This window comes from Dehalococcoidales bacterium (assembly GCA_041652735.1).
In the GTDB taxonomy this organism is placed as follows: Bacteria; Chloroflexota; Dehalococcoidia; order Dehalococcoidales; family RBG-16-60-22; genus RBG-13-51-18.
Map to the genome: position 1 here is coordinate 1 of JBAZGT010000021.1, position 44,649 is coordinate 44,649.

Annotated in this window: 53 protein-coding genes and 1 pseudogene; 20 read left to right on the forward strand and 34 right to left on the reverse strand. The window is 56.1% G+C overall.

The annotated features are described in order from the left end of the window. Nucleotides 1-186 precede the first annotated feature (186 nt). Nucleotides 187-393, reverse strand: coding sequence for a 4Fe-4S binding protein (locus tag WC370_08120; GenBank protein ID MFA5309430.1), 207 nt, complete (start codon nt 391-393; stop codon nt 187-189). Between the two features lie 47 nt (nt 394-440). Further along, entirely contained in the window at nt 441-770 is a 330-nt protein-coding gene (locus WC370_08125; protein MFA5309431.1) for a hypothetical protein, read from the reverse strand. Between the two features lie 134 nt (nt 771-904). Between WC370_08125 and WC370_08130 the strand changes: the two are divergent. After that, nucleotides 905-1,315: pseudogene (locus WC370_08130) on the forward strand (histidine phosphatase family protein). On the opposite strand, the gene WC370_08135 reads toward WC370_08130, so the two are convergent. The 6 genes from WC370_08135 to WC370_08160 form a co-directional block, all read right to left on the reverse strand. Then, on the reverse strand, nt 1,273-2,070 hold the full coding sequence (locus WC370_08135) for an IclR family transcriptional regulator (GenBank protein MFA5309432.1): 798 nt from the start codon (nt 2,068-2,070) through the stop codon (nt 1,273-1,275). The pseudogene WC370_08130 and the gene WC370_08135 sit on opposite strands and share 43 nt — an antisense overlap. A gap of 211 nt (nt 2,071-2,281) precedes the next feature. Then, nucleotides 2,282-3,010, reverse strand: coding sequence for an ABC transporter permease (locus WC370_08140; protein MFA5309433.1), 729 nt, complete (start codon nt 3,008-3,010; stop codon nt 2,282-2,284). After that, on the reverse strand, nt 3,000-3,749 hold the full coding sequence (locus tag WC370_08145; GenBank protein ID MFA5309434.1) for an ABC transporter ATP-binding protein: 750 nt from the start codon (nt 3,747-3,749) through the stop codon (nt 3,000-3,002). Before WC370_08145 ends, WC370_08140 begins: the two co-directional genes overlap by 11 nt. Before the next feature lie 13 nt (nt 3,750-3,762). Next, complete coding sequence (locus WC370_08150; protein ID MFA5309435.1) at nt 3,763-4,404, reverse strand: TetR/AcrR family transcriptional regulator; 642 nt, start codon at nt 4,402-4,404, stop codon at nt 3,763-3,765. 95 nt (nt 4,405-4,499) lie between these two features. Continuing rightward, nucleotides 4,500-5,963, reverse strand: a complete 1,464-nt coding sequence (locus tag WC370_08155; protein ID MFA5309436.1) for a trehalose-6-phosphate synthase — start codon at nt 5,961-5,963, stop codon at nt 4,500-4,502. 109 nt (nt 5,964-6,072) lie between these two features. Further along, nucleotides 6,073-6,321 (reverse strand): hypothetical protein, encoded by a 249-nt coding sequence (locus WC370_08160; GenBank protein ID MFA5309437.1) that lies wholly within the window; start codon nt 6,319-6,321, stop codon nt 6,073-6,075. A 309-nt stretch (nt 6,322-6,630) separates the two neighbouring features. Between WC370_08160 and WC370_08165 the strand changes: the two genes are divergently transcribed. The 13 genes from WC370_08165 to WC370_08225 all read left to right on the forward strand — a co-directional run bounded on the left by WC370_08165 (nt 6,631) and on the right by WC370_08225 (nt 15,305). Beyond that, nucleotides 6,631-7,494 carry a hypothetical protein gene (locus tag WC370_08165; protein ID MFA5309438.1) on the forward strand — a complete coding sequence of 288 codons (864 nt, stop codon included), beginning with the start codon at nt 6,631-6,633 and terminating at the stop codon, nt 7,492-7,494. 86 nt (nt 7,495-7,580) lie between these two features. Next, nucleotides 7,581-7,808 (forward strand): PLDc N-terminal domain-containing protein, encoded by a 228-nt coding sequence (locus tag WC370_08170; protein MFA5309439.1) that lies wholly within the window; start codon nt 7,581-7,583, stop codon nt 7,806-7,808. A 62-nt stretch (nt 7,809-7,870) separates the two neighbouring features. Continuing rightward, nucleotides 7,871-8,392: a hypothetical protein gene (locus WC370_08175; GenBank protein MFA5309440.1), complete on the forward strand. Its 522-nt coding sequence runs from the start codon at nt 7,871-7,873 to the stop codon at nt 8,390-8,392. A 44-nt stretch (nt 8,393-8,436) separates the two neighbouring features. Further along, complete coding sequence (locus WC370_08180; protein ID MFA5309441.1) at nt 8,437-8,868, forward strand: hypothetical protein; 432 nt, start codon at nt 8,437-8,439, stop codon at nt 8,866-8,868. 28 nt (nt 8,869-8,896) lie between these two features. Next, complete coding sequence (locus tag WC370_08185) at nt 8,897-9,640, forward strand: DUF169 domain-containing protein (GenBank protein MFA5309442.1); 744 nt, start codon at nt 8,897-8,899, stop codon at nt 9,638-9,640. Further along, entirely contained in the window at nt 9,641-10,129 is a 489-nt protein-coding gene (locus WC370_08190; protein MFA5309443.1) for a Fur family transcriptional regulator, read from the forward strand. Further along, nucleotides 10,129-11,784, forward strand: a complete 1,656-nt coding sequence (locus WC370_08195; GenBank protein ID MFA5309444.1) for a methylmalonyl-CoA mutase family protein — start codon at nt 10,129-10,131, stop codon at nt 11,782-11,784. Before WC370_08190 ends, WC370_08195 begins: the two co-directional genes overlap by 1 nt. A 405-nt stretch (nt 11,785-12,189) precedes the next feature. Beyond that, entirely contained in the window at nt 12,190-12,603 is a 414-nt protein-coding gene (gene mce, locus WC370_08200; protein MFA5309445.1) for a methylmalonyl-CoA epimerase, read from the forward strand. Between the two features lie 212 nt (nt 12,604-12,815). Beyond that, the gene (locus WC370_08205; protein MFA5309446.1) at nt 12,816-13,217 is read left to right on the forward strand and encodes a cobalamin B12-binding domain-containing protein; all 402 of its coding nucleotides are present in this window, start codon (nt 12,816-12,818) and stop codon (nt 13,215-13,217) included. A gap of 23 nt (nt 13,218-13,240) precedes the next feature. Then, a complete protein-coding gene (locus tag WC370_08210) occupies nt 13,241-13,789 on the forward strand; it encodes a GNAT family protein (GenBank protein MFA5309447.1) in 549 nt (182 codons plus the stop codon). Between the two features lie 14 nt (nt 13,790-13,803). Then, on the forward strand, nt 13,804-14,340 hold the full coding sequence (locus WC370_08215; GenBank protein ID MFA5309448.1) for a GNAT family N-acetyltransferase: 537 nt from the start codon (nt 13,804-13,806) through the stop codon (nt 14,338-14,340). Nucleotides 14,341-14,342: 2 nt separating this feature from the next. Next, on the forward strand, nt 14,343-14,789 hold the full coding sequence (locus WC370_08220) for a GNAT family N-acetyltransferase (GenBank protein MFA5309449.1): 447 nt from the start codon (nt 14,343-14,345) through the stop codon (nt 14,787-14,789). 6 nt (nt 14,790-14,795) lie between these two features. Beyond that, nucleotides 14,796-15,305, forward strand: a complete 510-nt coding sequence (locus tag WC370_08225) for a GNAT family N-acetyltransferase (GenBank protein MFA5309450.1) — start codon at nt 14,796-14,798, stop codon at nt 15,303-15,305. A 50-nt stretch (nt 15,306-15,355) separates the two neighbouring features. On the opposite strand, the gene WC370_08230 is transcribed toward WC370_08225, so the two are convergent. Further along, nucleotides 15,356-15,598 carry a hypothetical protein gene (locus tag WC370_08230; GenBank protein MFA5309451.1) on the reverse strand — a complete coding sequence of 81 codons (243 nt, stop codon included), beginning with the start codon at nt 15,596-15,598 and terminating at the stop codon, nt 15,356-15,358. Nucleotides 15,599-15,754: 156 nt separating this feature from the next. Between WC370_08230 and WC370_08235 the strand changes: the two genes are divergently transcribed. The 5 genes from WC370_08235 to WC370_08255 all read left to right on the forward strand — a co-directional run bounded on the left by WC370_08235 (nt 15,755) and on the right by WC370_08255 (nt 21,446). Then, nucleotides 15,755-16,798 carry a hypothetical protein gene (locus WC370_08235; GenBank protein ID MFA5309452.1) on the forward strand — a complete coding sequence of 348 codons (1,044 nt, stop codon included), beginning with the start codon at nt 15,755-15,757 and terminating at the stop codon, nt 16,796-16,798. Between the two features lie 57 nt (nt 16,799-16,855). After that, the gene (gene hpt, locus WC370_08240) at nt 16,856-17,383 is read left to right on the forward strand and encodes a hypoxanthine phosphoribosyltransferase (GenBank protein ID MFA5309453.1); all 528 of its coding nucleotides are present in this window, start codon (nt 16,856-16,858) and stop codon (nt 17,381-17,383) included. Nucleotides 17,384-17,386: 3 nt separating this feature from the next. Continuing rightward, the gene (locus WC370_08245) at nt 17,387-18,196 is read left to right on the forward strand and encodes a class I SAM-dependent methyltransferase (protein ID MFA5309454.1); all 810 of its coding nucleotides are present in this window, start codon (nt 17,387-17,389) and stop codon (nt 18,194-18,196) included. Further along, nucleotides 18,197-19,903, forward strand: a complete 1,707-nt coding sequence (ade, locus tag WC370_08250) for an adenine deaminase (protein ID MFA5309455.1) — start codon at nt 18,197-18,199, stop codon at nt 19,901-19,903. Between the two features lie 829 nt (nt 19,904-20,732). Further along, entirely contained in the window at nt 20,733-21,446 is a 714-nt protein-coding gene (locus tag WC370_08255; protein MFA5309456.1) for a phosphoribosyltransferase family protein, read from the forward strand. Nucleotides 21,447-21,453: 7 nt separating this feature from the next. Here WC370_08255 and fabG read toward each other — a convergent pair whose 3' ends face one another. The 4 genes from fabG to WC370_08275 all read right to left on the reverse strand — a co-directional run bounded on the left by fabG (nt 21,454) and on the right by WC370_08275 (nt 24,558). Continuing rightward, nucleotides 21,454-22,203 carry a 3-oxoacyl-[acyl-carrier-protein] reductase gene (gene fabG, locus WC370_08260; protein MFA5309457.1) on the reverse strand — a complete coding sequence of 250 codons (750 nt, stop codon included), beginning with the start codon at nt 22,201-22,203 and terminating at the stop codon, nt 21,454-21,456. A 558-nt stretch (nt 22,204-22,761) separates the two neighbouring features. After that, the gene (gene fabD, locus WC370_08265; GenBank protein ID MFA5309458.1) at nt 22,762-23,688 is read right to left on the reverse strand and encodes an ACP S-malonyltransferase; all 927 of its coding nucleotides are present in this window, start codon (nt 23,686-23,688) and stop codon (nt 22,762-22,764) included. Nucleotides 23,689-23,795: 107 nt separating this feature from the next. Then, nucleotides 23,796-23,999, reverse strand: coding sequence for a 50S ribosomal protein L32 (gene rpmF, locus WC370_08270; protein ID MFA5309459.1), 204 nt, complete (start codon nt 23,997-23,999; stop codon nt 23,796-23,798). Between the two features lie 49 nt (nt 24,000-24,048). Continuing rightward, nucleotides 24,049-24,558, reverse strand: a complete 510-nt coding sequence (locus tag WC370_08275) for a DUF177 domain-containing protein (protein ID MFA5309460.1) — start codon at nt 24,556-24,558, stop codon at nt 24,049-24,051. A 120-nt stretch (nt 24,559-24,678) separates the two neighbouring features. Here WC370_08275 and WC370_08280 point away from each other — a divergent pair, with 120 nt between their 5' ends. After that, a complete protein-coding gene (locus tag WC370_08280; GenBank protein MFA5309461.1) occupies nt 24,679-25,113 on the forward strand; it encodes a hypothetical protein in 435 nt (144 codons plus the stop codon). Nucleotides 25,114-25,363: 250 nt separating this feature from the next. On the opposite strand, the gene WC370_08285 is transcribed toward WC370_08280, so the two are convergent. The 21 genes from WC370_08285 to WC370_08385 all read right to left on the reverse strand — a co-directional run bounded on the left by WC370_08285 (nt 25,364) and on the right by WC370_08385 (nt 44,062). Next, complete coding sequence (locus WC370_08285; GenBank protein MFA5309462.1) at nt 25,364-25,570, reverse strand: hypothetical protein; 207 nt, start codon at nt 25,568-25,570, stop codon at nt 25,364-25,366. An 84-nt stretch (nt 25,571-25,654) separates the two neighbouring features. Next, entirely contained in the window at nt 25,655-26,833 is a 1,179-nt protein-coding gene (locus WC370_08290) for an electron transfer flavoprotein subunit alpha (GenBank protein MFA5309463.1), read from the reverse strand. Nucleotide 26,834: 1 nt separating this feature from the next. Then, on the reverse strand, nt 26,835-27,038 hold the full coding sequence (locus tag WC370_08295) for a 4Fe-4S binding protein (GenBank protein ID MFA5309464.1): 204 nt from the start codon (nt 27,036-27,038) through the stop codon (nt 26,835-26,837). 182 nt (nt 27,039-27,220) lie between these two features. Continuing rightward, complete coding sequence (locus WC370_08300) at nt 27,221-28,006, reverse strand: electron transfer flavoprotein subunit beta/FixA family protein (GenBank protein MFA5309465.1); 786 nt, start codon at nt 28,004-28,006, stop codon at nt 27,221-27,223. After that, nucleotides 28,003-29,160: an acyl-CoA dehydrogenase family protein gene (locus WC370_08305; protein ID MFA5309466.1), complete on the reverse strand. Its 1,158-nt coding sequence runs from the start codon at nt 29,158-29,160 to the stop codon at nt 28,003-28,005. Before WC370_08305 ends, WC370_08300 begins: the two co-directional genes overlap by 4 nt. Before the next feature lie 178 nt (nt 29,161-29,338). Beyond that, on the reverse strand, nt 29,339-29,743 hold the full coding sequence (locus WC370_08310; GenBank protein ID MFA5309467.1) for a hypothetical protein: 405 nt from the start codon (nt 29,741-29,743) through the stop codon (nt 29,339-29,341). Beyond that, a complete protein-coding gene (locus WC370_08315) occupies nt 29,744-30,307 on the reverse strand; it encodes a type II toxin-antitoxin system antitoxin SocA domain-containing protein (protein ID MFA5309468.1) in 564 nt (187 codons plus the stop codon). A 79-nt stretch (nt 30,308-30,386) separates the two neighbouring features. After that, complete coding sequence (gene ispH / locus WC370_08320; GenBank protein MFA5309469.1) at nt 30,387-31,250, reverse strand: 4-hydroxy-3-methylbut-2-enyl diphosphate reductase; 864 nt, start codon at nt 31,248-31,250, stop codon at nt 30,387-30,389. After that, a complete protein-coding gene (locus WC370_08325; GenBank protein MFA5309470.1) occupies nt 31,222-31,893 on the reverse strand; it encodes a lysophospholipid acyltransferase family protein in 672 nt (223 codons plus the stop codon). Before WC370_08325 ends, ispH begins: the two co-directional genes overlap by 29 nt. 121 nt (nt 31,894-32,014) lie before the next feature. Then, the gene (locus WC370_08330) at nt 32,015-32,848 is read right to left on the reverse strand and encodes a patatin-like phospholipase family protein (protein MFA5309471.1); all 834 of its coding nucleotides are present in this window, start codon (nt 32,846-32,848) and stop codon (nt 32,015-32,017) included. A 191-nt stretch (nt 32,849-33,039) separates the two neighbouring features. Next, nucleotides 33,040-34,662, reverse strand: coding sequence for an ATP-binding protein (locus WC370_08335; GenBank protein MFA5309472.1), 1,623 nt, complete (start codon nt 34,660-34,662; stop codon nt 33,040-33,042). Between the two features lie 164 nt (nt 34,663-34,826). Continuing rightward, entirely contained in the window at nt 34,827-35,285 is a 459-nt protein-coding gene (locus tag WC370_08340) for a GNAT family N-acetyltransferase (GenBank protein MFA5309473.1), read from the reverse strand. Between the two features lie 148 nt (nt 35,286-35,433). Further along, on the reverse strand, nt 35,434-36,018 hold the full coding sequence (locus WC370_08345) for a hypothetical protein (protein ID MFA5309474.1): 585 nt from the start codon (nt 36,016-36,018) through the stop codon (nt 35,434-35,436). Nucleotides 36,019-36,346: 328 nt separating this feature from the next. Next, nucleotides 36,347-36,697 carry a DnaJ C-terminal domain-containing protein gene (locus WC370_08350; protein MFA5309475.1) on the reverse strand — a complete coding sequence of 117 codons (351 nt, stop codon included), beginning with the start codon at nt 36,695-36,697 and terminating at the stop codon, nt 36,347-36,349. A gap of 195 nt (nt 36,698-36,892) precedes the next feature. Next, nucleotides 36,893-37,702 (reverse strand): hypothetical protein, encoded by an 810-nt coding sequence (locus tag WC370_08355; protein MFA5309476.1) that lies wholly within the window; start codon nt 37,700-37,702, stop codon nt 36,893-36,895. A 406-nt stretch (nt 37,703-38,108) separates the two neighbouring features. Next, complete coding sequence (locus WC370_08360; GenBank protein ID MFA5309477.1) at nt 38,109-38,708, reverse strand: hypothetical protein; 600 nt, start codon at nt 38,706-38,708, stop codon at nt 38,109-38,111. Between the two features lie 45 nt (nt 38,709-38,753). Beyond that, the gene (locus WC370_08365) at nt 38,754-39,950 is read right to left on the reverse strand and encodes a DNA double-strand break repair nuclease NurA (protein ID MFA5309478.1); all 1,197 of its coding nucleotides are present in this window, start codon (nt 39,948-39,950) and stop codon (nt 38,754-38,756) included. A gap of 103 nt (nt 39,951-40,053) precedes the next feature. Next, nucleotides 40,054-40,878, reverse strand: coding sequence for a hypothetical protein (locus tag WC370_08370; protein MFA5309479.1), 825 nt, complete (start codon nt 40,876-40,878; stop codon nt 40,054-40,056). Nucleotides 40,879-40,947: 69 nt separating this feature from the next. Beyond that, nucleotides 40,948-41,892, reverse strand: a complete 945-nt coding sequence (locus WC370_08375; protein MFA5309480.1) for a hypothetical protein — start codon at nt 41,890-41,892, stop codon at nt 40,948-40,950. Nucleotides 41,893-42,070: 178 nt separating this feature from the next. After that, the gene (locus WC370_08380) at nt 42,071-42,946 is read right to left on the reverse strand and encodes a hypothetical protein (protein ID MFA5309481.1); all 876 of its coding nucleotides are present in this window, start codon (nt 42,944-42,946) and stop codon (nt 42,071-42,073) included. A 138-nt stretch (nt 42,947-43,084) separates the two neighbouring features. Beyond that, complete coding sequence (locus tag WC370_08385) at nt 43,085-44,062, reverse strand: hypothetical protein (GenBank protein ID MFA5309482.1); 978 nt, start codon at nt 44,060-44,062, stop codon at nt 43,085-43,087. Nucleotides 44,063-44,649 lie beyond the last annotated feature (587 nt).

Below are 44,649 nucleotides of genomic sequence, written 5' to 3' on the forward strand. Positions count from 1 at the left end.
CAGGCCGGACTCGGTCTTGAACTGTGCTTGCAGGTTATTAACTCGTAAAAGCTCTGTCACGTTACCATCCTCGCACTAGAGAATGCCCCTGAGCCGGGGCGAGCGCATCCGTCACCGACTGGCTAAAAGCTCTAAGCCCAATTATATATGAAATACTTTCTCAGGACAAGGACACGTAGCGGCGTGCTATGCCCTGGAGATAGCCTTGGCCGGGCACCAGAACTCCTCGGAAACGCAGACTCCGCAATCGGTGCATTTCCTGGGGTCGATGGCCACGGACGTCAGGCTGAGTTCATCCTGCTGGAAAGGTTTGCCCACAATAGCATTTTCCGGGCAGCGGTTAACACAAAGGCCGCATTTGAGACAGATTTTAGGATTGATTTTATAAGCCACTTTAAACTCCTTAAGGTTAAAGATTATAGCGTATTCAGTTGCCTTGATTAGTAGCCCTCGTCCTTCCAGACATTCCAGTCAATTTTCTCCCGGATAGACGCCGGCAAAAGCTGCTGGTAAAACTTCTCCGTATGGGAGGGGCCTTGATTTATCTCGATGAATATCCAGGGTCGGAAAGTGGTTATCGGCAGCCAGGGGGCGTGGATGCAGTTCGGCGGAATATAGACTACCGTGGACTTGGTGATGATATGCCTTTCCATTTCCGGGCCCATATAAAACTCAACCACCGCGCCCAGGTCCGAGGGGTCATCCGGGTTGGTCCCGACGTGGAAAAGCAGCTCCGGGTCTTTATGGATATGCGGCGGATGCCCCCCCATAGCGTGACGGGGTATGGGCAGGTCCGGCTTATATGGGTCGTAGGGGGCCAGCAGGGGCGCGAAGATGGCGATAACCAGCGCCCGATTGAAGAATACCTTTATGAACCTCCGGAACTCACTGACTCGCGGCGGAGATATTCCGCGGCCGGGCGGATATACCTTTGAATCAGAACGGCCGGCAGCAGGCGCAGCTCTTGGGAGAATACCTGGCCGGAGAGAAAATAGATGCCGTTTACGCCAGCCCGTTGCAAAGGGCGGTAAAGACCGCCGCGGCGGTGGCTGCGCCGTAAAAGCTGGAGGTGACCATCGCCCCGGAGGTGATTGATATAAATTTCGGGGACTGGCAGGGACTGCCGTCGGCGCAGGTGAAACAGCAATACCCACGGATTTACCGGGACTGGCTGTACACGCCCGCCCTGGCGAAAATACCGAACGGGGAGTCCCTGGCAGACGTTGGCAGCCGGGCTTTACCGCTATTGGAGAAAATAGCGGGGCGGGCTCTTCAGGCGAAAGTGCCGTTTTTGGACAGCCGGGAGAGGTTATAGCGGACGCGGGCGCCGGACTCCAGCAGGGCATCCACGTATTCCGCCGTCCGGGGTTTAATGCGGTCTTCCAGCCCCAGGATGCCGAGGCAAGCGGGTAAAATGTAGTTCTTGATAGGCACGGAAATACTCATCGCTCCGTGGGCCCGTTCGCCGGTGCCGATGACGTATTCCTGCTTCCTGATTTCTTTCAATTGTGCCATCAGCTCTTCCTTGCTGGTAACGGTGCGGTCCGTCAATCGCTCGAAACTCAGGTTGTTCATGACTATTTTCAGCTCTTTGGCGGGCAGTTGGGCCAGCAGCACCTTGGAAGTGCCGCCGGCGTGCAGGTTGGCGCTGATTCTGCTCCTGGCTACAATCTGGATTTCCTGCGTGCTGGGGATTTCATGCAGCAGGTAGGTATTGATGCCGATGAGCACATTGACGGCGATGGACTCCCCGGTCAGCTTGGACAAGCGCTCCATTTCACTGATGGAGCACAGCACCAGGGTCTGGTGGGTGATGCTCGGGTTCGCGGCCAGTTCCGCGATTAATTTGCCGATGTAGTAGCGGCGGTTGATGGGGTTACGGATGGTAATGCCCGTTTCCCCCAGGGCCTGGAGCAGCCGGTAAACCGTGGATTTATTGATTTTTAAAGTCTTGGAGATTTCCGATACCGTGGTAATGCCCTTGTTGAGACAGCCGAGGATTTCCGCCGTGCGGAAAATGGACTTGAAGGGAGAGGGCTTCCTTTTAGTCTTTACGGCACTTTTTATCATCACCGATACTCCATGGCGCGATGGCGCCGCCGCGATATAGCTCGGGGTTTTAATCGCGGCATATCGTGGGCATTTCCACTGCTCATTATATCCGACTCCATGGATATGAGCAATTTCCCGCCGGGAGTGAGCTGGTGATGATGCTTATACTATAAAGCGGCCCGTGGTAATTAGCGGTTGGTCCCAACTGAAAACAGTAGAAGCTTTCAGTCTACGCGCTTTTTTTCAGCGTTAAGGAAGCCAGCACTAAAAATCCTACCGCGAACGCCGCCAGTATGCCTATATCCTTGCCCACGTCCAGCAGGCTTTGCCCCTGCTGCATCAGTGCTTTAATCCCCTCCACCCCGTAGGTCAGTGGCAAAAACTTGGATATCCACTCCAGGACGGCGGGCAGCTGCCGGACGGGTATGAAAAGCCCGCTGACGAATATCTGCGGCACGATAACCAGCGGGATGAACTGTATCATCTGGAACTCGTTCCGGGCGAAGGCGGAAAAGAAAGTGCCCATGCATACCGCCACGATGCCGATAAGCACCTGGAAAATCAGGATTTGCCACAAATCGCCGCGGTAGCTGATATTCAGCACGTAAATCATGTAAAAGAACATGATCAGCGTTTGTATCAGCGCGAAGATAAGCAGTCCCAGCAGGTAGCCGGCCACGATATCCATGCGGGTCAGCGGCGCGGCCATCAGGCGCTCCAGCGTGCCCTGGGTGCGCTCTCTCAAAAAGCTGATGCCGGTTATTAGGAAGCCGAAGAAGAAAATCAGTATGGCCAGTATGCCGGGCGCGGCGTTGTTCAGCGTGTTTTTATCCGTCAGGCTGAAACCCGCGATGGTGGCTATCACCAGCGGCACGATAAGTATCAGCGCGATGGTGCGGCGGTCCCGCGCTACCTGCAGCATCACCCTCCAGGCGATGGTAAACGTATTACTGGACATCGTTCTTCACCTCGTCATGCTTGATGTAGTAGAGGAAAGCGTCCTCCAGCGTGGCATCTTTATTACCGGTGGCGGCGCGCAGTTCCGCCGGAGCGCCCTGGGCCACCACCCGCCCCAGCCGCAGGAAAGCCAGCTTTTCACAGTGGGCGGCGTCATCGAAGGTATGGCTGGAAATCACCAGCGTGTGCCCCGCTTTGGTCAGGTCCGTGAAGTAGTTCCAGAAATGCACCCGCAGCTCCGGGTCCAGTCCCACCGTGGGCTCGTCCAGGAAAATCAGCGGCGGCCGGTGCACGATGGCGCAGGCCAGGCTGACGCGCTGTTTCATGCCGCCGCTGAGCTTTAGTATGGACGTCTTACGCTTCGGCCACAGGTCAACTATCTTGATAATTTCATCCACCCGCTGCGCCCGCTCGGCGGCGTCCTTCAGGCCATAAATATGGGCGAAAAAGTCGATATTCTGGTGTACCGTCAGCTCGGAGTAAAGCGCCGGCAGCTGCGGCATGTAGCCGATGAGCCGGGCGTTCTGCGTCGCGGGCGCTTTGCCCAGGCATTCGATGCTGCCGCGGGCCGGCTTGAGCAGTCCCACCATCAGCCGGATAAGCGTGGTCTTGCCCGCCCCGTTGGGCCCCAGCAGCCCGTAGCTGGTGCCCGGCGGTATCGCCATGCTCATACCGTCGATTACCTTGAGCCCGCCGTAGTTGAAGTCCACGCTGTCCACGTTTATCGCGGCATCGGTCATCGCCAAATCTCCTTTAGTGTTTTTCCCCGCCGTTTTCCCCCAGCAGCCCGTGCAGCACGAAGCTCACAATCTCGTCTGTTACCTGTTCCTCCGGCATCTTGTGCAACGGGCTGGTATCGCCTTCCGCCAGCCGGAGCACTAGGAAGCCCAGGAACATACCGCCGATTACCCTGACCGCCACCGGAGGCTCCAGGCTGTTGATTTTGCCGGAAGCGGCCAGCGCGCGGTAGCCCGTCTCGATGCGTCCCAGGAAGGGGTGGAGGAACTCTTGCAGCCACAAAGCTCTCAGCTCCGGGTCGCGCAGGATTTCTGCTATCAGTGACGGTATCCTGCCGAAGGCCGGATTCTTGATAAGCTCCAACCGGTCCTTGATGATGTTCTTGAAAATGACTTCTATGTTCCCCTGCGGGATTTTATCTATCAGCTGGAGCAGGGGAGCGGTAATGATGAGTTTCTTGATAACGGCGATAAACAGCTCTCTTTTACTGGGGTAGTAAAGGTAGATGGTGCCCGCCGCCACCCCGGCTGCCCTGGCTATTTGCGGAATCGTCGCGGCGGCGTAGCCCTTGAGAGTGAATACGTCCATGCCCGCCTGGAGGATTTGTTCCTGCCGCCGGGCGGTGATTTTCTGTTTCCGCAGCTCTTTGTCCGCCATTTTCCGGTCTCCCACGTATAATGAATGAACGTTCATTCATTATTGTAGTGGGGAATTGACCTTTTGTCAATAGTCACGGGGGGCTTTGGGGGGGATTAAACCGTCGAGATGGTGTAGTGGTTTCCCTTCATGGTGCTGATGTCCAGGTCAACCGTGGCGGCTTTAAGGAAACGGTCCAGCCACCAGTAGATATCACGGCGGCGTATCAGGGTGCGCAGCTTTCTCATACGGGCTTTCCGCTCCTCCACGGGCATGAGATAGGCGTGATGGATGGCGTTGGCGATACCGGCCACGTCATAGGGGTTGACCACCAGCGCGTACCGGCCCATCTGGTAGGCGGCCCCGGCGAACTCGCTGAGTATCAGCACGGCATCTTCGTCGATGTTGGCGGTGCAGAACTCCTTGGCCACCAGGTTCATGCCGTCTTTTATCGGCGTGACCAGGGCCACATCCGCGGCATTGTAGTAGGAGACCAGCTCGTTCCGGCTGAGGTTGCGGAACATGTAGTTTATCGGCGTCCAGCCGGGATGGCCGAATTGCCCGTTGATTTCACTGACCATCTGCTCGATTTCCGTGCGCATCACCTGGTATTCCGGGATATTTTCCCGGCTCGGCACGATAATTTGAATGAGGGTAATCATGCCGCGCAGCTCGCTGAAAAGCTCTAGCGCCATCCGGTAGGCCTTGAGTTTTTCCGGGATGCCTTTGGAGTAGTCCAGCCGGTCCACGCCGAGGATTATCTGGCAGTTGGCCGTCACCCGGCGCAGCTCTTCCGTCCTTTCCACGGCGGATTTGGTGGCCGCTTCATGGGCGAACTCATCATAATCTATGCTGATGGGGAAAACGCCCACCCGCACCGCCCGCCCCTGCATCTTGATGCGGGATATCTGCCGCCGGGCGTCGAAGCGCAGGTTCCGGTTGGACGCGCCCACGCAGTGCAGGAAGTTGTTCCTGTCGCGCGCCGCCTGGAATCCCAGCAGGTCGAACTCCAGCAGCCCTTTGAGTATTTGCTGTCGCCACGGCAGCTTGTTGTAGATATCCGGCGGCGGGAAGGGGGTGTGCAGGAAGAAGCCGATGCGCCGGTCCGGCGCCAAAGCCCGCAGTTCCCGCGCCGCCAGCATCAGGTGATAGTCCTGTATCCAGATATAGTCGTTCGGGGTGGTGTTCTCGGCGATAACCCTGGCGAATTTGCGGTTGACCGCTTCATAGGCCGCCCAGTAGGACGGCTCGAAGTTGCACCGCGACTGGAGGTCGTGGAAGAGGGGCCACAGGATTTCGTTAGAAAATCCCAGGTAGTATTTATCGTATTCTTCCTGGGTCAGCATTACCGGCTTGAGGGTAAAGCCCAGCTCCTCCTCGCCTTCAGCCAGGATTTCTTCCGGGCTTTCCGGTTCCATGATGCCCGGCCAGCCAATCCACATGCCCTGTTTTTCTTTCACTACCGGTGACAGGGCGGTGACCAGCCCCCCCGGGCTAACCTTGGCCTGCCAGGCGCCTTCGGCGTCTTTTTCCAGCTCTACCGGCAGGCGGTTGGAAACGATTACGATTCTTGTACTCATAATGCGACCCCGCTCGGTTCGTTCCTCCTTTATTAAATACGAAACTGGCAGATTTCTCAACCCCTGGGCTTAATTGAAAGGCGGGGCGGGGGGATAAGGGGCGGGCGGACTATTCTAAAGGAATTACGTCTTTGGCGGCGAACAGGGTGATGTAGCCGCAGCTCTCGCAAATCAGGGGCAGCGCGGCGATAAAGGATTTCTCGATGGCAAAGCCGGATGGCTCCTGCTTTTTCAGCAGCGGCAGGCCCACGATGTTATGGATGTGCACGCCGAGTGCGCCGCAGTTGGGACATCCCTGGTACTTTTTCTTAACGAACTCAATGGCTTTCTCAACGTCGCTGTGGCTCATTGATTCCATGGCGGCACCTCCCGTTTACCCTTTTCGGCCGGGGCCGGAGGTAATGCCGGACAGTCCGGCCCGGATGGGGAAAAACGTAAGCTGTTTACAGCGCTTTGATAATATCACATTACCTTGCCAAACGCTAATCCCGGAATGTAATTTGATATATTTACACGCCCGCCCGCTGCCGGTTAAATTAATATCCGCTCTTTCCCTTTAGTCCCGTTTATATGGAGTCCCACTATGCCTATCCCCCTTACCCCTTACCCCTGGTCCCTTTCCCCTCTTCTTGACAGTCCGGCAAGGTCTGGCTATGATTCAAGCGGTATGACCGCGCTGATTTTCGTCAAAGACCTGCTGGTAGCCACCCTGGGGCAGATAGCCTCTCTGTTCCTGGGCGTGGTCGTCTTCGGGCTGCTGATACACTTCGTCTCCCAGCTTTCGTTCAAGAGCCTGGGGAACTCCCTGGGGCCGAAGGGGACCTACCTGGTGGCCTGGCTGGGCACCCCCATCCACGAGCTGGGGCACGCCTTTTTTTGTCTCGTGTTCGGGCACAGAATCGAGGAGATAAAGCTGTTTCAGGCAGACCCGGATAGCGGCACGCTGGGCTACGTTTACCACACCTGGAACCCCAAAAACCCCTGGCACGTGCTGGGGAATTTCTTCATCGGCATCGGTCCGATGGTGCTTGGCTGCGCCGTGCTCTTCGGGCTATTTTACTTTATAATGCCGGGCAGCGGCGGCGTCTGGCACGCTATCATGGATAACGTGGGCGGGCTGGGAAAAGACTCGCCGGTAAGCAGCTACTTTGCCGCTTTCCGGGACTCCGGTCTGGCCATTTTCCGGCTGATATTTACCGTGCACAACCTTGCCCTCTGGCGGTTCTGGCTCTTCCTTTACCTTTCCATCTGCGTCGCCTCCAATATCCGCCTAAGCTGGTCGGACTTCAAAGGCTCGCTGGCCGGCCTGGGCTGCATGGTGATGCCGTTTTTAATATTGAACCTGATACTGCTTATCGCCGGACAGACCACGGACTATGTCTTCCCCTATACGGCGTCGGTGCTGGGCGGGGTCTACAGCCTGCTGCTGCTCGCGCTGATAATGGTGCTACTGGGCTTTGCGGTCATTTACCTGCTGACATCCGTCTATTACCGGATAAAATACCGTGCGTTCCTCAACCCCTTTAAATAACCGCACCGGAACAGATTTTACTCTTAAAAGGCGATAAGTGATATAATCGGTTTAGAAAAAGCGCCGCTGGTAAAAGGATATATATAATGGACAACAGTCTTGATGTGATTAAAGACGCTTTGCCCTACATCATACCGCTGCTCGTCGTGGAAATAGTCCTCCTTTTTTGGGCGGTGTTTGACCTTGACCGGCGTAAAAATATTACCAGTAAAAGTAAAATGGTCTGGATGATGGTTATCATTTTCTTCGGCATCATCGGCCCCATCTTCTATTTCATCTTCGGCCGCCGGGGGAAAGTCGTTAACAGAGAATAAGACCTAATTTTCCTAATATCATCGCTAATCAGTTTGTTTAATAAGGAAAGGAGAGCATACCGATGGGAAAATCCAAGTATGGCAAGTACATCACCACGGAGTTGAAGAGGGGTATCGTCATGCCCGGCTACAAGGGCCCCCAGGAGATCAGGCAGGGCTACGCCGACGGCCACCGCCTCGGGCTGGAGCACATTATCTGGATGGACAAGGAAGTCCTGACCGGCGCCTTCTACGGCGAGTACACCTGGCAGTGGCCCGGCACCATGAAAGACCAGATGCAGATGCCCCGGTTCGAGCAGCCCAAGCTTATCACGCCGGAGCTGGTCCGCAGCGGCAAGGTGCCCGGCATTGCCCCCCACGCCCACCCCTTCATCGAGATTTTCACCTACTTCGGCACCAACGTGGATGACCCGTCCGACCTCGGCGGGGAAATCGAGTTCTGGATTCAAAATGAAAAATTCGTTTTCACCAAGAGCTTTATGGTCTATCTGCCCGCCAACGTGGAGCATTGCCCGCTGGTCTTCCGCCGCATGGACGCCCCGATGTTCCATATGACCCTCGGCTCGGGCGATATGTACGTGTAGCCCGCGAAACGGACACCTATAAATTTTTGAAAGAGGTAAATGAAATGCATCAGGGAAAGAATGCCAAATACATTGTAGATACGCCCAAAGCCAACGCCAAGTACCCGGCCTACCGCACCAAGACCGACCCCAAAATCGTAAAGCCGATTGTGACCGTGGACGACCAGACCGTGCCCGGCGCCGAGTTCTATGCCGACGCCAAGTGGATCGCCCCCGGCTCCAAGGCTGACCTGAAGCTGTGCGAGTCCCATACCCACGAGTACGGGGAAATGCTCGGCTTTTACGGTTTCAACTACGATAACATCCAGGACCTGGGCGCGGAGATTGAAATAGTCATCGATAACGAGGTAAATATCGTGGACCGGAGCTTCGCCGCCTATATACCTCCCGGCGTCCAGCACGGGCCCATCATCATCAAGAACATCGTCCGGCCTATCTTTTTCGTCTCCTCCGGGCGCCATCCCCGCTATGAATAGCGAATAAAAAAACCGGAGGTGATCTAGCGTGACTACGGTTAAAGAGTTCAACCATTACGGAGAGGAACTGGAGAAGGTCTTCCAGCTGCGCACTTCCCCGGTGGCGGTAAAAATGCTGGAAACGGAAGCGGATATCCCGGAAGGAGCTCTGCGCCCCAAGAAAGACCATAACTATCACCTGGCGCAGTGCCAGGCTTTTGCGCTATCCCGCAAGGAAGGCACCACGGTGGCCATGCTCAAGGAGGACCACTGGTGCCCCGCCGCCCTGATGGCCTACGGCATGGCGCCCCGCCCCACCGGTATGAATCCCACCCGCATGCACCCCAACGAGAGCTTCGAGGAGGGGAAATACATCGGTATTCTCACGGCGCCGCTGGAGACCGCAACATTTGAACCGGATGTGGTAATCATCTATTCCAATACCGCCCAGCTGCGCAACCTGCTGCTTTCCGCGGGGCCGGATGCCGTGGCCAATACCAACGGGCGCTTTTTCCCGCCCTCCTGCGCCCACGCCGTGGTAAGCCCCATGCTCAAGGGCGGCTACTGGGTGGTAATCCCGGACCCCGGTGAGTACCAGCGCGCCCTGTGCGAAGAGGGGGAGATGATGTTCGCCGCGCCGGCGGATAAGATGGCGGGGCTGATGGAGAGTCTGGACAAGTCAAAGGATTTCGGCTTTTCCTACCGGCGCCACCATTACTTCATGCTGCCGGACTTCCCCCGCCCGGACTTTTATAAAGTCATGTTCAAGGAATGGGGGCTGGAAGACTACTAAATGGCAAAGTCGCAGCATCCGCACGGCCATTCCCACAGCCACCCGCATGATGCGGTAAGCATCACCCGGCAGCTGCGGGCAAAAGGCTACCGCCTGACGCCACAGCGGCTGATGATCCTGGCGGCGATAGAGGACAGCGCCGAGCACATCTCCGCCGAGGAGATTTACGCGGAGGTGGCGGCGCGCTTTCCCCACGTCAATATCTCCACCGTTTATCGCACCCTGGAGCTGCTCAAGAAGCTGGGCATGGTCTATGAAATCAACCTGGGCGAGGGGCGCATCCGGTTCCACTCGGAAGAGAGCGGGCACCACCATCACCTGGTCTGCCAGCTGTGCGGCGCGGTAACGGATATCGATGAAGCGGTGTTTTCGTCGCTGGGTGAGGCGCTGCTGCGCGACTATGATTTCCAGGCGGAGCTGCGGCACGTGGGCATCTTCGGCGTGTGCGGGGACTGCCGTAAAAAGTCCGCCGCGCGGGGAGGCAGCTGATGCCTGCCGGCCGCCGGGAGAAATGGGAAAAAGAGGTTTTAAAGCCGGCGCTCCAGCGTTTCCCGGAGCGTCAGCCCGCCTTTGAGCTTACCTCCGGCATGCCGGTCAAGCCGCTTTACACCCCGGATGACCTTCAGGACGCCGACCTTGAGGCGTCGCCGGGTTATCCGGGGGAATACCCTTTCGGGCGGGGCATCCAGCCCACCATGTACCGCGGCCGCCTCTGGACGATGCGCCAGTACTCCGGCTTCGCCTCGGCGGAGGAGTCCAACCGCCGCTACCGCTATCTGCTGGCGCAGGGCCAGACCGGCTTAAGCGTCGCCTTCGACCTGCCCACCCAAATCGGCTACGATTCCGATAATCCCCTCTCGCGGGGGGAGGTGGGCAAAGTGGGCGTGCCCATCGATACCCTGCGGGACATGGAAGTACTGTTTAAAGACATCCCGCTGGACAAGGTCAGCACCTCCATGACCATCAACGCCACCGCCCCGGTCCTGCTGGCGATGTACATCGTCCTGGCGGAAAAACAGGGCGTCGCTCCGGGAAAACTGGACGGGACCATCCAGAACGATATTTTGAAAGAGTACATCGCCCGCGGCACCTATATCTATCCCCCCGCCCCCTCCATGAGATTGACCACGGACATATTTGAGTATTGCAGCAAAAACCTGCCCCGCTGGAACACCATCAGCATCAGCGGCTACCACATCCGGGAGGCGGGCTCCACCGCCGTGCAGGAAATAGCCTTTACCCTGGCGGACGGCATCGCTTACGTGCGGGCGGCCATCGCTAAAGGCCTGAATGTGGACGACTTCGCCGGGAGGCTATCCTTCTTTTTCGACGCGCACAACAACCTGCTGGAGGAGGTGGCCAAGTTCCGCGCCGCGCGCATCCTCTGGGCGGAGATAATGCAAGAGCGCTTCCAGGCTAAAGAGGCGCGCTCCTGCATGCTGCGTTTTCACACCCAGACGGCCGGTTGCTCTCTCACCGCCCAGCAGCCCTACAACAACATCGTCCGGGTGGCGGTGCAGGCGCTGGCGGCGATATTAGGCGGAACGCAGTCGCTCCACACCAACTCCTACGACGAGGCTTACGCCACCCCATCGGAAGAGGCGGTCACCACCGCCCTGCGCACGCAGCAGGTGCTGGCTTACGAAAGCGGCGCGGCGGACGCCGTGGACCCGCTGGGCGGGGCGTACATGGTGGAAACGCTGACGCGGGACATCAAGGCCGCGGCGCAAAAGTACATCGAGAAGATTGACGCCATGGGCGGGGCTTTGGCGGCGATAGAAAAGGGCTACCCGCAGCGGGAAATCCAGGAAAGCGCCTACCGCTACCAAAAGGAAGTGGAGGCGGAGGCGAGGGTGGTGGTGGGGGTCAACAAGTACGTGGCGCCGTATGAAAAGATAAAGAGCCTGCTCCGCATCGACCCCGCCGCGGAAAAGCAGCAGGTGAACGCGCTCAAAAAAGTGAAGCGGGAACGCGATAATAAAGAGGTCGCCGCCGCCCTGGTAAATCTGAAAGAGACGGCGCAGACCGGCGAGAACACCATGCCGGCTTTCATCCGGTGCGCGGCGGCGTATGCCAGCATCGGGGAGATGTGCGATACCCTGCGGGAAGTCTTCGGGGTGCAGAGGGAATCGCTGATTTTCTAGCTTTTATACGTGATTCGTTTTGTAAAAACCGCCTTTTTTCAACTTTTTATTTTATGGTCGATTTCATCGTCGCCGCAGGAATTGTTTTATAATTTCAGCTACGCTTCGTTTCGTAATTTTTCATTGTTTTTTCCCGGTCCAGCTACGATTCGTTCCGGCAATCGAGGCCGGTCTGAAAACCGCATTTATTATCAGTCCGGAGGATAGCTAGAAGCGGCAATCTATTATATAATGCAACAGAAAGCACCGGTAAACAAGGTGAGATTGTCGTTCCGGCGAGGGGGGAACCAGGGGGGAGGGTGAAAACCGCCCACCGCCCCGAGATCCTTCGCTTCGCTCAGGATGACAAAATAGCTCAGGATGACAAAATAGTTCAGGATAACAAAGTAACCGGGGAAAATAAAAATGATAAAAAGAGTCCATCACATCGGCATCGCCGTCAACAACCTTAAAGAAAGCACGGCGCTCTTCGAGAAGCTGCTGGGCATCAAGGCGCATATCCAGGAAGCGCCCGGCCAGCAGGTCACCGAGGCCTCTTTCAAAATCGGCGGCGAGGTGGAAATAAACCTTATCGAGCCGACGGGGCCGGACAGCACCGTGGCCAAGTTCCTGGAAAAGCGCGGCGAGGGCCTGCACCACATCGCGCTGGAGGTGGACGACATCAACGCCGAGCTCAAGGTGATGGAGAAGCAGGGCATCCAGCTCATCGATAAAGAGGGGCGGGAAGGGGTGGCGGGGCAAATCGGCTTCCTGCACCCGAAGTCCGTCAACGGGGTGCTGGTGGAGCTGGTGCAGCCGCGGAAGAAAAAGGTAAAATAACCGTGTTGTCATTCTGGCACGTGCACTTCGTTCAGTGTAAACTCCGGCCAGAATCCATTAGTGATGGCCGGGTATTTATATATGCATAAGGTGGATTCCAGCCTTCGCTGGAATGACATGAGGAAAGGTTGGATGCCAGCCCCGATTGACATACGGGGTATACTACCTTCGCTGGAATGACAGGATTATAAGTAAGTTAAGCGGAGCCGCCTATGAGTCATAAAAAAATCCGTGTGCTGGTAGCCAAGCCGGGCCTGGACGGGCATGACCGCGGCGCCAAGGTGGTGGCGCGCGCTTTACGGGACGCGGGCATGGAGGTCATTTACACCGGCATCCGGCAGACCCCGGCCATGATTGTCCAGGCGGCCTTGCAGGAGGACGTGGACGTCATCGGCCTGAGCTGTCTTTCCGGCGCGCACCTGGAGCTATTCGGGGACGTGATGGCGGGGCTGGGGGAAAAGGGGATAGGGGACATCGTGGTGGTGGCGGGGGGCATTATCCCGGAGGACGATATCCCCGCCCTGGAGAAGATGGGCATCAAGGCGGTCTTCGGGCCGGGCGCGAAAACAACGGATATTGCCGAGACGATAAAGAAGCTGGCAACTAATAGCTAGCGAGCCGTTCGGGGGGTGTTTTTATGGATAGGGGTATTTTCAAGGATTTAGAGACCGGACGGCTTTTATTGAGGAACCTTGCCCAGGATGACGCGGCTTTCTTTTACCGCGAGTTTTCTGACCCCGCCGTCTCCGAATACCTCTTTGACGCCGACCCTCCCGAATCCGTGAATGAAGTCCTGAAATGGATTGCCTGGTATAATGATAACAATCCTGACCATAACCGCTGGGTAATCGTTAATAAAGAAACGGGGCTACGCATGGGCACTTGCGGCTTTCATATTTGGGATGCCAGGAACAACAGGGTGGAAATAGGCTATGACCTCCTCCCGGAGTTTTGGGGCAAGGGGTACATGCGGGAAGCGCTGCAGGCCGCTATCGATTTTGCCTTTACCATTATGAATATCCACCGCATTTACGCTGTTACTTATACCGGCAACCACCGTTCCATAAAAGTGCTGGAAAAACTGGGTTTCCATAAAGAAGGGCTGCTGCGCGACCAGTTTTTGTTCCGGGGGAAGTATTACGACCATTTCCAGTACTCGCTTCTCAAGGAAGAAAGCGGAATTTAAATTGAGGGCCGCTGATGGAAATCGTTATTAAAGAGCTTACCGTTGAGCTTCTTCCAGATATCAATAAAGCTAATGACGAGTTCGTTATCGACTCCAAAATCGTCCCGCATTACGACAACAACCGTTTGAGTTACACCGTCGTTCCCGTTCCCGCTTATCATAAAAAATACCAGCCGGAAACACCCGATTTTTATGCCTCCCATGTTGGCAGTCCTGATAAAGTCGGGTTCATCGCCTACAGCGACGGCCGGGTGGCGGGGCAGCTCCTTATGCACCGTAACTGGAACCGCTTTGCCTGGATAGAGGACATCCGCGTCGATGTTAAATTCCGGCGGCAGGGCATTGGTAAGACATTAATATCATGCGGCGAGCAATGGGCTAGAAAGAATAGCTTTCCGGGCATCATGCTGGAAACGCAGGATACCAACGTTAAAGCCTGCCGCTTTTACGAGAGTAACGGCTTCGTGCTGGGAGGTTTTGATACAATTCTCTACCATGCGGCTAGACTCTATGCTGATGAAATCGCGCTGTTCTGGTACCTGGTGTTTTAGTCATGAAAATCAGAAACGCCGCGGAAAAAGACATATCTGAAATCGCCGCCCTGTCCGCCCGGTTCACGAATGAAGTCCCCACCTGGGGCCAGGCAGCCCTTACGGAAGAGCAAGTGCGCCGGCTGGACATGAGGCTGGTCTGGGTGGCGGAAGACGCCGGTAAAATAACCGGCTACGCGGTCTGCCTCCCCCATGAGAACGACGGCGGCTGTATCTATAAAGATAATGATAAAATCCTGGAGCTGGGCGAGATTTACCTGGTGCCGGAGGCGCGGGGAAAAGGGGTGGGGTCGTTGCTTTTAAAGACGATTAATGATGACGCGCTCAAAGCGGGCTACACCAAGCTGCTGGTCTATTCTTCGGTAAAAGAACTCGACCCCGTAGTGAAATTTTACCGCGGCGGCGGTTTCCGGACCTGGGGGATTCAAATGTTTAAAGAGATTGAATAAGCGCTGATGACTGTCTCGATAAAAAACCTGGAAAAAGCCGATATCCCGCCTATAATGGCCGCTTTTACGGGGTCGGAGTGGAAAACGCCGGAAGCCTATTTTCAGGGTCGGCTGGCGGCGCAGGAGAAGGGGGAAATCGACTTTCTGCTGGCGCGGTACGGGGACGCCGTGGCCGGTTTTACGACGGTAAAATGGCGCTCGGACTATCCGCCGTTCGCGGCGGAGGGCATCCCGGAAATCAACGACCTCCGGGTTTTGGCGGCCTTCCGGCGTAAGGGCGTCGCCGCCGCTTTAATGGACGAGGCGGAAAAAAGGATATTTGAAAAATCTCAGGTGGCCGGCCTGGGCGTGGGACTATACGCGGACTACGGCGCCGCCCAGCAATTGTATGTTAAACGCGGCTACGTGCCGGACGGGCGGGGCCTGATGTATAACAGCCAGCCCGTCAGCCCCGGCCGTGATGTGTTCGTGGATGACGACCTGCTGCTCTATTTCACCAGAGAGCGTCCCGCCTGAGCTCCTTGCCCGTAACTGAAAACTTATAACTGACAACTGACTACTAACAGCTAAAAAATCCCGCACCCCACGAAAAGCCTCCCCGCCCCGATAAAGAACACCAGCACCCCGATAATCAGCCCCGCTATCCCGAAGGGACTCCTCGAACGCGCCGCCGCCGACCCGCCCAGCGTCGCCCCGATTACCGCCAGCGGCAGGGTGGTAAACCAGTTGAGCCAGCCCAGGAAAGGCACCAGCCCGATTACCATAAATACCAGCGCCAGCAGGCTGATGCCCAGGCCGATTATGCCCATATCGCTTTCCCTCCGTTCTTATGGGGTATCCCTGTCTTAATTATAAAGATTTTCCCCTCAACCGCCAAGCTGCTTCCGGGTATTGACAAAAGTCCGGGACAGGCGCATACTCAGGCCGCCCTGAAACCTGAATGTTTATTTAGGGAGGGATGCGCCGTGAAACAGTACAGTCATGCCTGGGTCGCGTTTATGGCGATTAAGCGCCTGGAAGACCGGATAGAGGACCTGAAAAAGCCCGACCGGGAGTACGCCGCCGGGCTCATCGAGTGGTTTAAAAGCCACAGGGACGGCGTTATCCAGGGCGCCTGGTATCCCGATAATTTGATTAACGATAAAAGCAACAAGCACGTCCTCAAATTCCGCCCGGCGGATAACGAGTCGCCGGATGTCATTGTTTACCCCCCGGAGGAAATCAAAGAGCTGCCCCGGGAATACCTTACCTATCAAATAGGGGAGAACTCCCCGGTACGGCACCGGCCCTTCGCCGTGGTGGACAAGCACGACAATCTGCCGAACCGCTGCGAATCTCTGGCGGAATCGTTCATCGACCAGCTTATGGTGCAGTATGACCAGGACAAGGGGTCGCCGGTCGCTCCCACGGACAACCAGGTGGCGCTGTGGCTTTTCATGCTGAGCCACTATATCGCTGACGCCCACGTGCCGGTGCACTGTGACGGCCGCCAGTTTTCGGCCCCTCCCGGCATCCACGCCAAGCTGGAAGGCGTCTGGGACAAGGAAATCCGCAAATATTATTGCCTGGACGAGCCTAAAGAGCGCTTTATTTACGATAAAGACGGCTACCCGGCGCTGGAAGAGAAAAAGCGCGATGAGTACCAGCAGTCGTTCCTGAAAACCGTCACCGATAAGCTGGCCCAAAGGAAATTCGATTCCGATTACGGTAAGGGCAACGACAACACCTGGGATTTCATGAACGCGGTCTGCCACCGCTCCTATTTAATCAGCTACAGCTTTTTCCCGCCGCAGTACCAGAAAGAGAATGTCACCACCGCTAACTGGCAGACGCTGGCCGAGCCGGCGGACCTCACCCTGGAAAAGCTCAGCATCGCGGTGATGACGGATGCCACCGACTCCGTGGCGCGCGTCTGGTTCCGCATCTGGCGGCGCTACCAGGAATGGTACGGCACACAGGAGAAGAAAAGAATAGCGGCGGAAGCCAAAGTCGCTGCGGCATCCGGCTAGCCCTTCCTCCGGCCGGGTTGAACAAGATTAACCGTTAAGTCTATAATTTCACTAGCTATGGATAGTGAAACGAAACCGCAGGTATTGATATCCGCCGCGGCGATAGATGCAGCCGTTAAACGGATGGCGGCGGCGATAACCCGGGACTATCAGGGGAAAAACCCGGTGCTGCTGGGCGTTTTGAAAGGCTCCTTTGTTTTCCTGGCGGACCTGGCGCGTCATCTTGATTTTCCCCTGGAAATTGAGTTTGTCCGACTGGCCAGCTACGGGGCCGGGCGGGAAAGCGCCGGAAAAGTCGAGGTAGCGCAGGACTTGCGACTGGACATCCGGGGCCGGCACGTGCTGGTGGTGGAGGACATCCTGGATACGGGCATCACCCTGGCTTTCCTGATGAAGTACCTGCAAAATAAACAGCCCGCCTCTTTAAAGCTCTGCGCCCTGCTGGACAAGCCCGCGCGGCGGCGCGTGGACGTAAAAATAGATTATCAAGGACTGGAAGTGCCGGACAAGTTTTTGGTGGGGTACGGGCTGGACTGCGACGAAAAATACCGCAACCTGCCGGACATCCGCGTGCTGGAGGACTGACCCATGCGGGACGAGACCGGGGACATCCGGGATTTTTATAACGCCAGCGCGGAGAAGGAAGACCGGCGCCTGGAGCGGCACCAGCTCGAGCGCGATATGACCTGGCGCTACCTGGACAAGTACCTGCCGCGGCAGGGGAAAATTCTGGAAATCGGGGCGGGCACCGGGGCCTACACTATCCTCCTGGCCCGGAGGGGCTACCGCGTCACCGCCGTGGACTTTGCCGCGGAACTGCTCGATAAATGCCGCCAAAAAGCGAAGGAAGAAAAACTGGAGGATAAAGTGACCTGCCTGACGGCGGACGCGCGGGATTTGGCGGTGGTTATAGCCGCGGATTTTGACGCCGCGCTGATGATGGGGCCGCTTTATCACCTGGTACTGGAAGAAGACCGGCGGCAGGCGCTGCAAGAGGCTTACCGGCGGCTGAAATCTGGAGGCGTTATTTTTTCTACTTTAATCAGCCGCTACGGCATCTGGAACGATATTATGCAGCGGTTTCCTGATTACGTGGAATACCAGCCTTATATGAAGTCGCTGCTGACGCAGGGCACGGAAGGCCTCCCGGCGGAGCGTAAGGGGGCTTTTCGCGGGTATTTTGCCGCCACCCGGGAAATCGCGCCCCTCCATGAGGCTATAGGCTTTAAAACGCTGGCGCTGGCCGGCATCGAGACGGCCGGCGTGCGGGATGAAATGTATAATCCACTCCGGGGCAAAAGGCGGGAGTTGTGGTTGGACTTTCTCTTCGCCATCAGCGCGGAGGAGTCAATCGTGGGGGCTTCCAACCATATTTTGTATGCAGGGGTAAAGGAATAGATGTTGAAGGATAAACAGCAGCTCATATCCGCGGCTAAAGGCGATGCCCCCGCCGACCTTATACTAAAGAACGGCCGCGTGGTCAACGTTTTCAGCGGGGAAATAGAAAAAGCCGACGTGGCGATTTACGGGGGCAGGGTGGCCGGGGTGGGGGACTATGCTTCAGCTAAAGAAATAATCGACCTTAAAGGGAAATGGGTTGCCCCCGGCCTTATCAACGGGCATGTCCACCTGGAAAGCTCGATGCTGGACGCCGGGCAGTACGCCCGGGCGGTGGCGCCGCACGGCACGGCGGCCATCGTCACGGACCTGCATGAAATAGCCAATGTCTGCGGGATAGCCGGCATCGAGTATATCGTCAAGGCCGCCCGGCGTCTGCCTTTGGACTTGTTCCTGATGGCGCCCTCCTGCGTGCCGGCCACGCATCTGGAGACCTCCGGCGCGGTCATTTCCGCGGCGGATATTAAAAAGCTGTTGAGATTGCGCGAGTGCATCGGGCTGGGGGAGGTAATGAACTATCCCGGCGTGCTGGCGGGGGACGCCGCCATGCTGGATAAAATCGCGGCGGCGGGGGGCAAAGCGGTGGACGGCCACGCGCCCGGACTCGGCGGCCAGGACCTTAACGCCTACATCGGGGCGGGCATCGGCTCCGACCACGAGTCGGTGACGCTGGCGGAGGCGGATGAAAAGCTGCGCCGCGGTATGTTCTTGATGATAAGGGAAGGCTCCACGGAAAAGAACCTGGAGGAGCTGCTGCCGCTGGTGACCGCCCGCACTTACCCGCGCTGCTGCCTGGTCACGGACGACCGCCATGCCGCGGATATTTTGCGTGACGGGGATATCGACGCCGTGGTGCGCAAGGCCATCCGGCTGGGACTGGAGCCGGTACGGGCGGTGCAGATGGCCACCATCAATCCGGCGGGCTATTTCCGCCTAAAGGGGCTGGGGGCTATCGCGCCCGGCTTTTACGCCGACCTTCTTATACTGGACAGCCTGGAGGATTTTCAAATAGGCGCGGTCTATTACCGCGGGCGTAAAGTGGCGCAGGACGGCCAGCCGCTTTTTAGCATAAAAACACGGGACAGCGGCGCGCTCAGCCAAACCGTGAATGTAAAGTCGTTCACGCCGGACGCGCTAAAACTTAAAGTCGGGGGCGGGGAGGCTTACGTTATTGAAATAGTGCCGGGGCAAATTATCACCCGTAAAAGGCATTTGAAAGTGAAGGTCAAAGACGGGCTGGCGGTACCGGACACGGAGAGCGATATCCTCAAGGCGGCGGTGGTGGAGCGGCATAAGGCCACCGGCAATATCGGGGTGGGGCTGGTCAAGGGGTTCGGACTGCAAAGGGGCGCGCTGGCCTCGTCCGTGGCCCATGATTCCCACAATATCGTGGCCGTCGGCGTCTCTGACGGGGATATTTATGCCGCCGTTAAAGAGGTGATACGCCGGCACGGCGGCGTGGCCGCGGCGGCGGGGGGCAAAGTTTTGGGCAGCCTCGCCCTGCCGATAGCCGGACTGCTTTCCCCGCAGCCCCTGGAGGATGTGGTTAAAGGGCTGGAAAAGCTGGAAAAAATCGCTAAAGACCTGGGCTGCGTGTTGCCTTCGCCGCTGGCGGCCCTTTCTTTCCTGGCGCTGCCGGTCATCCCGGAGCTGCGGCTGACCGATTTGGGACTGGTGGACGTTAATGCGTTCAAGCTGATAGAATAAGGCTGTTGTCAGGCCGGGCGCCGGCTTCAGCCCGAGGGCGAGAAGCCATTAATGATGGCCGGGTATTTATGTATGCATAGGGTGGATTCCAGCCCCGATTGACATACGGGGTATGCTACCTTCGCGGGAGTGACAGGCAAATATGTTAGTAGAATCAATGAGAATGTCATGCTGGTACGTTCACTTCGTTCAGTGTAAACTACGGCCAGAATCTATTAATGATGGCCGGGTATTTATGTATGCATAAGGTGGATTCCAGCCTTCGCTGGAATGACAGGTAAAGAGTGGATTCCCGCCTTCGCTGGAATGACATGAGGAAAGGTTGGATGCCAGCCCCGATTGACATACGGGTATGCTACCTTCGCTGGAGTGACAGGCAAATATGTTAGTAGAATCAATGAGAATGTCATGCTGGCACGTTCACTTCGTTCAGTGTAAACTACGGCCGGAAGCCATTAATGATGGCCGGGTATTTATGTATGCATAGGGTGGATTCCAGCCCCGATTTACATACGGGGTATACTACCTCCGCTGGAATGACATGAGGAAAGGTTGGATGCCAGCCCCGATTGATATACGGGTATGCTACCTTCGCTGGAGTGACAGGCAAATATGTTAGTAGAATCAATGAGAATGTCATGCTGGCACGTTCACTTCGTTCAGTGTAAACTACGGCCAGAATCTATTAATGATGGCCGGGTATTTATATATGCATAAGGTGGATTCCAGCCCCGATTGACATACGGGGTATACTACCTTCGCTGGAATGACAAATAGTAATGATAAAGCGTAAATATAATACAAGAAGTCATGTTACCAGGAGTCGATTTTGATACGCCATTCTAACATCGAGCCGCTTTTTGAAAACCGCTATGACGCCGGGCGCAAGCTGGCGGAAAAGCTCAAGGAATACGCCGGTGAGAAAGCCATGGTGCTGGGCATCCCCAACGGCGGCGTGGCCGTGGCGCTGGGCATCGCCGTGGCTATCGGGGCGGACTTCGACCTCATAATATCCCGTAAAATACCCCTCCCCTTATCCCCGGAGGGCGGGTTCGGCTCCGTCACCGATGACGGCACCACCATCCTCAACGAGGCAATCGTCAAGCAGGCCGGGCTGAGCAAGCAGCAGATAGACTACCAGGTTACCCAGGTGCGCTCCAACGTCCGCCACCGCAGCCTTTTATACCATAAAGACCGCCCGCCGCTTTCCGTCACCGGGCGCACGGTCATCGTGGTGGATGACGGCCTGGCCTCCGGCTACACCATGCGCGCCGCCATCGCCTCCCTGCGGCACCGCAAACCGGCCAAAATAATCGCCGCTGTGCCGGTGGGGCCGGAAGCCGTGGTGCGGGAAATCCAGAAGGTGGCCGATATGCTGGTGACCTGCGCCGTCGGCAGCGAGAAGGAATTCTACGTTTCGGACTACTACCGCTACTGGCAGGACATCACGGATAACGAGGTATTGAACTGCCTCAAGGAATGGCGGCTGCGGCGCAACGGCGGCCGGATTCAGCTGCCGGAGAGAAAACGAAACCTGGACTGATTCTGTCTTAACCCAGGGACATGCCCCCGTCCACGCCCAGCACCTGCCCGGTGATGTACCTCGCCTCTTCCGAGGCCAGGAAAGCCACGGCCTCGGCCACGTCGCGCGGGGTGCCGGTGCTGCCCAGCGGAATGCGCAGCAGCATCGCCTGGCGGTGTTTCTCGTCCAGCTGTTCGGTCATCTTCGTCTCGATAAAGCCGGGGGCGATGGCGTTGGCGGTGATGCCCCGGGAACCTATCTCTTTGGCGATGGACTTGGTCAGGCCGATGACGCCCGCCTTGGCCGAGGCGTAGTTGGCCTGGCTGGCGTTGCCGGTGATGCCGACGATGCTGGCGATGCTGATGATTCTCCCCCAGCGCTGCCGCATCATGTGGCGTATGACCGCCCGGGAGCAGAGGAAAGCGCTCTTGAGGTCGATGTTCAGCACGGTGTCCCAGTCCTCGTCCGTCATGCGCATGATAAGCTGGTCGCGGGTGACGCCGGCGTTGTTCACCAGGATATCGATGCGCCCCATCGTGGTCGCGGCGGTCTCGATAAAGCGGTTGACATCCGCCGCCGCGCTGACATCGGCGGTGACGGCCAGGGATTTACGTCCCAGCGCCCTGATTTCCGCGGCGGTGTCTTCCAGCGTGGCCGCGGCCGCGGCGATATCATTGACGACGACATCCGCCCCAACTTCCGCCAGTTTCAGCGCGATAGCCTTGCCGATGCCGCGGGCGCTGCCCGTCACGATAGCTACTTTTCCCGAGAGGTCCATTTTATCGCCCCTTCAAAATAATTCTCTCTCCCGTCAAGGGAGAAGAGGAGTACCGAATCCTACTCACTCTCCCTTTATAAAAGGGAGACGACGGTATTTCCGCGGTCCCTCATGCACTGATATCCCGGTTATCCCCCTTTGGAAAAGGAGGACTCAGGCGGATACTATTCCCTTGATGCACCCTTATCTTAATCCTTTCCCGTCAAGGGGGAAGAGGAGTACCGAATCCTACTCACTCTCCCTTTATAAAAGGGAGACGACGGTATTTCCGCGGTCCCTCATGCACTGATATCCCGGTTGTCCCCCTTTGGAAAAGGAGGATTCAGGCGGATATTATGCCCTTTATGCACCCTTACCTTAATCCTCTCCCGTCAAGGGAGAAGAGGAGTACCGAATCCTACTCACTCTCCCTTTATAAAAGGGAGACGACGGTATTTCCGCGGTCCCTCATGCACTGATATCCCGGTTATCCCCCTTTGGAAAAGGAGGACTCAGGCGGATACTATTCCCTTGATGCACCCTTATCTTAATCCTTTCCCGTCAAGGGGGAAGGAAAAATCAGGTACTCGCTAAAGCGTTCACCGCCGCCAGGTCCCCTATGTTTTGCGTGACCGCTTCTTTGCTGATGCGCCGGATAAGCCCGGTCAGCACTTTGGCCGGCCCTATTTCGATGAACGTGGTCACGCCCTCTTTTATCATATACTCGATGGTCTTTTGCCACCGCACGGGGCTGGTAAGCTGTCGTTCAAGCTCGTCCCTGACCGCGTCCACCGTGGTCAGCGGGAGGGCCGTCACGTTGCCGATGACGGGCGGGGCGGGGGGGTTAAATGCGGTGGCGTCCAGGTATTTTACCAAACCTTCCACGGCCGGGCGCATCAGGGGTGAGTGAAAAGCGCCGCTGACCTGGAGCGGGATGGCCCGCACGGCGCCGGCGGCGGTGGCGGCGGCCATGGCTCTGGTAATATTTTCAGCGCCGCCGCTGATAACTATCTGCCCCGGGGAGTTGATGTTGGCCATGACGGTGTCCGTGGCTTTACAGACTTCCCCCAGCTTGCTTTCATCCAGCCCGATGATAGCGGCCATGGCGCCCGGCTGCCGCTGCCCGGCCTCGTGCATTAAACGGCCCCTCTCCCGGGCGAGGCGGACGGCGGTGGTGAAATCGAACGCTCCGGCGGCGGCCAGGGCGGTGTACTCGCCCAGGCTGTGCCCGGCGAGGCATAAGGGGGCGGGGAATTTATCTCCCGCTATTTCCCGGGCGGCCTGCAGGCAGGCGTACCCGGCAGTCACCAGGGCGGGCTGGGCGTTAACCGTCTGGCGCAGCTCTTCTTCCGGGCCCTGGAAGCACAATCCGGAGAGGGAGAACCCCAGGGCCTTGTCCGCCTGTTCAAAGACCTCTCTGGCGGATTTTACGGCGTCGTAGAGGTCACGGCACATGCCCACGGACTGCGAACCCTGACCCGGAAAGACCCAGGCTACTTTCGTCATCTCGGCTGATTTCCCTCCTGCGGCGTAATCCAGCTGCCTGTAGAGAAATCCCCCGGCGCTTTCAGTCAGCGGCGATACCGGCGGGGGATGCCTCCGTGCCGGCGGTATTACTTGGCGGCGGGTTTCTTGGCTTCCTTGATTTTTACTACCTGCCGCCCGTTATAAGTGCCGCAGGTGGGGCAGGTGTGGTGGGGCATTTTCATCGTGTGACACTGGGGACACGCCACCAGCGCCGCCGGCTTTTCAGCGGTATGGCTCAAACGCTGGTCGTGGCGTGACTTGCTTTTCTTTCGTTTAGGTAGTGCTCCCATGTTTTGCTCCGTTCTTTATCCCGTGTTTAATGTTATATTTTACCAGAGGTTACCGGAGTTCCGCCAGCCGGGACCAGCGGGGGTCGGTATTATCGGTAGGGCAATCGCATTTTCCCTGGTTGAGATTTTTCCCGCAGGTGGGGCATAAGCCAGCGCATTCCTTTTTGCAGAGCGGCTTCATCGGTATCGCTAAAAGGGAGTACTGGCGCACGGCCTCGGTAATATCGAGGGTGTGCTGCTGGTCGATGGTGAAGAGGTTGGTATCTTCCGGCGGGGGCAGCGGCGTGCCGGTCTGCGCGTCCAGGGTGGGATAAAACTCCTCTTCGAACTTGATTTTCAGGGGCTGGCGGAACCTGCCCAGGCAGCGACTGCACACAAGATCCACCTCTGATTTCAGGGCGCATTTCACCAGGATGCTGCGCTGGGTGCGGAGCAAACGGCAGTCCCCCTGGATTTTGTGGCTATCGCCGTTCCCGGTGATATCGAACTCTTCATCTATATGCAGGTCGCGCGTTGACCCGATGGGGTCGCGCAATAGCTGGGATACATTCATGTCCATCCCGCCTCACCTCCGCTCCGTCAAGGCTGACACAACTTAATATTATAGGGGAAAGGGGGCGGGGGTGGCAAGATGGAGGGTGGCGCTAACCTTTTTTCGCCGCTGCCGTTATAAAAAGTGATGAACAAGAAAATCGCGTACCTGCTTTTAATAGCGCTGCTGTTGCCGGTCTTTACCGCCTGTAACGGCGCCGCGGCGGACGGCCCGCTGCCGCATGCCATGAAGGGCTATGAGCTTTATTCCTGGCAGGAGGGCGCGGACTGGCATTTCACTTTAATCACCGGCACCAACCGCAACAAGACGCTGGATGAGATTATCTCCGGTGAAAGCGTTGAGGGTGAAGACGGCTGGGTGAATATCCACGTCACCGGTGTGGACGCCATTAAGAACGTGCTGAAACGCGTCCCCTCCGGCGAGTTTGTCTCCTGGAGCAGCGGGTGGGGGGTGGCCCTGGGAACGCAAACGGAGAACCCGCTGACGACAGGCACCCGCACGGCCATCAAAGAGCTTTCCGACTTAGCGAAAGAGCGCGGGTTTACGCTGACGGTTTACTGAGGTTGGTTTTGGGATTATCGATAGACTTCCCGGCGGTGACCGACTTTATAGATGGTGATTAATTTGGTGCTATCATCTACCTGGTAAAGCACCCGGTAATCCCCGACTCGTAAACGGTACGAATCATTACTGCCGCTTAGCTTATGATTTTTCTTTGGTCTTGGGTCGGATGCGAGCGACTCGACAGATTTTAACAAGCGCAGCCCTACATCGGGTGGTAGTTTTGACAGTTCCTTGGTGGCTTTAGGCTTTATTTCGAGCTTGTATTGAGCCACTTTCGTTCCAGTCTCTCCTTTACACGGTCGAAAGGCTGGGAGGGTTCGTTTTTGCGCTCGGCGATTATCGCCAGGTCGGCCAGATCTTCCATCAGCTCGTTATATTCTTTTAAAGATAGCAGCACCCCGGTTTTTTGCCCCTTACGGGTAACAACAAAACGTCCCGTATTCGTATCAACCATAAGCGCCTCCCGGCGATGATATGCTTTATTATACCATGAGTAACAAGAGAAAACAGGAGGTAAAATGGGGTTATCGATTCAGCCCTACCCTCTTATCTTCTTTATCATCAGCGGCACCACCTGGAACAAATCGCCGACGATGCCGTAATGCGCCACCTGGAAAATCGGGGCGTCCGGGTTGTCGTTAATGGCGACAATACAGTCGGAGGTCTGCATGCCCGCTAAATGCTGGATAGCGCCGGAGATGCCGCAGGCGATGTAGAGCTTGGGGCAAACGGTCTTGCCGGTCTGGCCCACCTGGTGGCTGTAGGGTATCCACCCCTCGTCCACCGCCGCCCGGGAAGAGCCGAGCGCCGCGCCCAGGCAGTCCGCCAGCTCCTGCAGCACGGTAAAGTTTTCCGCTTTGCCCAGCCCCCGCCCCCCGGACACGATGATGTCCGCGTCCTCCAGCTTTATCTTTTCCGTGATGTCCTCCACGAAGCTCAGGAGTTTTGTTCTGGCGGTGACGCTTTCTTTATTAAAGTCCACTTTGATAATCTGGCCCCGGCGGTCGGGATCAGGGGCGGCTTTCTTAAAGACGCGCGGGCGCACCGTGGACAATTGCGGTCGCTTGTTGGGGCAGAGAATGGTGGCCATGATGTTCCCCCCGAAGGTGGGGCGGGTCTGGAGGAGCAGTCTTTTTTCCGTATCTATATCCAGTCCGGTGCAGTCCGCCGTCAGGCCGGTATTTAAAATGGACGCCACCCGGGGGAAGAACGAGCGCCCCAGCGCCGTGGCGCCGGCCAGCACTATCTCCGGCTTGTGTTCCTTAATCAGGTCCAGCAGGCCGCGCGTCAGGTAGTCCTCCTGATTGTCCGCCAGCTCCGGGCCGTCCACCAGGTACACCTTGTCCGCGCCCTGCGCAATCAGGCTTTCCAAGTCTTTGATCTCATGGCCGAGGCAGACCGCGCACAGCTCCGTTTGCAGCGTATCCGCCAGCTCCCGGCCCCGCGCCAGCAACTCGTAGCCCACGTTTTTCAACGCGCCGCGCCGCTGCTCGGCGAAGACCCAGACCCCCCGGGCGCCGGCATCCGCTTTAACGACAGTCTGCGGCTGTTCCAGGGTGATGGCCTGGAAATTGCAGATATCCCGGCAGGCGCCGCACATGGTGCAGCCCTCTTTTACCTGTATTTTCCCGTCGACGAGGTCGATCAGCCCGAAGGGGCAGGCGGAAATGCAGTTGCCGCAGACGGCGCATTTTTCATAGTCGATAATGATTCCCATGTTACTTTTTCGGGCCTTTCTTTTTGGGCGGTCCCTTTTCCAAAGTGATGGCTTTGAAGGTACAGGCCTCGACGCATTTGCCGCACGAGATACAGCCTTCCGCCAGGCGGCATTTCATGTCGATTACCTCCAGCACATTAACGGGGCAAACGAAGGTGCAGACCCCGCAGCCGGTGCATTTCAACGTGTCAATCTTTACGGACATATTTAATCCTGTTAGTTGAGCATCCCTTTTTATAATGGTCATCCTGAGCCCTTCGGTACCTCAGGGTAAACGCCGCGGAGGGTCCCGGCGGGGCGGTGATATCTATTTTTTTAGCCCCTCCCCGGGATTCTTTCCCGATAAAGCAGCGAATACGCTCCTTCAGAATGACATTTCAACACTGGTTAAAGCAGCTTAGCTTCCCTTAACCTTTCCAAAAGCGTGTCCACCTGCGCCGCCGCGTCCCCCTTTAAAATTTCCGCCTGGGAGACCCGCTGCGGGAAGAAAATTTTGACCACCTGGGTGGAAGAGCCGGCCAGCCCCACCGTGTCCTTGTCCGCCCCCAGCTCGTTAAGGCCCCACGCGGCAATCTTGGCGCTTTTGGACTTCATAATTCCCCTTAAAGAGGGGAGGCGGGGGATGTTAATTTCTTTGGCCACGGTGATGATGCAGGGCAGGGCGGTCTCCATGACCTCGTGGCCTTCTTCAATCATGCGGCTGACGCGGATTTTACCGTCCGCGATTTCTTCTATCCGGCTGACATAGGCGATGAAGGGGTAGTCCAGCATCTCCGCCATTTCCGGCCCCACCTGCCCCGTGTCCCCATCGATGGTCTGGCGGCCGCAGATAATCAGGTCCGTCTTTTCCAGCTTGAGGACGGCTTTGGACAGGGTGTTGGCGGTGGCCCAGGTGTCCGCGCCGGCGAAAGCGCGGTCGGAGAGTAAAATGGCTTCATCGGCGCCCAGGGATATCGCCTCGCGCAAAGCGACGTCGGCCTGCGGCGGGCCCATCGTAATTACGGTAACCTTGCCCCCGTGCTTTTCCCTGAGCCGCACCGCCTCCTCGATGGCGTAGGTATCAAAGGGGTTGATAATATTCTCGATGCCCTGCCGGATGAGGGTATTGGTGGCGGGGTCGATTTTAACCTCGGTGGTGCCGGGCACCTGCTTCAGGCAGACGACGATGTTCATGCCGTCCGGGCCTTCCGCTTGCGCAGGTTGACCGCGATGGCGCCGCGGAGAATCTGGTTGGTGCCTTCGTAAATCTGGAGGATTTTGGCGTCCCGCATCATTTTTTCCACCGGGTAGTCCCGCATGTAGCCGGCGCCGCCGCAAATCTGCACCGCGTCCACGGTGACTTTCATGGCCGCGTCCGAGGCGAATACCTTGGCCATGGCGGAGGACTCCGTAACGGCTTTGGCGCCGCTGTCCACGTATTTAGCGGCGGCGTAAACCAGAGCGCGGGCGGCCTCCGTCTGGATGGCCATGTCCGCCAGCATTTGCTGGACCACGGGCAGGGCGATGATGGGCTGTTTAAACTGGATGCGTTCCTGGGCGTAATCAGTGGCGGCTTCCAGCGCCCCCTGGCAAAGCCCGACGGCCTGCGCCCCGATGCCCGGGCGGGATTTATCGAACAGCCGCATGGCCTGGATGAAGCCCAGCCCCGGCTTGCCGAGCAGGTTTTCTTCCGGCACCAGGCAATTGCGGAAGACCAGCTCCCGCGTGGCTGAGGTGCGTATGCCCATCTTCTTTTCTTTCTTCCCGAAGGTAAAGCCCGGGGTGTCTTTCTCCACGATGATGGCGCTGGCGCCCCGCGCGCCCTTGGATTTATCCGTCAGGGCGATGACGGTGTATATTTCGGCCTCGCCGCCGTTGGTGATAAACTGCTTGGTGCCGTTGAGCAGGTAGCCCCCGGCCACCTTTTCCGCCGTGGTCTTGATGTTGGCGGAATCGGAGCCGGCGGTAGGCTCGGTAATGGCGAAGGCCCCCAGCTTCCTGCCGCTGGCGATATCCGGTAAAAACTTCTTTTTCTGCTCCTCGGTGCCGTACTCCATAAGCGTCATGCAGCCTAAAGCGCTGGCGGCATAGGTAACGGCGATGCCGCTGCATACCCGGCTCAGCTCTTCCGTGACCAGGCAGAGGTCCAGACAGCCGCCGCCCAGGCCGTCATACTCCTCCGGCACGAAGACGCGGAACATGTCCGCCGCGGCCAGCTCTTTAACGATGTCCCAGGGGAACTCCTCTTTCTCATCGAGCTCGGCGCGGATGGGCAAAATCCTCTCCTCGGCGATGCGCCGGGCGAGCGCCTTGATGGTCTGCTGCTGCTCCGTTAAAAAGTAGTCCAATTTATAATTCCTCCTCCACGGGGTGCCTTATAAAAAAATATAGTACCCTCAGCTTTGTCTTGTTCCGGTAAAAAACTGGCGTAACGGCTTCAGGCGTATCTGTAGGCTAAACTTAGTTAAATTATAAGGAGTGAGGGAGGGGTAGTCAAGGAGGGGGTAACCAGAAATAACCAACCTACTATAATAAGAAATCCCAAGTACAGTGCCGCTTATGTTCTTCAGGATATTGAGTGCTTAATTCTTTTAATATAAAGATAGGTGTATGTTGTGATTTGAATGCTCCTATAATAATTCTCTTAACGTTATTTAATTGGCAGAATTCCCAGCCTTCTATTTTAGATATCTTTAATTTGTTTGCAGGTACAAGTTGCGCATATGCGTAATATATACCAGTACGTTTAGAAAATAATAGTTTATCGTCTCTTGGTCCAAAAATTACCGGTGAATCTACATTACTAGAATCAGTGAAATTAACTAGGACTACTTTACCGTCACTGTTTGGGTTAGTCAGGATCACGTAACGATGGCGCCCACCAATATCAGGAAGATAAAATGAATCGCCGATTTTACATGAGAAAGGCATTTAGCGTGTAAGTGCTTCTAGATTAGCCAACTCTTTGAGGTCCGCTTCGAATTCCTCAATCTGTTCTTGAGTTTTATTTAAAAGAGCCAGCAAATCTGAATATTTTGTTTTTATACGAGAATGACCGGGGTTTTTCCATTCGGGAGTTAGAATGGGATTATGATGTTCATTCATTAGCTGTTCCGGAGTCTTCTGTTTATTTTTCTCGTATATTTCTTTGGTTAGCACTATTTCTGCTTTTGATAACTCGTCTATTCCGCAATCCTCATAAATGTGAATAGTATTATTCGGTTTTGTTACTAAGTATTTATTCCAATATGTTTTTGGAGGGCGATCTCGATATTCGGCTCTATCCAGAGTTTGACTTACAACTTGCCCATGTGGTAATGAGTATAATTCATCGTAAATTACTGGCCGCAACCATTGATTCAGTGCTTCTTTCTCAATAGCATAGAGCAACTTAATGCATTTAAGTAAATCCATGCTCCCGCCGTTAAACTTGAGAAGCAATGAGGCTAGCTGCGTCGCTTTTACTTCGTTATACATTGAATGAGCTTTATCCATCTTCTGTCTCATATCATTAATTTGTTATTATAGAACACTAATTCTATTATCATTTTAACACGTTTGTCAATAATAGTTGTCAGCCCGCCTGTTCCAGCGTTTTGATAACCTCGTCCACGGTTTCCTCTGCGGTGGATGCCCCGGACGTTACGCCCACGTGCTTTTTGCCCTTGAGCCACTCCGGCTTGATGTCCGCGGCGGTCTCGATAAGGTGTGTTTCGGTGATTTTGGCGCACAGCTCGGCGATGCGGTTGGTATTGGCGCTGGAGCGCCCCCCCACCACCAGCATCAGGTCGGCGCGGTGCGCCAGCTCCAGGGCGGCCGCCTGCCGCTCTCTTAAATCATGGCAGATGGTATCGATGATGTGTATCTCGGAGTTTTTGGTGAGGGCCAGATCGATTATTTTTTTCACGAACTCCGCGAAGTGGGCGGGCACCTGCGTGGTCTGTGATAGCACACCCAGCTTGCGGGGCAGGGGGTCTAAAGCCGCTATCGCTTTCTCGTCGGTGGTGGCCAGCCCTTGGCCCTTCACCCAGCCGAGTATGCCCTTGACCTCCGGGTGTTCCGCGTCCCCGTAAACGATGACAAAGAAGTCGGACTCCGCCAGCTTTTCCGCGGCGGCCTGGGCGCGCCGCACGTTGCCGCAGGTGGTGCTGATGACCTCGCTGTGGCGGGCGCGGATCTTGTCCTCCATGTCCGGGCTGACCCCGTGCGAGCTGGTGACCACGGCATCGCCCTGGATATCGTCGATGCTGTTGACCACCCGCACCCCGATGTCCGCCAGCTTTTGCAGCACCTGCTGGTTGTGGACCACCGCCCCCAGCGTCTCGATGCCGCCGCGCTCGCGGGCTACTTTTTCCAGGGTGTTGATGGCCTGCTTCACCCCGAAGCAGAAACCCGTCTTCCCGGCTTTTTCAATTATCATCTTTTTTTTCTCTGTCATATAACCCCCGGTAAGCGGGCGGGAGCATATCCGCTAAAGTATACATGATATCGTCGCAGAGTCGCTGGCGCAGGACCCGGTTGGGCTTGCCGGTGGTGGATGGGGGATTAAACGCCTTGCCGATGGTGATGGTGATAGGTGGGTGGTGGAAGAAACACCACTTAAGGTTGCGAAGTTTCTCTGTCCCGGTGATGGCTACCGGCAGTATCGGCACGCCGGTGCGCAGGGCGATGAGCGCCGCCCCGGGCAGGGCCTGCTTGAGTTTAGCGGTCTTGCTGCGCTCCCCTTCCGGGAATATTATCAGGGAAAATCCCTTGCCCAGCCACTCCTCCGCCGTGCGGATGGCCTCTCTATCGAAGCTGTCACGCTTAACCGGAAAGGCCCCGAAGTTCTCCACCCAGAAGCGCGTCCATTTATTGTGCCAGAGCTCTTCTTTACCCATGAATACCGCCTTGAGCCGGATGCTGCTGGCCACGAGAGGCGGGTCCGCGATATGCAGGTGGTTGCAGACTATCAGCACCGGCCCCTGTTGGGGCAGGTTTTCCCTGCCCCTTACCTTCCAGGTGACGAACGGGAAAGCGAGGATGTGTATCAACACCCGCCCGAAGTAATAGACCCAGTGCATGCGCTGTTTTTCTGCCATGATTACGTATAATTTAATATTATCCGGCGGGGAAAAGTCAAAGGCGGGGGAGTTGATAGTGGAGAGTTAACAGTTTACAGTAAACAGTTGACAGTTAAGAAGAACGGGAAAGACTGCCTCTTTACCCCTCCCCCAGCTTCCGCCTTATCTCCGGCAAGGCCGCCCGCGCCGCCTGCCGCCCCTTCTCTATCATCTCTTCCGCTTTGCTGAAATCACTGGTGCCGATATGCGGCATGTCCGGCTCGATGATAACGTCCGCTTCTTCCATGGTGCGCCGCGCCAGGGAGTAGGTGGTGATGTAGAACGACTGCATCAGGATGCTCAAAATGTTCGGCTCTTTATGCTTTTTCACGCGTTTGATACCGGACTTGCCCATGCGGTCGGACACGTCCGCGTTCACGTTGACGGCGATAATGAAGTCCGCCCCCATGTTTTTCACCACGTGCACCGGCACCGGCGTGGTCAGCCCCCCGTCCACCAGATAGCGCCCCCCGCGTTCGACGATGGCAAAGATGCCGGGGACGGAAATAGTGGCCCGCAGCGCGTCCAGCAACGGCCCGCGGTCCATCAATACCTCTTCGCCGGTGTCAATATCCGTGGCCACGCAGGTAAACGGTATCTTGAGGTCTTTGAAATCCAGCTCGCCGCCCATGAACGAGGCCAGCAGCGACTTTATTTTTGCGCCCTTGAGCAGGCCGGTTTTGGGGAAAGAGGGGTCCACCAGGGGGGTAAACTTTTTCCATTTGGCGTCCAGCGCCTTCTCTATCATTTTTTGCATATCCATGCCGGAAGCGTAAACCGCCCCCATCACCGCCCCGGCGCTGGTGCCGGCAATCATGTCAATGGGGATGCCTGCTTCGTGCAGCACATCCAGCACGCCCACGTGCGCCATGCCCCGCGCCGCCCCGCCGCTTAAAGCCAGGCCGACTTTCTTCTTAGGGGTATTTTTACTCATTCTTCATCTCCGGTATGTCTGACAGGTAATGATATTCTATCATAAAAGCACCTTACATAAAATGACGCCCGTCCTGATTCGCGGGGAGAGGGGTGAAGGCAAGGAGGGGATTACTTCTCCCCGTAACCAAAGCGATGAAAACATGCCCCGCGGGCCGCTACGGGGGGATAAGGGGGGATTTTAGTGACGCCTTACTTCCACAAGTCCTCTATCTCTTTATCGCTTGGCGGAGGCGCGCCCGGCTTCCCCGTGTCGGTAAAATCTTTATAAGATTTGGCGGAGCCGTACTCCCGCGGCTGAAAGGCCACCGGCATGGGCACGGCGTGGCCGAAGATGAGCGCCTGCTGCTTGGGGGCGAGGCGGGCTAAAACGGACTTCAGCTCGTTCTTGCCGGAGACACCGGCTAAAACGCTGTCGATATCGCGCTCGTTGTCCAGCAGGCAGGTAATCTTGGTGCCCATCTGGGACATGACCTCGCTATCGATGCCGGAGGGGCGCTGGTCGATAACGAGCAGGCTGACGTTGTACTTGCGCATCTCCCGCGCGATGGTGCCGAAGATGGTCTGGCTGGATACCTCCGGGTTGAGGAACTTGTGCGCTTCCTCGATGGTGATGACCAGGGGATGGGGCGCGGCCGCGCCCTCCGCCATGGCCTTTTCCGTGCGGGACTGGTACTGACTGTAGATACGCCGGGCCAGCATGTTGGCCACCAGCACGTAGGCGGTGATATCGCGGTAGCGCCCGAACTCCAGCACCACGTTGATGCCTCTATCCAAATGGTCGAGGATGTTTTTCACGGCGTCGGCGGGGGCGTGGGGCTCGATAAAGGGCAGCCGCCGGATGGTGCCCAGCCCGCGCTTGAGGTTCTGGAAGGTGCTTTCATGGATGCTCAGGCTGTCCAGCAGCGCTTTGGTGTCCTCCCCGCCCTCCAGCTCCAGAGTGCTCTGTATCCAGCTCTTCCCGAAGCGGCGCTTGAGCTGGTAAACGGCTTCCACCGCCGGCTCGGTGAGGTTGAGCGTCTGCCGCAGCAGCACGATGTCCTCCGGCTCGATTTCGTCGTAGCCGATTTTTACCACCGCATCGGTGCTGACGCCCCTGCGCCGCGAGTTCTCCTCGTCCAGGGTAAAGACGGCCACGCTGGACGGGAACAGCTGTTTTAATCCTTTGACCGGCGGGCCCTTTTCGCTCGTGCCCTGCCAGCCGTACTCGTTGTGCATGTCGAAAATAAGGTTGACGGCCTGGCTCTTTTGCAGGATGCCGATGAGCAAAATGCGGGTGAGGAAGGTCTTGCCGGTGCCGCTCTTGCCGAAGATGCCGTTGGAGCGCTTGACGAACTCCACCAGGTTGAGGCAGAGCTTGGTCTCCATGTCCAGCGGGTTGCCGATGTTGAAGCGCTGGGGGTCTTCCTTGCCGAAGACATTTTCTATATCCTGTTCCGCCGCCAGGTTGACGGTGGAGAAATGGGCGGGGATGGTCTTGACCGGCTGCGGCCCTTCCAGCGTGGTGTCCGCGTCCCCGCCGATGGTCAGCATGGGGGTTACGTGAATCTGCCCGAAGGTAGAGGTGCCGCTTAACACCTCGGCGATAAAGGGGTCGGATACATCGGGCGGGGAGACCGTCAGTCTTTCGTCGGTCACGCCCAGGCGCACGTCCGTAATCATCCCGAAGAACCGGCGTTTCTGCCCCTCGATAGTCACATAGCGCCCCACCACCATATCCTCCACGGATACCGGCGCGTCCAGCCTTACGTCCACGCCCTTTTCCAGGGAGGCGGTGGTGACTATGCCGAGCTTCTGCCTGTTATCCGTATCCATAAAACGACTCCCTAAAAAGTTACCTCTCCCCTTTCCCCCAGCCTGTCATTCCCGCGTAGCCTGCCCCGTATGACAATCGGGGGCGGGAATCCATTACTAAGTACTTATAAATCACAGAGTGCTATAATGGATTCTGACCTGCGTCAGAATGACAACTCAATTACTCAAAGCCTCCACCGGTACCGGCACTTCTGCCTTTCGCCTGCCTGGTACATGTCGCTGTATTCCGGTAAATCCACTATCTCCACCATCTCGCAGCCTAATGCCTCGCAGGTCTTGCGGGACGCGTGGTTGTCCGGGTTGCAGGTAATCCAAAGCGTTTTCAGGCCGTAATCGAGGGCTATCTGCCGGATAAGCTTACACCCTTTGGCGGCGTAATGGTGCCCCCGGTATTCCTCATTTATGTTATACCCTATGTGCCCGCCGTACATTTTCAGGTCCCTGGTGTTGCCGATACGTAGGGCGATGCGGCCTATGGAATCGGCTTTCCCCCGCAAACGTATCTCGAAGTCATAAAACGGCACCCAGCCCTTATGCAGCCCCGCCGGATGCTTTTCCTTGACTACCACCGCTATCTCGCCGTCGGTCAGGGGAGGGTAATCTTTAAGGATTACGTTTTTCATAATTTAAAGAGGTTTCTGAAATCCCTCTCTATTTCCTTCCGATTCGTTCCTCATACGGAATCCTCGACTTTTACAAAGGGAGACGATAGTATTACTCTATTCCGGTGTCCCTCTTTGAAAAAGAGGGGTCAGGGGAGATTTATTCCCTTTACACCAGTCTCCCCAAAATATTCTTGAGCCTGATAAAATCGCTGCTTAATAAATTCGCCAGCTCTTTGCCCGCCGCCACCAGGAAAACGCGCCCGTCCTGCCGCGCCCCGCTCATCTGCCGTAAAGCCGCGGCGATAAGCTCCTCGGTGGGGATGGGCAGGGCCGCGTTAGTTAAGATGTTGAGAAAGCCGAAAGCCCCGCTGAACTCCCTAACCTCTTCCGGTTGACATAAATACACAAAGCCGTGAATGCGGGCGGGCTGGGGCGGCAGGTATTGCAGGACGTTCTCCCCGTCTTTAAACCCCACCACCGCCGCCGTGAACTGGCTGCGTAAAAGCTTTAATAGCTGGGGGGAGGACCGGTAGACCGCCTCCTCGGAAGCCTCGTCCCGACCGCGGGCGACAGGCTTGCGCCCCGGCTCCAGACCGGACGTCTCCGCGTGGCACACGATGCCGTAAATGTCACCGGTACGTACCAGCGCGCCGAGCGATGGCCCTTCCGGCGAAGGATAAAGCTCGTAGGTCTGAGCGGTAAACTGCGCGGTTTCCGCTTCAATTACTTCCGCTATTTTGTTTTGTGCCAAGATAGTCTCCTGATAGAGAAAGCTCTAAATCCTAAGCACTAAATACTAAACAATATCAAAATACAAAGCGCCAAAATCCCAGCCAACATGCCGTTTTGGTCATTTGAAAATTGTTTAGTATTTAGATATTAGTGCTTAGAATTTTCCCCGTGCTATTTCTTCTTGGGTTCCGGGGCCGCTTTGCCTTTGGCGCCGGCCTTGGGTTTCTTGACGTTCTTTCTTCCTTTACTGCCCATTTAGTTTCACCTCCTGCTGTATTTTACTGATACATAAGAGTTACGGTTTCGTCAAATTCATACTGTCATCATGACGGATACAGCCATTATAGTCAAAAGACGCCGCCGTATACAACGGCGCTGTCAATCCGGGCCTTTTCCGCGGCGGGCACTTTATCACTGATGGGATTGGCCAGTACTATGGTCAGGATGATGACCAGGCACAGCAGGCCGGCGGCGGCGGCGGTAAAGACGATATTACGCGTGTTCCTGACATTTACCCGAATATAAAGGTCGTCATTAAAGCCGTCGGTTATCCGGAGGGCGCCGCTTAGTTTGACCAAAGTGCCGGTCTTTACCCCCGGCGGAATGGCTACTTCCAGCCTTTTGCCTTTTCTGGTGATAAGCCTTTTGGTGCCGAATAAGGCTTCTGAAGGTTTTATGGTTATATTTTGTATATTCATCACGTCAATCCGTATTAACGACTAATTATTTCTCCCGCCCCGTTCAGGATTTTCCTCTTTATACCCCCGCCCCTTTTCCCCCCTGGATTCCAGCCCCGATTGGCATACGGGGTATACTACTTGCGCTGGAATGACAACTGTGAGATATTATTTTCACTGTTTAGAGTTTAGATATTAGATTTTAGGATTTCCCTCTCAACCCCTCCCCGTTACCTTTTTCCCCGCCGGGCACATCCTCATGCACGCCCCGATGAACGTGCACCCGAATCCCCCTTTATCTCCATCGAAGCTGACACATTTGGGGCGGTCGAGGGCCACGGGGATATCGATAAAGATATCGTCCATCTGCACGCCTTTGCGCAGGGTTATCGCTTGATGGCCGCACTGCTGCTGGCAGGCCGGGCCTTTATCCCCGCCGCACTTGCCCCGCAGGCAGACCTTTACCGCCAGCAGGGGGTCGGGCTCGAGCTCCGCCTCGGTAATCACGGAGACATAGCGCACCCGCGGCCCGTACTGCGGCGTAATGACCAGCCCGCTCAGGCCGAACTCCCCCAGCCCGGCCCGCACCGCGGCGTGGCGCTGGGAGAAAAAGCCCATGGGGACGGCCATCACCGGATGCCCCAGCCCGGTATGCTGGGCGTTGGGCGTGGGCAGCGACCTCTGATGATAGTCGATTTCCAGTCGGTTGGCCAGCCGCACCGCGATGATGTTGAGCATCATGTCCTCGACGTAATGGCCCATCTGCATGTAGAAGTTCTCGATGCTGGCCTGCACGCCGAGCTCCTCCGGCATCTCGGTCATTTTCAGGTGGTATTCATCGTAGTCCACCACGGGGTCCGGGATTCTCACCCCCGCCACGATGACGCTCCTGGACTGCGGCATCAGGTCCCGCGGGCCGTGGCCGGGCGGCGCTCCCGCAAAGCGTTCCACCGGCGCGATGCCCACGAGGCTGGCACCCCAGTCTTGCGCCAGGTCTTTAACCAGTTGAGCCGTAAGTTTTACCATTTATCCATGCCCTTTTACATCATTTCCGGGTCAGGTAAGGTAATCCACTCCACCCCTTTTCCCCTGGATTCCAGCCCCGATTGGCATACGGGGTATACTACTTTCGCTGGAATGACAATTCATACTATGCCCTTTTACATCATTCCTGGGTCAGGTAAGGTAATACATCCCTCCCCTTTTCCCCTGGATTCCAGCCCCGATTGGCATACGGGGTATACTACTTTCGCTGGAATGACAATTCATACTATGCCCTTTTACATCATTTCCGGGTCAGGTAAGGTAATCCACTCTGCCCCTTTTCCCCCCTGGATTCCAGCCCCGATTGGCATACGGGGTATACTACTTGCGCTGGAATGACAATTTATATGTTTTGTTTTCCTTCCACCGTTTGGTTATTGTCCCTTGTCTATTGAGTAAAATTGCCGAGCCGTTTGAGGGCTTCCTTGACCAGCGGCTCCAGCGGCTGCTTTTCATCGGCGTAAGAGAACGAGTAAAAGTAGATGAAAACATTGCCGCTGCGTCCCCAGAAAAACTCGAAACAGGTATCGGTGCCGGACTCGGAGAGGATGCCTTGCCCGGCCACCGCGCCGTCCCCCAGGTCAGGGTAATCTATCTGTATCTGGATATCCTCCGACTGGCTGAATCCGGCGGTCAGGCTCATCTTGATCATTTGGTTCAGGTACGTCTCGTCGGTAAACTGGTCGACGGCGGTGGCGCGATCCGCCGCGTCTTCGATGATGGCGAGGTAGCTGTATATTACCTGGTAGGGGAGCTGTGATATGTAGGCGGTAATTTCACTGCTGTTCCCGTCCAGTCCCATGTCCGACTTCGATAGCCCCTCCGACACGACGTTGATCGGCTCAAACCAGTCCGGCAGAATCTTGGACGAGTCCAGCACCGTAACGTAATCGCCTAAGGTTATCTTTTTCGTGGCGGCCGCCGGGCCGCCGCAGGCGCTGAGCAGCAGGACCATGATTACCAGTGATATTACCAGCAGTTTTTTCATGTTTCCCCCGTCTAGAGTCCAGATACTAGAGCTTGGAGTTTTCCCTTAAATCCACCTCGTCCTCTTGCTGGCGCTCTTGGCTGAAGATGAGCTATCGAGGTGGCCTTCTATCAGTGTTGATTCTACCAGTTCCCAGAAGTTTTCTCTATCCGCGCCGGTGACCACCGCCTGCTCGTGCGCCTCCGATAGCACCACCGGATAGCCCTGCCCGCGTTTACACTGGTCGTAGACCAAAGTGTGCGTCAGGTTCAAAAGCGTTTCATCCTCCGCCACCCACTTCGGGATTTCGATGCGGGCGATTTCATCCTCCGCTCTCAGGTAGAAGAAATGCACCTGGTGTTGGCCGTAATGCTCTTTGACGACTTTGGAAGGGCTGATGAACAGCGCCGACCTTTCCCCGTTTTTAAGTAAATTGATGAATATATCGCGGTCGCGCACGCCCGCCAGCCCGTCGCAGTCCCGCCCCTTTTCCGGCGGGCAGTGCTTATCGCAGTCGGGCACACCGTGGGGACAGACGACAACCCTCAAAACGTTCAAAACGTCCGTGCTGCGGGGGAAGCTGATGTAGCTGGCCAGAGAGAGTCGCCGGTCCTGGTTGAGCTTTTGCAGCGCGTCCAGTTGCTTGAGCATGCCGTTGTGCAGCAGCGCGTCCGTCACGAAGTCCGGGTAAGCCTCCAGCCCCCATAAAATCAGCGTGCCGTCCAGCAGCGCCAGGGTTTTGCTTTCCGGCGGTAAGCCGGCGGCCAGTTCCGCCAGGCCGCGGCATTCCTCGATGGAGCGTTTGGCCCCCAGGATATTCCCCTCGATGGCCTGTTCCCGTCCCCCGCCTGGCGGCGTGATGGCCAGGTCGCTTTCTTCAGAGTACAGGCGGGGCGTGCTGGCGAGCATGGCGTCCGGCCTGCTCCCGTATTGCAGCCGCACCGACCCCACATTAATCAGGTAGCAGCGGGTGGCGTGGTGCCGGTCCACGTCTATATGGGAGCCGTCCGTGGCGATGACGTTGAAGTCCGGCGGGGCGGGGGGCAAAGCATAACGCTTATTCAGCCCCTCCACGATGTTTGCCACCAGCCAGGTGGTCTGGCCGTCCTTGATTTTCTTTTGCAGGGCTGCCAGGTCGATGGCCGGGCTGTTTATGGTGTCCAGGGCGTAGCGCAAGCGCTTATCCTGCTCCGCGCGGGAACCTTTGAGGCCGGCTATCATGCTGATTATCTGCGCCGCCACGGCGGTCAGATCCAGTGACACTCGCGTTACACTCCTTTTACTTTAGTATAGAACATGAAGGAGGGTAACTCAATGATGGTATATTGATTGCTAATTTTATGCATGCTAATATTATTGTTCAGTTTTACTGCTCCGTGGGTAAGGGGTACAACAGGCTTTCATGAATAGCGGTTGATATTTCAATGTATGCCAGGTCGCCTGACCAACTCATCAATAGTTCAACAGCAGTGCTGCCGTGCGCGGGAATACTGAATTCACCCATGCCCTCCAGCCGCCCCACGGATAAGCACCGGCTTATCGGTGTTCCGGCAGCATCATAGCCTGTTCCCCGCATCGTTATATAGGTGGTGTTATCCGTGTTATTCCTGAATTCTCCACAAACGATGATACAGGGGTCACCGGCGGCGTAGTATTTCCCGATGTCAAAGAAAGTGGATACGGGGTTTTGCAGCGTTCCCACTTTTACCGTTAAAGTTGAAAACTCCGTGGCGCCGGGCGTCAGGTCGGTAAAGGTCATTTCCACCGGAATATCAAAGATTTGCCCGTATTGCTCGGTCAGCACTTCTAGCTCTACCGGTACCGAAATTGAGTATTTGGCTTTGTTTTTGATTGATATTTCCGTTATGTAGGCGCCGGGCGGCAGCGTTTCATCTTTGATTTTTACTGTTACCTTGGTATTCCAAAGGGCCGGGCCGCTTTTGGGGGATATTTCCAGCCAAGCGGCATCGCATTGCAGCGTCCAGTCGTATTGTGAACTTACCGCCATGATTTTCTCCTGCCCCTTTATTTCCGGCGATATGAACATATTCAAACCGGGGGGCAATACCTTTATTGCGTCACTGGTAATCCCTGAAGAGGATGTTATGGTTTCTTTATCACAGGATACGCCGAGGGGCAATAATAGTAAGGCGGTGAGGAACAGGGCGATACATTTCCTGATGTGTATCATTTATCAGCCCCCTCAAAGGATTTGTAAGCTACATTATATCACTAAAGGGTAACTCAAGGCGGGCGTTTTTCAGGGGTGTTCCGTGGCATTCAGTGCCGCCGCCGGCAGCTCGATACTGACCGACTGGTTATAGTCGGAAAACTCCCAGTGCCCGCTGAAGCTGCGCAGGATGTGAGTGAACCCGACATCCTCCGAGTTTTCCTGCCCGGCGGCTACCATCAGGCCAGTGTCCCCGCGCATAATGTTGCCCGGCACCGCGTCGAAGAGCAGATTGGTTTCCGCCTTAACTATCAAGTCGTTTTTCTGGTCTATCCAGAGTCGGACGCTGCCGCCGGTATAGGCTTTGGCGTATATCTCCCGCGACCTTTCCGTGCCGGTGCGGAACCAGCCCAGACTGGACCCGAACCGCTGCTGCTGGGAAAGCACCCAGTCCGCCGCGGCGGATGCCGAGGGAAGCAGGTCGATTACGAAGTACTGGCGACCGTCCTCCGAGACTGTCTTTACATCCCCGAGTATTTGGGAGTTTTGCAGCAGGTCTACCTGGGGCTGGAGTTGGACGCTCTTCTCCCAGGCGGAGGGCTCCGCCTCCAGGCTGGTCTTGTTCCAGGTCACGGCAGGGGTGCTCAGCCAGGGCTGGCTCTGGCAGTAGTACTCCCACTCCCCGGCGATATAGCTTGTCATGGCGAAAGATGAGCTGCCGGAGCCGGACAGGCTGTAATTATCCAGGACCTGGTACAGTTTTTTATTAGCCACGTCCACCTGTTTTTGGGCGGTGAACTGCCAGGAATCCGTGGTTACGGAGTTATCGGACACGCCGGTGACGATGTAGTTTTCCGTCAGATACGTATCCAGTTTAAAGGACTTGACCTTAGCCGCGGCGGCTACCGTCTTGTCTATAAGCTGAAGGGCATTCGGCGCGGCCGCCGCCTGGCCGCAGCCCAGTAAACCGAAAGACATCAGGCAGACGGCCCCCAGCAGCAAAGCCAGGGCGCGGCCGGTTCTGGATTTACACATATAGATTCTCCTTCAAAGTAAACGCAGGTACATCTATTATAACCTGAAAACTACTTTTGCCTTCACTTATAAAACGTGTCCGGGTGTAAAAAGATAGGGTAGATGGTATGAAACGCCGGAGCGGCGACCATACGGCGGTATCCTAGACCGCAGTGCTGGTAAAGGCGGTTCAAGTCAATTACCGGGAAACGGCATCGACCCAGCCGGTAAACTCTTCCAGCAGGTTGTCCCCGGCATCCCGGCACTCGCCTTTAAAGATATAATACGGTGTCAGGGTATCCTGCCGCTCGCTGATACTTACCAGGTAATAACCTAAAGAAATATCAGTGATAACGACCTTGGTGCAGTCAACCGGAAAAGTGAAAATACCGTCACCAGTCTGAAGTTTACTGTAAGCGACTTCAGGCTCGATGATTTGGACTTCTTTGTCCTGTGCCAGCTCGTCATATCTTGCCAGCAACCGGATTACTTTCCCTTTATCACCGATTCTTACACCGAACTTATTACCGGGGCCGGTCAGGGGATAGCCATTGACATAACGCGTAAAGCGTACCAGGAGATGGGAAGTCACACCCTCAAAAGTCCCCCCGACCACGGCGTCACCGGCGGCCAGGTCAGCGTGCCATAAACCGGTAGACTGCAAAAACTCCGTGGCGATATCTACCGCCTCCCCGTTACCGGGTAAAGCCGGCGATAATGAATCCACTATATCCAGGCAGGTGTATTCTATCGCGCCGGAAGCCGTGAATATCTGAAAAATTTCCTGCTTTTCCGGGTTAGACATGCCGATCATGCCGGGGTCGATAGGGCCCGCCTGGCCGGTGAAACCGAAACCGGCGCCCAAAGCGGCTGCCGATGCCTCGGTCACATCCGGGGGCAGTATTTTATAGCTCATGACTGTCTGAGAGAAATCAGGTAAATCCGTGGCTAAAACCAGTTCCGCTTCAGCGCCGGACGCGCCTTTTATATATTGTGTCCCGCTCCCGGTGCAGCCGACGGATAACAAGAGTAAGGCGGTGAGGAACAGGACGCAATATTTCCTGACATGTCTCATACCAAAGCCCACCCGATTTTTTATTCAGGTAACCGCGCCGCCGCCCTGGATAAATCTAAAGACACGTAAGCTGCGCTCCTTTTACTTTAGTATAGAACATGAAGGAGGGTAACTCAAGAATGGGGGGAGGAGGGGTGTTTAGTCAATCGGAGTTATAGCGTTTTCAAGCTCGGCGGTATCACTACTAAGCAGGAATCCTCCGTCCACCACGGCGCTGCCCCGGTTGAAATGGCCGTAAAAGGCCCGGTTCTCTTTATCCTCCCCCCTGCCCCACTGGATACTCACCCACCTGGCTTCAGTCACCACCCGGCCAGATGTGTTTAGCAATTCAACTGGCCGCGGGTAAGTAACGGTAAACAGTGTGCCGTCAAGGGTATCCGGAGCGCCCCAACTCATGCTGCGGTAATCGGTCGGGAGTTCGCTATCCGGCAAAGTCTCGCCCATCTTAGAAAATAGCGATTGTAAAGCCATTGTAATCTTGATAAAATTTTCCGGCGGCGGTGCTGAAGGCGCACGACCGGTGACGCTTTCTCTGGTGGTGATAAGCGAATAGACCGGGCCTTTAGCCCACGGCTGCCCGGTGGCATCCGGGGAGAGCAATTCCAGGGCGTCATGAATATCGATGACGGGCGGAGTCATGCCTGGATAGCCGAGTCTGATGGTGAAGGCATCATAAAATGTTCCGATTACTCCAATGACTTTACCATCTTTATCAGTGACTGCCGCTCCTGGATATGCTACGTATGTTCCTTCTTCCTGGTCGGCAATGAACCCATAACCACGGAAAAACGCTTTCCGCTTTTCAAGTTTATTATAATCAGGGCCTGGCCAGCCATATATAACAACCTCACTTCCTGACTTAAAGGCATCAGGGGCGCCAATGACAATCGCCGGCAGGCCGGCATCTTCCAGCTTGAGTAAAGTGGCGCTGTTACGCGGGTCGATGGCCTGTACGGAGGCATGATACCTGGTTTTTCCCGGCAAACCTACTAATAAATCATCGGGGATATCACCTTCATAGTTGATGACGGTCAATATCTGGCTGCCATCGCCTACCGCCAGGCCGTAAGCCAGCGGGCTGTCTTCAGCGGCATCTGGCAGCCATATCTGCACCATCGAGTTTTCCAATGATAACGGTGTGGTACAGGAACCGGTGGCTACCGATAGGGATGTTATAAACGCTATTATGGCTATTATCCGAATTATATTATTCTTCATGTTTTTCAGTTACATATTATACTCTCAATCAATCTATGTTTAAAATAATACGGTTGAACTTGAATAGTATTTTATCGAAAATTGGAACCAGTTGAGGTGAAAATTCTCGAATAATCCCAACTGCTATATTGTCCGTAAAACACGATATTATTCTCAATTATTACCTAAAAATAAATTACTGTGCAACAGGGACTTTGTCCAAGTGCCAAGCGGCTGTCCCACCATTCTCAAGGCCACCTGATATAACCCCGTTGTTCGGAAGCAGCTGTCCCAAGCTATTTTGGATGAAAAATTCATTTCCACCCCAGTCTTTCCATTGAACAACGTAATCTTGTGCAAAATAGGCCCATAAAGGATTGGAGAATCCTTGTGACCTTTCCCCCGTAAATAATGCCATTGGCTCTTAGAGTTCTCTGCTAGAATATAGCGAACGGGAGGACTCGAAATGCAGCGCAAGAAGTACACTGAAGAGCAGATTATCCAGG

Bases quoted from the DNA above. Each gene is read 5' to 3' on its own strand.
- WC370_08125 (MFA5309431.1), bottom strand. From the start codon at position 770: ATGGGGGGGCATCCGCCGCATATCCATAAAGACCCGGAGCTGCTTTTC.
- WC370_08135 (MFA5309432.1), bottom strand. From the start codon at position 2,070: ATGATAAAAAGTGCCGTAAAGACTAAAAGGAAGCCCTCTCCCTTCAAG.
- WC370_08140 (MFA5309433.1), bottom strand. From the start codon at position 3,010: ATGTCCAGTAATACGTTTACCATCGCCTGGAGGGTGATGCTGCAGGTA.
- WC370_08145 (MFA5309434.1), bottom strand. From the start codon at position 3,749: ATGACCGATGCCGCGATAAACGTGGACAGCGTGGACTTCAACTACGGC.
- WC370_08150 (MFA5309435.1), bottom strand. From the start codon at position 4,404: ATGGCGGACAAAGAGCTGCGGAAACAGAAAATCACCGCCCGGCGGCAG.
- WC370_08155 (MFA5309436.1), bottom strand. From the start codon at position 5,963: ATGAGTACAAGAATCGTAATCGTTTCCAACCGCCTGCCGGTAGAGCTG.
- WC370_08160 (MFA5309437.1), bottom strand. From the start codon at position 6,321: ATGGAATCAATGAGCCACAGCGACGTTGAGAAAGCCATTGAGTTCGTT.
- WC370_08165 (MFA5309438.1), top strand. From the start codon at position 6,631: ATGACCGCGCTGATTTTCGTCAAAGACCTGCTGGTAGCCACCCTGGGG.
- WC370_08170 (MFA5309439.1), top strand. From the start codon at position 7,581: ATGGACAACAGTCTTGATGTGATTAAAGACGCTTTGCCCTACATCATA.
- WC370_08175 (MFA5309440.1), top strand. From the start codon at position 7,871: ATGGGAAAATCCAAGTATGGCAAGTACATCACCACGGAGTTGAAGAGG.
- WC370_08180 (MFA5309441.1), top strand. From the start codon at position 8,437: ATGCATCAGGGAAAGAATGCCAAATACATTGTAGATACGCCCAAAGCC.
- WC370_08190 (MFA5309443.1), top strand. From the start codon at position 9,641: ATGGCAAAGTCGCAGCATCCGCACGGCCATTCCCACAGCCACCCGCAT.
- WC370_08195 (MFA5309444.1), top strand. From the start codon at position 10,129: ATGCCTGCCGGCCGCCGGGAGAAATGGGAAAAAGAGGTTTTAAAGCCG.
- mce (MFA5309445.1), top strand. From the start codon at position 12,190: ATGATAAAAAGAGTCCATCACATCGGCATCGCCGTCAACAACCTTAAA.
- WC370_08205 (MFA5309446.1), top strand. From the start codon at position 12,816: ATGAGTCATAAAAAAATCCGTGTGCTGGTAGCCAAGCCGGGCCTGGAC.
- WC370_08210 (MFA5309447.1), top strand. From the start codon at position 13,241: ATGGATAGGGGTATTTTCAAGGATTTAGAGACCGGACGGCTTTTATTG.
- WC370_08215 (MFA5309448.1), top strand. From the start codon at position 13,804: ATGGAAATCGTTATTAAAGAGCTTACCGTTGAGCTTCTTCCAGATATC.
- WC370_08220 (MFA5309449.1), top strand. From the start codon at position 14,343: ATGAAAATCAGAAACGCCGCGGAAAAAGACATATCTGAAATCGCCGCC.
- WC370_08225 (MFA5309450.1), top strand. From the start codon at position 14,796: ATGACTGTCTCGATAAAAAACCTGGAAAAAGCCGATATCCCGCCTATA.
- WC370_08230 (MFA5309451.1), bottom strand. From the start codon at position 15,598: ATGGGCATAATCGGCCTGGGCATCAGCCTGCTGGCGCTGGTATTTATG.
- hpt (MFA5309453.1), top strand. From the start codon at position 16,856: ATGGATAGTGAAACGAAACCGCAGGTATTGATATCCGCCGCGGCGATA.
- WC370_08245 (MFA5309454.1), top strand. From the start codon at position 17,387: ATGCGGGACGAGACCGGGGACATCCGGGATTTTTATAACGCCAGCGCG.
- ade (MFA5309455.1), top strand. From the start codon at position 18,197: ATGTTGAAGGATAAACAGCAGCTCATATCCGCGGCTAAAGGCGATGCC.
- fabG (MFA5309457.1), bottom strand. From the start codon at position 22,203: ATGGACCTCTCGGGAAAAGTAGCTATCGTGACGGGCAGCGCCCGCGGC.
- fabD (MFA5309458.1), bottom strand. From the start codon at position 23,688: ATGACGAAAGTAGCCTGGGTCTTTCCGGGTCAGGGTTCGCAGTCCGTG.
- rpmF (MFA5309459.1), bottom strand. From the start codon at position 23,999: ATGGGAGCACTACCTAAACGAAAGAAAAGCAAGTCACGCCACGACCAG.
- WC370_08275 (MFA5309460.1), bottom strand. From the start codon at position 24,558: ATGGACATGAATGTATCCCAGCTATTGCGCGACCCCATCGGGTCAACG.
- WC370_08280 (MFA5309461.1), top strand. From the start codon at position 24,679: ATGAACAAGAAAATCGCGTACCTGCTTTTAATAGCGCTGCTGTTGCCG.
- WC370_08285 (MFA5309462.1), bottom strand. From the start codon at position 25,570: ATGGTTGATACGAATACGGGACGTTTTGTTGTTACCCGTAAGGGGCAA.
- WC370_08290 (MFA5309463.1), bottom strand. From the start codon at position 26,833: ATGGGAATCATTATCGACTATGAAAAATGCGCCGTCTGCGGCAACTGC.
- WC370_08295 (MFA5309464.1), bottom strand. From the start codon at position 27,038: ATGTCCGTAAAGATTGACACGTTGAAATGCACCGGCTGCGGGGTCTGC.
- WC370_08300 (MFA5309465.1), bottom strand. From the start codon at position 28,006: ATGAACATCGTCGTCTGCCTGAAGCAGGTGCCCGGCACCACCGAGGTT.
- WC370_08310 (MFA5309467.1), bottom strand. From the start codon at position 29,743: ATGCCTTTCTCATGTAAAATCGGCGATTCATTTTATCTTCCTGATATT.
- WC370_08315 (MFA5309468.1), bottom strand. From the start codon at position 30,307: ATGGATAAAGCTCATTCAATGTATAACGAAGTAAAAGCGACGCAGCTA.
- ispH (MFA5309469.1), bottom strand. From the start codon at position 31,250: ATGACAGAGAAAAAAAAGATGATAATTGAAAAAGCCGGGAAGACGGGT.
- WC370_08325 (MFA5309470.1), bottom strand. From the start codon at position 31,893: ATGGCAGAAAAACAGCGCATGCACTGGGTCTATTACTTCGGGCGGGTG.
- WC370_08330 (MFA5309471.1), bottom strand. From the start codon at position 32,848: ATGAGTAAAAATACCCCTAAGAAGAAAGTCGGCCTGGCTTTAAGCGGC.
- WC370_08335 (MFA5309472.1), bottom strand. From the start codon at position 34,662: ATGGATACGGATAACAGGCAGAAGCTCGGCATAGTCACCACCGCCTCC.
- WC370_08340 (MFA5309473.1), bottom strand. From the start codon at position 35,285: ATGAAAAACGTAATCCTTAAAGATTACCCTCCCCTGACCGACGGCGAG.
- WC370_08350 (MFA5309475.1), bottom strand. From the start codon at position 36,697: ATGAATATACAAAATATAACCATAAAACCTTCAGAAGCCTTATTCGGC.
- WC370_08355 (MFA5309476.1), bottom strand. From the start codon at position 37,702: ATGGTAAAACTTACGGCTCAACTGGTTAAAGACCTGGCGCAAGACTGG.
- WC370_08360 (MFA5309477.1), bottom strand. From the start codon at position 38,708: ATGAAAAAACTGCTGGTAATATCACTGGTAATCATGGTCCTGCTGCTC.
- WC370_08370 (MFA5309479.1), bottom strand. From the start codon at position 40,878: ATGATACACATCAGGAAATGTATCGCCCTGTTCCTCACCGCCTTACTA.
- WC370_08375 (MFA5309480.1), bottom strand. From the start codon at position 41,892: ATGTGTAAATCCAGAACCGGCCGCGCCCTGGCTTTGCTGCTGGGGGCC.
- WC370_08380 (MFA5309481.1), bottom strand. From the start codon at position 42,946: ATGAGACATGTCAGGAAATATTGCGTCCTGTTCCTCACCGCCTTACTC.
- WC370_08385 (MFA5309482.1), bottom strand. From the start codon at position 44,062: ATGGTGCAGATATGGCTGCCAGATGCCGCTGAAGACAGCCCGCTGGCT.